This is a genomic window from Chryseotalea sp., assembly GCF_057350905.1.
In genome coordinates, this window is record NZ_JBMRCF010000016.1 from 57,672 (window position 1) to 112,787 (window position 55,116).

The following is a 55,116-nucleotide window of genomic DNA, read 5'->3' on the forward strand; positions in this document are numbered from 1 at the left end:
ATGCCAGGCACGCCCTCTAGTAAAATATGTCCTCCGGTAAAAAGCCCGGCTAATAGCAGGTCTATGGTTTTATCCTGGCCAACAATAACTTTTCCGATCTCTTCTTTAATACTACTAACGTGCTGCTGCAATTCTTGTAACTCCTGTTGCAGGTGGTTGTCAGGTAAAATGTGTTGCTCTTCCATGTTTATTTACACGATTTATAAAATTGATCAATAGTAAAATATAGTTTGCTGAGTTTTTCCTCTTCAATATTAGTATAAGAATATCGATCAATGAGGTGAAACTGCTCTGCAATTGATTCGATGAGTTGTTTGTTTACACTTGATTTTTGTGCCAGCAATTGTATGCTATTCCCATGGTCCAGAGAAAGCTGTATGCCATATCTGTGGCGAACAAAATGAAGAAAGTATTTCATTTTTTTTCTGGCGATATCTAAATGATTTCCATTTTGAAAGTGCAGTGCAGAAATCATCCGTACATACTCAAGGGAAGTATTATTCTTTTTTTCCAAGACTGGGATTTCTCTTTGTTTGCGCTTGGCAGCAAAAATCAAATAAAGCACAACACTGAATAGGAATAGCCACCATGCATATTTAAGACTTGGTTGTTGAAGTATATAATATAGCGGACTACTTGAAGGGCTGTCATTGGAAAATAGGGGGACTTTGGATTTTTCATCCCATACGATATGTCTGGCCTCAAGGTGACTCAATATACCTTCAGTATAAGGCAGGTTGTTTTTCTGAGTTAAGAAGTAGTTAGAAAATACAATAGGATTACTGTGGAAGTATACAAAACCATTGCCTATCGCAATGCGAAAGAAATTGATGTACTCATCATCTGCCACTAAATAACCTAAAGGCGTAATGGTGGTTTCGAGTTCGCAGACAGCAGAAGCATCCAGGCTTCTCCAAAAATAAATCCTGTCTTTATTTTTCTCACGGAAACGGTACTTGTAATTAGTTTCTTTCTTAAGATCAGGATGATAAAAATTGAAACCGACTTCTTCAAGATCACTATACAGATATTCAATCTCCTCCACACAGGGAGAGCTGTATGCATTTCCTAAAAGATCGCTCGGGAAATTATTGGTGGATACGAATGCTGTACCTCCGGCTTGAATAAACTGTAAGAAGGTTTTTTGATCCGACTGATTCAGAAAGATACTATTGCCTATAAAAAAATAAAGTGTGGAGGAAGGATTATCCAGAAGTTGGGATAATTTCTTCTTTTTGTTTATTTCAATAGTGGCTCCCGGAAAATATGATGGGAGTAACTTTTGCATAAATTCCATTCCGTATGGTTGATTGCTTTTAGTATCGTAACTCTCATACCAATTGAAATTTTTACTGCTTTGCTGATTTATAAAATAGACCAGTGATACCACCACGAGGGCAACAAGCAGAACAATTATTATTGTTTTGGTATTGCCTTTCATTTCTCTTGTTTATTTAACTGATGATAGACTGTCTGGCATTCCTGAAGAATGGAATGGTAGGTAGTTTCAGTAGCATGACGTTCGCCATACCAGATGCGCTCATAACCCAAGGTGATTTTTCTTACCTCTGACACAAAACTTTGTTTACTTAGTTCGGTAAGGTAGTCGAGGTTCGTTTTATCTTTCTTCCATTGAATGATCTTACTTTCATGCAGTGTTTTCAGCAATTCGAGGTAAACAAGTCTTATTGCCAGTCGATAATTTTTAGCATGAATGGCTTGTGCCATCAGGCTTTCTGTTTCCAGGTTTTCAATATCGTCCACCTCTTCAATTTGCTGCACAAGCAAAATATTTTTCTTAACCCTGCTGTCAAGTTTAATATTTCGCACTACAACAAAAACAAGTGCCAGTACAATTAGGATAAGAATGATGAAACTTATTATCCGCAAAACATTTGAATTCCAGGGTGAACTCTTAAGCGGGATTCTATCTTTCTTTTCTTTCTCCGGTTCTTTTATCTGCTTTTCATCAAAGCGCTGGTCGCCAACTACCTTCTGCCAATCACTTTCTGAAAGTTTTCTTTTACTTATGTTTTCTTTGAGGTATCCGCTAGCTCCTGGGAGTTCATTGGGTTTTATTAAAAGGTGTTCTTGTTCAGATGACGATGAATCAATGTCCAGGTAATCTTCAGCCACAACCCATGTACTATCAAATTCCTGGGCATAGCCTGGTATCACGAGAGTAAGGAATAATAAAACCAGGTATCTGGAAATCATGCGTGTGTAAAGTCAGTATTCTCAATATCTTTTTTTAGTGCCTGAGCAGTACCAATTTCACGCAATGAATGAAATAGAAAAGAAGCGGAAATTGTAAAAATCGGTAGTATCAGATAAAAGGATACAATTTTAATGAATAGTTCAAAGAAGCGCACCACCCCTTGTGTCCATACGTCATCTTCAGTAAAGTTCCACTGTAAAATAGAGCTGTACATATAAATTAAAGGAGCAGATAATATCAACAAAAAAGAAAATGACAGTAGGAGTAAGATGAACTGAAGACCAAAAACCTGTCCTGTGTGTGCACTAGCGGTTTGGTTATAAAAATTCCAAAAGGAAAAAGTACCGCGTGGTACGAATAACACATAACCGAATAGCAGAATAAACAAAAAGCTGACAATCAGCAGAAGCGTACCGAAGCCTTCCAGCCAAAACAAGGCTATGTAAAGCAATAGCGACATGATAAGAATTGCTGCAAACCAATTCCACTTGAAAGCTATTTTTGCTTGCTCTTTCTCTTCTTTGAACAATGCAAAAGTTCTGTAGCAGATTAAGCTGGAAGCTACACTCGCCATCAGCACAGCTTCATAATCGTTTGTTTGCATGGCATAATATAGATTGTTCAATATGTACTGCCACCACTCCCCATAAAACTGGGCATCAACTGTTAAATCGCTCATTAAAACTTGTGCCAGTGCCATGAGAGCGCTACTAGTGAGTACCCACGGAATAATGCGGCCGGCCTTAAGTTTATAGAATAAAAAGGAATCTTTTAAAATTTCCGCATTGCTTTTAATGCGATCGTACAATAACGGTTCATGATTATTAACAGCAATTTTTTCTTCTTCAAGGGGGTGCGTAAACCCACTTCTTGATTTTAACCAGGGATAAACAATAAAATAACCGATGATGAAGAATGCAGAAAGCAGAATCAGGAACAGACGAAGCAGGTCTGGTACCTCAGTGTACCGGGTTAAAAAACTTTCAATGAGACCGGCAATAACAAAAATCGGAGTAATGCCGAGCATAATTTTAAGCGAGCGCATAGCCGACAGTTGAAAGGCCTGTAAGCGGGTGTAAGTACCAGGAAATAACAAGCCACTCCCTAGCACCAGCCCTGCGCCACCAGCAAGAATAATTGAAGAGATTTCAAGCGTGCCGTGTAGCCAAATGGTAAGCGCTGATTCTACAAATAGACCACGTTCAATAAAAAAGTATTGAAAGCAGCCAACCATAATGCCGTTATACAATAAAATGCCAAGCGTACCAACGGAAAAGAAGATGCCAAAAACAAAGGTTCGAAATGCCACCATCAGGTTATTAAAAGTAATACCTAAAAACATGTCTACCTGATTGCTTTTTTTATACACTGCCATCGGATCGCCACTGGCAATATTTTCTTTTGTCATTTCCACATAGCTATTTCCCAAAATACTTTGGGTAAACTCTGGATCCTGAGCGGCTGAAAATACTCCGATTGCCAGCGCCAACAGAAAAACCAGTAAGGACACAAGCATAGGCTTGCGGGCAAAAATCATGATTTGCGGGAGTTCGTCCAGCCAGAAATTGATGAAAATATTTCGTTTCTCTTTTTGATGTCTGGAAAGGATTGAAAAGTATTCGCGTGCAATTTTGTTTAAATAAACGCGTACCGAGCGATTTGGGTAATAGGTACGTGAATAAGATAGATCGTCTACTACCTGCGTAAAGAGTGTGCTAATTTTTTCAGGATCTTTGGTGCTCTCTTTCAGGAGTCTTTCAGATTCCTGCCACTTTTCCTTATTTTGAGCAATGAAACGAGTCTCTTTCATGAATGGGTGAAAGTATTCTTTTCGGACTAAAAAATGAAAAATATAGAAATTAAAACTACACAAAATGTTGTGTTAGAGTACGAGCTGGCAGATTTGCGCGACAGGATCGTGGCTTTTTTGGTCGACCTGATGGTGATGGGGGCAGCCATTGGTTTATTAGCCTTTGTGGGTTATGCTGGTTTTTTTTTAGAGGGAACCGCGGGTACTGTTTATGGTATTTTCCTTACCTGCATTTTTATGTTTTATTCTTTGACTTTCGAGGCCTTGAACCATGGACAAAGCCTCGGGAAAATGGTAATGAAAATCCAGGTAATGAAGATAAACGGCTCTAAAACCAGTTTTGCGGATTACGCAGCGCGCTGGGTTTTTAGAATGATTGATATCTACTTCTCATTAGGCGGTATCGCTTCTATTTTGGTGGCATCTTCAGACAAGGCACAACGCATTGGTGACATTGTGGCCACAACAGCTGTGGTGAAAATGGTGCCGAAAATGGATTTGAAATTGCAGGATATTTTAAATTTAAAGTCGCGCGACTCGCATGCCATTACTTATGTACAGGCCAAGTACTTAAAAGAGCATGAGGCACTTCTCATCAAGAGTACGCTGGATCGTTTTAAAAATTTCCCGAATACTGCACATCGTGAAGCTGTGTTAATGCTGGCAGAAAAGCTACAGAAAAATTTGAAGACTGAAGGTGAAGAAAAAAATGCGAAACAGTTTTTACAAACTGTATTGCATGATTATGTAGTGTTGACCCGATAAAATCAACGTTTGATATCTATCGCCTCCTCTAACCTAAATCCAATAGAAGAGATACCTGCGAGTGTGTCTAATCGCATTTGCTGATCCAGTGAGATGGTATAACGGCCGTTATATTTAAAAAGGTAATTCTCTAACAGACTCACGCGGTGATCAAATACATCGCCAATGCCTGTTGTGCCAAAAGGTTTACCTGTTTTCGCATCAAAGAGATAAACAGATTTCAGATCACTATTTAATACAGCGCCTGTCGAATCTTTTATGGTGTAGTTAAAGAAGAAGCGTGCGTAAGGATAGTCTGAAGTGTTTCGAACATTACTATAGATATTATACTTCTTGCCGATATCGCGAATGTTAAAAGAGAAGGTCAGTGTGTCCTTTTGTATCCACTGATTGTTAGCAAGATCTTTATTCTCCTCAAATAAACGTGTGCTGTCGCAGCTTACACAAAGAAGTATAATGAGTACGCAGAAAAAAGTATTTCTCATGTCAGGCCTTGGGTGGTCGGTTTGGATTGTTAGGTCTGTTACCTTGGTTAGGGTTGTTGGGTCGATTGCCTCCTGTATTATTTCCCGGATTTGTGTTCGGATTATTGGGGCGGGCAGCATTCGGGTTGTTACCCTGACGATTTGGTTTCTTCTTCTTTTTCTTTTTGTTTTTATCGCGGAATTTATTGTCCATGCTCACCAGGTCACTGTTGAGCGTAGCAACAGGTTCTTTTACAGTTTCGGCATCTTTATCGAGCGTTGCAGGTTTTTTACCGGCACGGTTTAATTCCAATATCTGATTTACACGATCAATATTAATCGGGAACCAGGTATTCTCAGTATCGTAACCAAACCACATAATTTTACGGAAGATGTCTGTCTTCTGTAATCTGGCTTCTCCCTGAAGTGTCAGGAGTGGTGCTTCCACTTTAGGTATATGCTGGAGTGCCTCCATGTAAGTCTCTAATTCATAATTGAGACAGCATTTTAAGCGACCACACTGACCAGAAAGTTTGGTGGGATTGAGCGAAAGATTTTGATAACGGGCTGCACCGGTAGTTACATTTTTAAAGTCAGTAAGCCAGGTAGAGCAACATAACTCGCGACCGCAAACGCCAATGCCTCCTAATCTTCCTGCTTCCTGACGCAGATTAATCTGGCGCATTTCAACACGCACTTTAAATTCAGTGGCTAATACTTTTATTAACTCCCTGAAATCAACACGTTCTTCGGCAGAATAATAGAATGTTGCCTTGGTATTATCGGCCTGAAACTCTATATCAGAGAGTTTCATGTTTAGCTTTCTTTCTTTTACTATCTCTCTTGTGCGGTACAGGGTAGGCATCTCGCGCTTTTGCACTTCTTGCAGTTTTTCGAGATCGCGTTGATTAGCCTTTCTGTATATTTTTTTGATTTGGTCATCGTCAGCTATATTTTTCTTTTGCATTTGTAAGCGAACAAGCTCTCCTTGCATGGAAACATAACCTAAGTGATGACCATTTTGTACTTCAACAATAATGGGATCTCCAGTATAGAGTTCAATTTTATCAGTGTTTCGATAAAATTCCTTGCGCCCGTTTTTAAAGCGAACCTCTACCATTAAAAATTTATCAGCAGCCGGCACTTCCATGTCAGAAAGCCAGTCGAATACATTCATTTTGTTGCAACCACCAGTTCCGCAGGTGCCGTTATTCTGGCATCCCTTTACAGAACTGTCCTTTGTTGTTCCACACGCACATCCCATAACTATTCTATAATAAGGAGATTTAATGATTTAATTTTTTCAAATGATACATCTCTTGTTAATAGAGGAATATCGAGAAAAAGAGCACTGGCTGCAATTACTGCATCAGGCAATTTGATTTTGTGTTTTTGTTTTAACTCAATAGTTAGATCTTTTACATGCTGAGAAAGTTCCATTACGAAGCAATCTTTAATAAGCCTGCTGAAAAAATCCTTGTGTGTTTGTGTAATTTTTGGCCAACCTAACAATTCAATCTCGGTAATAACTGAAATGTGTATGGTATTTCCATCTAAGTAGTTAGAGATTTGATTTTTACCTTCAGAAAGGTCTATTAGAATATTTGTATCGACAAAAAGACTAATTCCACTCATTCCGAACTAATTTTTGATAATCAAGTCCGTCCAATCCACGGATAGCCTTCCCCAAATATTTTTTGGCATGGAATCCTTTTTTAGAACTTTTGCTGGCCACTTTTTTAATGGCCTCATCTATTTCGGACTTCTTAGCTTTTTCTGAAATGCGAATAGTCATATGCTACTTTTCTAACAATTTTAACAAATCAGTTCCTATGTCGTTTCGGAAAGTTACACCTTCCCAGCCAATGTTTAAAGCGCTTTTATAAGCTTTCTCTCTTGCTTCTGCCAAGGTAGCGCCAGTAGCTGTAATGCCTAAAACACGCCCACCGTCATTTACAATGCTGTTTTCCTTCAGTTTTGTGCCTGCATGAAATACATTGGCCGCATGTTGCTCATTTAGCCCGGAAATGGGGAAGCCCTTTTGAAACTCCCCCGGATAACCACCCGAAGCCATCACAATGGTGAGTGCGTAATTTTTGCTGATACTAAGTTTTTTTCCTTTTAACTCTTTTTTAGCGCAAGCAAGCAACAATTCAACAAAATCAGATTCAATACGGCTCATGACTGATTGAGTTTCCGGATCGCCCATGCGGGCATTGTACTCAATTACATAAGGCTCGCCTTTTACATTCATCAGACCGATAAACACAAAGCCTTGATAAGGAATATTTTCTGCTTGCAAGCCTTTAATGGTTGGCTTTACCACTTGCTCTTCAACCTTTTTAAGAAAATCAGGTGTAGCGAAAACTACGGGAGAGACAGAGCCCATACCACCGGTATTAAGCCCCGTATCATTGTCGCCAATGCGTTTGTAGTCTTTTGCTTCTGGTAGAATAACATAATCTGTCCCATCAGTAAGCACAAAAACCGACAGTTCAATACCTGATAAAAATTCTTCAATCAACACCTTACTGCTGGCTGCACCAAATTTTTGAGCCTGCAGCATCTCAGTAATTTCTGTTTTGGCTTCTTCACGACTTTCAGCGATAACCACACCCTTGCCTGCAGCCAGTCCATCAGCTTTTAAAACAACAGGCGTGTTGCATTGATCAATATAGGTGAGTGCTTCTTGTAATTCGGCTACAGTAAAAGTTCTGGCTTTAGCTGTAGGCACTCCATGGCGAAGCATAAATTGCTTGGAGAAATCTTTGCTGCCTTCGAGCTGAGCTCCATTTTTTCCGGGGCCAACCAACAAAATATGCTGAAGTTCTTTTTTGCTTTCGAAATAATCTCTAATGCCCTTTACCAAAGGAACTTCAGGGCCAACCAGTACCAGGTTAATTTTTTTATCCAGACAGAAGTGGCTCAGCTTTTCAAAATCATCTACGGCTATCGCAACATTTTCGGCTAGTTGTGCAGTACCCGCATTGCCGGGGGCAACGTATAAATTATCACAGTGCTGGCTTTGTTTGATTTTCCAGGCGAAGGCATGCTCGCGTCCACCATTACCGATGATGAGAATATTCATAATCGGCAAAGATAGGGTATTTGATGTGTTGATTAGATGATTTGTTAATTCGTTGATTAGAACAATCTGATTAAAAAATGTCCAATTTTTAGCTTGCTGTTTGCCTTTGTGCTGGAGGCTTCAGGTTCAGGTTATACGACTAACCTCAATCTTTAAGCCTCCAGCTTCTAGCCACGAACTTCCAACATCGAGTGGCTAGTTCGCGTGTTCGCTCATAAATTTGATGCGAATCAAACGAATTTCTTCTTCGCTGTAGTCCATCAGGCTTTCATCGTTGAAGGCATCTTCTAATCTATCCGTTTCGGCATTCATGAAATAGTCATAAATGTCATCCTGCTTCTGTTTATCTACTGCCTGATCAATATAATACCCCAGATTAAGCTTGGTGCCCGAATAAACAATATTTTCAATTTCAGTCAGCAGGTCTTCAAAAGAATGATTGATTGTTTCTGCAATTTCTTCAAGATCAACCTTGCGGTCTACCTGGTTAATAATTTGAATCTTTGCTTTCGATTTATTGACAGAGCTTTTAACAATGACATCGCTTGCGGTTTCAATATCATTATCATCCACATATTTTGTGATCAGCTCAATAAATGCTGCACCAAACTTATTGACTTTACCCATACCCACACCGTTGACTTGCGCCAATTCTTCTTTGGTGGTAGGGTAGGTCGTGGCCATCTCTTCCAATGATGGGTCCTGGAAGATTACATATGGTGGTAAATCTTTCTCCTTCGCCATTTGCTTGCGAAGGGTTTTAAGCATTTCGAAAAGTTTAGGATCGTAAGCTTTGGCATTTACCGGTGCTCTCTCGCTTGACTCCTCTTCTTCATCAATATCGGTAGTGAAGTCGTGATCTTTTGCTAATTCAATGTTGTGCGGTTTCTTTAAAAACGCTTCTCCGCGTTCTGAGATTTTAAGCACACCAATGTTGTCAATATCTTTTTCAAGGTACTGGTAGATAAGTGCCTGACGGATAATTGATTTCCAGAAATCAGTATTTTCACTACCACCTTTTCCATAGATAGGCAGGTCGAAGTGACCATAACTCTTTACGTAATCATCTTCAAGTCCTACAATTACATTAACCAGGTGCTGTATGCCAAAGCGCTCACCGGTTTGTTTCACTGCCTCCAGGGCAACTTTAACAAACTCAGCGCCTTCAAAACGTTCGCGTGGGTGCACACAGTTATCGCACATGCCGCAATTGTCTTGCTTATACTCTTCCCCAAAGTAATGGAGTAGTTGTCTTCTTCGGCAAACGGGAGATTCAGCATAGAACTCCATTTCCTGAAGCAATACCCTGGCATTTTCGCGTTCCTGAACAGACTTATCTTTGTTAAATTTTTCGAGCTTATTTAAGTCGTTATGGCTATAGAACATTAAACAATGTCCCTCTAACCCATCGCGACCCGAGCGGCCAGTCTCCTGATAATAACCTTCCAGTGATTTAGGTACATCGTAATGAATAACAAAACGCACATCTGGTTTGTCAATTCCCATCCCGAAGGCAATGGTGGCTACGATAATGTCTATATCCTCATTTAAGAATCCATCTTGATTTTTTTCGCGCACGTCTGGATCCAGGCCGGCATGGTAGGGGGCGGCTTTAAACCCGTTAACACTCAGAAGCTGGGCTATTTCCTCTACTTTCTTGCGGCTAAGGCAATAGATTACGCCACTTTTGCCTTTATTATCTTTTAAAAACTTGATGAGTTGCTTCTTGGTCTCTTTTTTAGGCCGAACCTCGTAATAAAGGTTTTTTCTATTAAAAGAAGACACAAAAACATCAGCCTCTTCCATTTGCAGGTTTCGCTGTATGTCGATCTGCACTTTTGGGGTGGCAGTGGCAGTCAAGGCAATAACCGGTAAATTACCCAACTGCTGAATCATGGTTTTAATTCTGCGGTATTCTGGGCGGAAATCATGACCCCACTCAGAAATACAGTGCGCTTCATCAATAGCCACAAAAGAAACATTCACTTTTTGCAGGAATTCAATGTTCTCCTCTTTATTAAGAGACTCAGGCGCTACATAGAGTAGTTTCACTACTCCATTCATGCAATCCTTCTTTAAACGGGTTATTTCACCTTTACTTAAGGTGGAATTTAAAAAACGTGCATTAACGCCATAAGCGTTCATCTGGTCTACTTGATTCTTCATCAAGGCGATCAGGGGTGAAATAACAATGGCCAGGCCGTCATGCACCATAGCAGGAAGCTGATAGCAAAGCGATTTGCCGGCCCCTGTGGGCATAATAACGAAGGTATTGCGACCATCCAGTAAGTTCTGGATGATGGTTTCCTGATTACCCCTAAATTGGGAATAACCGAAAATTTCTTTCAGTTTAAGTTTGAGGGTGTCTTTCTCTTCTACCAACATCATAATTAACGCCTAACGCGGGTTAGTGTAAAACATTATCTTTGCACTATTACAAAGCTAACTCCGACCGAGAATTGAATTTAGCAAAAAATATCAAAAACATTGCACAGGAAGTATTACGAAACGAATCCTTAGCTGTGCAACGGCTTATAGACTATTTGGACGAAAGCTTTGAAGCTTGCGTTCACGCTATATTGGCCAGTAAGGGACGTGTGGTAATCACAGGTATAGGTAAAAGTGCCATCATCGCAAACAAGATGGTTGCTACTTTAAACTCTACCGGAACACCATCGCTTTTTATGCATGCAGCAGACGCTATCCATGGCGATCTGGGTATGATACAAAAAGAGGATATTGTTATCTGCATTTCAAAAAGCGGCAATACGCCTGAAATAAAAGTATTAGTGCCCTTACTAAAACGCAGAGGTTCCCAACTTGTTGCGTTGGTTAGCAACACACAATCTTATTTGGCAAAGCAGGCAGACTTCATCTTAAATGCAACGATTGGTGAAGAAGCATGTCCAAATAATTTGGCGCCAACCACCAGTACCACTGCACATTTAGCATTGGGTGATGCGCTAGCTGTATGCCTTTTAAAGATGCGTGACTTCAATGATCGCGACTTTGCAGAATTGCATCCTGGCGGATCTTTGGGTAAACAATTGTACCTCAAAGTAGCAGACCTGGTGGCTGGTCATGAAATACCAAAAGTAAAGGCAACCACTCCTCTGAAAGAAGTGATACTTGAGATCTCCTCCAAGAGACTAGGCTGTACCGCTGTTGTTGATGATGGCGATCATTTGTTAGGCATCATTACCGATGGAGATTTGAGAAGAATGCTTCAGCAGGATGTTGATATCAGGGGTGTAAAAGCAGCTGACATCATGACACGCTCGCCCAAAACCATCGCTTTAGATGAATTTGCGGTCAAAGCCTTACATGTAATGCAGGAGAAAAGTATTACCCAGTTGGTAGTGACTGACAATGATAAAGTTGCAGGATTTGTGCACCTTCACGACCTACTTAAAGAAGGTATTGTGTAAAGTGACTTTAAATGAACCAAACACTTCTTAATTTTCTATAACATGAACAAGGATTTGTATGTAGTGCTTATGGCGGGTGGCGTTGGCGTTCGCTTTTGGCCGTATAGCCGCAATGCTAAACCAAAGCAATTTCTAGATGTGCTGGGCTCTGGCAGAACCCTTTTACAATCAACCTATGATAGATTTCTCCCGCTTTGTCCGAAGGAGAACATGCTGGTTGTAACACACGAAGAACATGCAAAGCTTGTGCAGGAACAACTGCCTGAGCTAACTGAAAATCAGATACTCGCAGAACCGATGCGGAAGAATACAGCGCCCTGTATTGCGTATGCAAGCTATAAGATCAGAAAAATGAACCCCAATGCAATTGTGGTAGTAACACCTTCAGATCAACTTGTTTTAAAAGAAATAGATTTTCAGGAAGTAATCACCAAGGCTGCCGGTCAGGCTTCAAAGCAAGATAAACTGATTACATTAGGCATTAAACCCACCAGACCTGAAACAGGCTATGGTTATATTCAATTCATAGAAGCAAAGGGGTTTATTAAAAAGGTAAAAACCTTTACAGAGAAACCAGCTTTAGCTATTGCCAAAAAGTTTTTAGAGAGCGGTGATTTTGTTTGGAATGCAGGAATCTTTATCTGGGGAGTGCAGGCGATTGTTCATGCCTTACAAACTTATCAAAGTGAGTTATCGGATGTGTTTGAAGATATTGAAAAGGACCTAGGAACGGCTCAGGAAAAAATGGCGATTGAACAAGCCTATGGTCAATGCAAAAATATTTCGATTGACTATGCCATCATGGAGAAGGCAGAAAATGTCCATGTTTGTTTGGGAGATTTTGCCTGGTCAGACTTAGGTTCATGGGGTTCTATTCATGAGATATCACAAAAGGATGAGCATAATAATGCTATTCAGGCGCAGGCATTAACGTATGATACCCGTAATTCAATCATTAGAGGTTCAAAAGGAAAATTGATTGTAGTGCAGGGACTTAATGGTTACTTGGTAGGCGATTTTGGAAACGTTGTAATTGTTTGTGAGAAAGACAAAGAAGAGCAGTTTCGAAAATTTGTGAATGATGTGAAGGGTTTGCCCAACGGCTCAGAATTTATATAAACACGGTGTAGGGTGGAGCTTAGAGATATCGTTGTAACGCCCCTGCTACTGGTAATAGTCCTGCTGGTATCACTCTATATTAGAAACAGGATTCAGGATCCGATTTTGCGTAGCTATTTTATGCCAGCGCTCTGGTTAAAAATTTTTGGAGCCTTGGCTTTGGGCTTCATCTATCAATTTTATTACAGTGGTGGAGATACCTATAACTACCATACTTTTGGCAGCAGAATTATTTGGGAGGCTTTTACTGAAAATTTTTCATCCGGATTTAAACTTTTATTTACGGAACCGGGGGCCCATCCTGAGGTTTATCCGTATTCGCAAAGAATTCCTTTTTACTATGATGAAAAGTCTTTTTTTATAGTGAGGATCGCTGCATTTTTTGACTTATTTACTTTCTCCGCTTATTCTTCAACAGCTGTTTTTTTTGCAATATTTGGCTTCGTTGGCGCGTGGGCATTTTTTATTACCTTTTTTAAGCAATTCCCCCATTTGCATAAATGGATTGCAATTTCTTTACTCTTTATTCCCAGTGTAATTTTTTGGGGTTCAGGCGTTTTGAAAGACACGATTACGCTTTCTGCGTTGGGTCTATTAACTTATTCCATTCACAAGGTCTTGATAGAAAAGAAGTTGGGAATTGTTAATGTGATTTTACTTCTGTTTAGTGCTTGGATTATTATTCAGGTTAAAATGTATATCATACTTTGTTTCCTACCGGCCGCTTTTTTCTGGGTTTATGCTAAGCAGCTCTTTACTACAGGTTCCTTTGCAGCCCGTGTTGTGCTTGCACCCGTACTGGTTCCTTTTGTAATTGTTGGCGCTTATTTTGGCGTTGCAAAGATTTCTGAAACTGATGAAAAGTATTCACTGGATAAAATTGCACGAACTGCACAGATAACAGCCTACGACATAAGATACTGGACGGGTAGAGATGCGGGTTCCGGTTATACCTTGGGAGAGCTTGATGGCACCTTTACTGGTATGCTTGCCCTTGCACCCAAAGCTGTAAATGTTTCTTTATTCAGGCCATATCTTTGGGAAGTCAAGAATCCACTCATGCTGTTGAGCGCTATAGAGAGCTTTCTTTTTTTATCCATCACTGTTTTTTTGTTGCTCCGTTATCCAATGGCATTTATTAAAGCATTTAATGATCCGAATATTTTGTTCTGCTTTATTTTCAGTTTAGTGTTTGCCTTCGGTGTTGGTGTTTCAACTTTTAATTTTGGCACCTTAGCCAGGTATAAAATTCCATTGTTGCCTTTTTATGCACTAGGATTGGTTTTAATGATCAACAAAATAAGACAAGCTAAAGAAGAAATTATTAACTAATTATTTAAACTATTTAAAAAGGCTCAAAAATCTCTCTTTATTCGATTTTACAGAATAATATCTTTTAACAGTTTCAATAGCTCGTGCGCCTAGGCGTTCACGTAATTTTTTTTGATCAATTAAATCAGAAAGTATTGAAAACCACTCTTCATCTGTTTTAGCAAGAAAACCATTGAAACCTTGTTGAATAATGGAAGTATTAACGCCAACAGGAGATACTACAGCAGGGATACCCAAAGACATGTATTGAAGTGCTTTAAATCCACACTTACCTTTTGTCCATTCATCATCGGGAAGTGGCATGAGCCCGATATCTATTTGTTGCAGGTCTTCTATTTCAGTTTCCTCTCGCCATTGTACAAATGCCAATTTCTTTAGACTAAAAGATGGCGCACGATCAGCAATTACCAGAAAGGAAACATTTATAAACGCTTGCTCTACTCTGTCTAAAATATGCGCTATGTTTTCAAGGTACTTTAAAGTTGTATGCGAGCCTGTCCATCCTATAACAATGTTATGATTTTGTTGATTTTTCTTAGTTAATGTTTGTAGTCTTTCGGTATCTATTGTTGTAGGGTTTACTAAAACATTAGAATTGAATTGTTTTGCATAATTGGCTAAGTAAAAATTACCACAGCTAATTTTGTAGCTCCAGGCACAAATTTGAGCAACCTTACTTCTGGATTTAATAAATCTTTCTAATCGACTTTCTTGCAGTTTATCTGTAAGCCATATGGCATCATCAAAATCATAGATGATTTTTTTTCTCAGTAACTTGGCAAGTATCCATTCGAAAATTGGTGGGCCTATGGGGCTAGCCTCTCTGTGAATAAAAACAAAGTCATAGTCTCGTGCCTTGAAACAGTCAATAAAACGGATAATTAAGCCGCGTAACAATGCTGCAATTTTGTTTAACAGATTCCCCGATTTATGGAATAACCTCCAATTGTAAGCGTTTAGAAATGAGGAAACATGATAGATATGACCTTCAATTGAAAGACTTTTAAAGTATTGCTCAAAACGAAATCTTTGGGACGGTGCCTCACCAGTAGGGTAGGGTACAATAAATAGAATTTTCATGGTAACTTTACATAAAGTTGCAGAATTGTAGCCAGAAAACCTTTTCTGAGGGAGTGTAAATGACTAAAGCATGGAAGAACCTGTTGAGTATATTATCGAACCTGGTGGTTCCAAATTGTTTCAGTGGAAAGAGCTGTGGCGCTACCGTGAACTATTTTATTTCTTTACATGGAGAGATGTAAAAATAAAGTACAAGCAAACGGCTCTTGGCTTTCTATGGGCAGTCCTTCAGCCTTTATTCATGATGCTCATTTTTACTTTTTTCTTTGGTAAGGCGCTCAATATTCCTTCTCAAAATTTGCCCTATCCTGTTTATGTATTTTCAGGGTTACTCGTTTGGAATATGTTCTCTACGGGACTAACAAATGCCTCGAACAGCATGGTAAACAATGCTTCGATTATTAAGAAGATTTATTTTCCCCGTTTGATTATACCTGTATCATCTATACTGGTGGCGCTTTTTGATTTTCTGATGGCATTTATGCTATTCGTCCTATTATTACTATACTATCAGCAACCACTTGGTTGGTCCGCAATTATACTTTGGCCAGCAGGTTTAATAATTACCATTATTGCTGCCCTGGGTATGGGCTCCTGGCTGGCAGCCCTTAATGTTAAGTACAGGGACTTTAGGTATGTAATTCCCTTTTTGGTACAAGTTCTTTTCTTTTTGACACCAGTGATCTATCCTGTTTCGATGTTGAAGTACCCATTGCTGCAATATTTATTAGCCTGTTCACCCATGTATGCAGCCATTGAGCTGTTTAGAATGCCCCTAACAGGTTTGTATCCTGAGCCGATGCTATTAACCGTTAGTTTGGCATCAGGGTTGACTATACTCTTTGTGGGATTGGTTTATTTTAAGAGAACAGAAAATTTCTTTGCAGATTTTGCCTGATTTTAAAATAAAAATTAAAACAATAAGCGTAGAAAATACTTGCCCCTTACATAGAGCTAAACAATTCATTAGCTTTATTAGTAATTTATAACTGGAAATCCTGAGGTGAAACCCATTTTAGAAGTAAGCAATATTTCAAAAAAGTACAGAATCCAACATTTATCCGGGGGCTACTTAAGCTTGCGCGAAAGAATGGCGAATGCCCTAAAATTTGAAAAGAATAGCACTGAAGATTTCTGGGCATTAAAAAATGTTTCGTTTTCTGTTAATCCCGGAGAGTCAATCGGCATTATTGGGCGTAACGGTGCTGGTAAATCGACTTTACTAAAAATTTTATCTAAGATTACTCCACCTACAAGTGGAAGCATAATTTCTCGTGGTCGTGTGGCAAGTTTGTTAGAAGTAGGAACAGGGTTTCACCCCGAACTGACAGGCAGGGAGAATATCTATTTTAACGGCTCTCTTTTGGGTATGAAACGCTTTGAGATAGATTCAAAATTTGATGAGATTGTTGATTTCAGTGGAGTGGAGAAATTTTTGGATACGCCACTCAAGCATTTTTCAAGTGGTATGCAATTGCGTTTAGCATTTGCTGTTGCAGCCTTTTTAGAGCCAGAGATCTTAATTATTGATGAAGTATTGGCTGTTGGCGATGCTGAATTTCAAAAGAAGTGTTTGGGTAAGATGGAGGATGTGAGTAAAAGTGGAAGGACAATTTTGTTTGTGAGTCATAACTTAGCAGCTGTACGAGAGATGTGCAGCAAAACAATTCTATTGAATAGTGGAATTTGCGAATTAATAGGTGATAGTAAAGATATCATTGAGGCGTATTTGAAAGATAGAGTTGATGGACAATTTTATGAAGGAAAAGCAAAATCTGACGCTCTCTATATACAGAAAGTCTATACTAAACGCCAGAATAATGAATTAACCACAAGTTTTTTCGATAATGATGCCATTGTTGTTTGCATTGAGACCAACAATTCGGGAATAGAACTTAATGTTACTGTTGGAGTTGCATTGCGAGATAGACTAGGGAATAAATTATTTACAAGCACAAAAGATTTTAAAGCTAATACAGGGCAACAAATTCATACAGTGACAATTCCCAAGCAGCTACTACTTTCGGGAAACTATACATTTGACACTGCTATTTTCATACCGAATGGAAGTGTCTATGACTATGCAAGAGAATGCATTTCAATTCGAGTTGATGATTATGAGTCAGATCTTGCTATTTACGGAAGTTCAGATATTGGCACAATAAAAGTAGACTGTGTATGGACCTAAACTTGTTTGCGAAAAAGGTACTGGTTAGCATTGATAAGTTTGTAAAAAGAATAAATGTGAAGTTGCATTATTGGACTATGTCAGTGGATCCTAACATTGTCATTAGTTCAACCTCTAGAATTGATGTTTCATCTAAAATTCAAATAAAATACGGAGGATCAATCGTAATCGGTAATAATTCTGAAATACTGGAAGGTGTTATTATACAAACATACGGAGGGATAATAAAAATTGGAGATAACTGCAGTGTCAATCCTTATACAATTATATATGGGCATGGAAATACAACTATTGGTGACAATGTTCTAATCGCGGGTGGATGCATGATTGTTCCGTCAAATCATAATTTTTCAGATCTAGATAAAAATATCAATGAGCAAGGGAGCAAATCAATGGGGATTGTAATTGAAGATAACGTCTGGATTGGTCATGGCTGTTCCATTCTGGACAATGTCCTAATTGGAAGAGGATCAGTGATAGCGGCAGGATGTGTCGTGAATATAAATATTCCAGCATATTCAATAGTAGCGGGTGTGCCTGCAAAAATAATAGCGTCCAGAAAATGAAAAGGCTTTTCAGCATCTTTAAACTATATAGCTTTCGGGAAAGGATTGTTTTGGGCTATGCCTTAGTTGTGGATTTTTTCCATAAGCAAATCCCCAAAAAAATTTTTTTGACTAAGAATTTTTATGACCAACTCATAAAAAAAGGCGCTCATCTCCGGAGAGATAATGATGTTTTATTTATTAAACTCGATACGCAAAATTATGGTCTTCGAATGGAGGGATCTGACTTTGAAGTATTTAATCAGATAATTGTTAATGAAGAATTGGCATTTGTTGCTGGTCAGATAAGGAGCCTAAATATAAGTAATCCAAGGATTATGGATTGTGGTGCAAATATTGGATTGAGCACACTTTTTTTAAAATTTCATTTTCCAGAATCTGAGATCATTGCTATTGAACCTGACAGTGAAAACTTTAAACAGTTGTGTGCAAATATAAAGCTTAACGAATTGACAAATGTTAACCCAATTAATATTGGGGTGTGGTATAAAAGTGATTTATTATACCCAAACCATAATTTTAGAGATGGCGCTAACTGGTCTTTTGCTTTAAGCAAAACTGAGAATTCTTCAGAAGCATCAATTAGGGTTGACTCTTTAGAGAATATTGCCAAACAAAATAATTGGGGTAGAATAGATGTCTTAAAGATTGATATTGAGGGATCAGAATTTGATTTATTCCGCAATTTAAGTTCAAGTCAGAAAGTACTTGATACTGTTAAAGTAATCTCGGTTGAAATCCACGAAGAAGTTGGTAGTAGATATGAGATTGAAGCTATACTGGTGAGCCAGGGATTTACCATCTATCGCTCTGGTGAACTTTCTATTGGTGTTAGAATGTAAGCTGACAAATTTTTAGTTGAGACATTTTAAATTACAATTTTGGCACATTTCCATAATGATATGTTTACAGTTTATCTATGAAGTCGGTTTAATGAGTTTAGTATGCGGCCAATGGTTTCAGTTTTAATGCCTGTATACAATGCAGAAAAATATCTAGCACACTCTATTCAGAGTGTGCTAGATCAATCATTTACTAATTTTGAATTTTTGATCTTTAATGACGGGTCTACAGATAACAGCGCTAAAATAATTAATTCCTTTAATGATGAAAGGATTAAATGTTTTCATTTCTCAGAGAATAGTGGTTATGTACATCATTTAAATGCCGGTATAAAAATGGCTAGTGGTAAATACATAGCTCGAATGGATGCAGATGATTTGAGTTTGAAAGATCGTTTTAAAAAACAAGTGGAATTCCTTGAAATGCATACAGAATTTGGGATTTGTGGGACTCAAATAGTCTTGATAAATGATGAAGGTGCTATTATAGAACGACCTTTTATATATGAAGATGACGACAACCTTAGACTAAGGCTGTTGATTAACTCATGCTTTGCTCACCCCACGGTGATGATTAGAAAGTCAATTATTTCTGGTAACGGATTTGAATACGATTTTGATCTAATGCCTGCAGAAGACTATGCGCTTTGGTATAGAATTTCTACTAAAACGAAATTGACCAATTTACCAGAGATATTGGTACAGTACCGCATGCATAGCGGGCAGATAACCCAATTGAAACAAAAAAAACAGCATGAATCAATTAGTAAAATTCGCTATTCAATTTTGCGCGACTCTTTGAAATTTGATTTTTCAGATAGAGAATTTATTCTTCATAATTCTTTGCTTAATAGCTCTTATACTCTTTCTCGTGAGTATGTAATGGATGCAAGGAAATGGTTTCTTCGTTTAGTTGAGCAGAATCGAATACTGAAAACTTATAACCAAAATTTATTTGAAGATAAAGTAAAGAACCTCTGGTTTTCATTATGCACCCACTCTTATAAATTGGGATTTTGGATTCTTTTAACTTATTTTTTTTCAGGTACATTAAGAGGTGGAGGCTCTTTCAACAACCGTATTAAATTTCTATTTAAATCCTTATTTCGGTTTTCACCTTTCAAAGCAAATGGTATACAGGCATTATAAGCAAAGTGTAATTAAGCCATAGTGTTTACATGGTAATTAGAGTTTTAAAATGGGTACAACAATCTGTTAAATCCCAAATGAGATTTTTGAAATATCCATATTGGGTGATTGTAAGGATATTGTATAAACTTAATGTCTTAAAAGTTTGTGAAATTCCAATTATAATAAATAACTTCAACAGACTTACCTATTTGACAACGCTAGTTAGTTCTCTTGATAAGTGTGGGTACAAGAATATTGTTATTATAGACAATAATTCTACTTACCCCCCCTTATTGGATTATTATGAGGTTTGTAAGTTTAAAGTCATCCGATTGGATAAAAATTATGGCTATTTGTCATTTTGGAAGGCAGGAATATATAAAAAGTATAAATGGAATTACTTTGTGTATACAGATTCAGATGTTGTGCCTGTCTCAGGTTGTCCTGCGGATTTCCTTGAATATTTGAAATCGGTACTGGATAAGCATATGCATTTAGATAAAGTAGGGTTAGGGATTAAAATTGATGATTTGCCAGATTCATTTGTTTTAAAAGATAAGGTAATTGAGTATGAGAAAAATTACTGGAAGTATGAAGTAAAACCAAATATTTATAGAGCACGTGTTGATACAACTTTTGCGCTATACAAACCATTATCAAATTTGAAACATGGGTATGTCTCTACACTATCCGCATATAGAACAGGCTTTCCTTTTATGATAAAACATTTGCCTTGGTATGTTGATTCAAGTAGATTAACGGATGAGGAAAATTATTATTTGCAAACAAGTGATAATTCTTCGAGCATTGCTGTGCAGTTGAAAGGTGAAGGAACTGTATACTAATTTATTTGTCGAGTAATTTCAATTGTATTTACTAGTGTTTTTGTGGTTGAAATAAAAAATTTGTAAAAGATATGCTTAATACCGGACTTGTTGCTCGAGCCAGAACAATTTTTGATGAGTTGAGATATAACGAAATCAACTATGTTCCGAAAAAAATGATTACACCTCAAAATTTGATTCAATCAAAATCGCAGGCCTGGGTAGGATTGGAAAAAATTATCTTTGATATTATCGAGTTCTCTGGAATTGAGGCAAATACCATGTTGGAATTTGGAGTGGAGTTTGGCTATTCTACAGCGGCATTCGCTAATTATTTTAAAAGTGTTACTGGTGTGGATATTTTTACTGGCGATTCTCACGCAGGTTATCATGGTGATATTTACAATGACACCAAAACTAATTTGAAGGACTTTTCTAATATAGAATTGATAAAAGCTGACTATAAGGATTACATCAAAAAGGACGCAAGAATGTATGATCTTATCCATGTTGATATCATTCATACGTATGAGGACACTTATGCCTGTGGTCTTTGGTCAGCTCAGCATTCAAAGTGTACATTGTTTCATGATACACAGAGTTTTCCAGATGTTAAAAAAGCAGTTGCTGACATTGCTAAAGTCACTAATAGGAAGTTTTATAACTATAGAAAATCCAATGGTCTGGGAATTGTTATTTAGGCATACTTATGGTGAACCAGATTATTAATTTTTTACACCGCAGAAGGCTTCATGGGTTTAACTGTATACTTAGTGTTATTTTTTATTTTATAAAAGGTTATGGGTATGTTAGGGTAAGATACTATCCGTATTATAGAGCTTATGAATTTAAAGTAAGAGGAATTTCTTATTTGTCATTAGGTCCAGGTTGGGCTTATTCATACGATTATCTACATAGTTTATTGGTAAAATCTTTTTGTTTTTTTTATCAACCTAAACCTGGCGATTGTATTGTGGATATTGGTGCGGGTCTAGGAGAGGAGTCGTTAATACTTGCTCAGATGGTGGGCGATGCTGGATCTGTTTTTGCGGTGGAGGCCAATCCAATAACATATGCTGCACTCCAACATATCGTAAATGTCAATGATTTTTTCTGGGTAAAACCACTTAATCTTGCTTTATATAAGGAGAATGGTTTCGTTAACATTGAGGATGATGAAAATAACTATCTTGGGAATACCATTAATAAGCAAAATGGACAAAGAGTATTTAAGGTGAAGGCTCTTACACTTGACAGCTTAGTACAAGAGAATAATATTAAACAGATTGACTTCTTAAAATGCAACATTGAAGGGGCAGAAAAATTTTTAATAGAGGGAATGGGTTCTAGTACATCTATAGTTAAGAATGTCTGTATTTCTTGCCACGACTTTAGACACACCCAACATGGGCATGGCGAGTTCTATTTGACTAAGTCTGTAGTAACAAAATTTTTGATGGAACAAGGCTTCGAAGTATTAACACAGAATTCCGGAGTCCCTCACATAGATGATTTTGTTTATGCAAGGCGTAAGTGATACAACCCTCCAAACGGATAATACTTTAGTATCGGTTATTGTTCCAAGCTATAACCATGAGAAATTTCTTCAACAGCGTATTGAGAGTATATTAAATCAAACATATCCCAATGTTGAAGTTATTATTTTAGACGATAAGTCGACTGATGATAGTATTTCTATTATTAATCATTATAAGACAAATCCAAAAATCAAGCATATAATTATCAACGAGAAAAACTCAGGAAGCCCATTCTTTCAATGGAAAAGAGGCATTGACTTAGCAAGGGGTGAGTGGGTTTGGATAGCAGAAAGTGATGACTATGCAGATGTCCTTTTTTTAGAAACCCTTTTGCGTGCGACATTAAATACTCGGAATACTGGTTTAGTCTATTGCGATTCCTGTGTTGTGGAGAATAGTCATTCAACGAATATTTTTTTTGCAGATTTAAAGAACAAAAAATTGGGTACAAATCGGTGGTCAATGAACCATTCTGAAGACGGTTTGAAGGAAATTGAAAATTATTTATTGCCGTATGGAACTATTAATAATACAAGCGCCACATTATTTAGACGTGAGAACTTAGTAAATTCAAATCCCTTTGATATAGACTTGAGATATCTTGGTGATAAGTACACTTTCATAAAGATTCTGGCAAAGTCAAATATTGTTTACGTGGCTAAGCCCTTATCATATTACCGAAACCCGTTTGATAATAAGCATATAGATAAGCCAACCTCTTTTTTTAAAGAACATTTTCTAATTTTTAATTGGGTTGCGAGAAATGTTAAATTAGACAGATATAAGTTTATCAGATCTGTTTATTTGAACGCTCAGGTTTCTTTTTTTAGTAATATTGATACAAGTAAATTTCATCTTTTTCGTAGGCTATTCTGGCTAAATCCATTGCTATTTTTAATTACGGTCTTAACAAATTTGTATAGAGTTATTTTTTATCGGCCTTTCCAGAGAAATTAATTTACGATATGTCAAACATATTATTTTATACACCTTTTAATCAACGCTCGCGAGACACAGAATCACTTATGCTTGCTCTGCGAGATAAAGGACATCGTGTAATTTCCTTAAATCAGACCACTGGATTAGGATTTCATGACTATCTTAAACTACAAGGCATTGAAGTTTATACAAAGAAATTCGCTAATCCTGGAAGTGTAGTATACTATATAAAGCATGTTGCTTATTTAATCTTCTTTTGCTGGAGTAAACGTATTTCAATTGTGTATTCTCATCTGGAATCAGCTAATTTGGTGGCTGTTTTGGCGCAATATTTTATTCGGAGTAAAGTATTCGTTATACGGCATCATGCAGACTATTTTAGTTTAACTAATAAGGATTCACTTTTTTCGTATAGAATTATTTACCGTTTTGCGAAAAAGATTATTGTCGTTTCGCGTCAGGCAAAAGATTTTATGGTAAAGTTTGAAGGTGTTGAGCCAAGTAAAATTATCCATATTAACCTGGGGTATAATTTTACCCTATTTCAAAAACCGAAAGCCGAAATTAGAAGTCGACTTAAACAAGAAATTGATGCAACCCTCACTCTTATTACTGTAGGCAGATTTATTTCCATTAAGAGAACAGAACTATCTATATTGCTATTAAAATCGCTGCTTGAGCATGGGTATAATGCAAAATTAGTTTTGCTGGGCACAGGTGAACTAGAACAAAATTTACGAGATTTAACCAGAGAGCTTGGTTTTGAAAATAGAGTATTATTTAAAGGACATGTAGACAATGTTTTAGATTATATTTCGGTAGCTGATTTTTTAGTTCATCCATCCATTTCTGAATCAAGTTGCGTTGTAGTTAAAGAGGCGGCTGTCGTGAATGTTCCGGTTATTGTTTGTGAGGGAGTAGGTGATTTTGATGACTATATTCAATCGCACTCCAATGGGTTCTTAGTGGCAAAAGATAAGTTTGTTGAAGAGGGAGTAAAAATTATTGAGGATTATTCTACTAACCCTAATAAATTGGAGAATGTAAGAAATAAACTTTGGGAAGATATTTCTGTGATTTTTTCAGTTGAAAAAACAGTTGAAACCTACCATGCCTTATCAAAATGATTGACACGTTAAAAAAGTTAGCAAAGTACCTTCGGTTTTATGGAGGTAATTATTATTGTATTGTTTGTAACACACCTGTTAGAACCTACTTCAAGTTTTCAGATAGTATTGAAAAATTAGCAAAATCAAATAATTTCCAGTATGATTTTAAACGTGTAGAGACACTAAACTACGAAAAGTGTAATTGCCCTTTTTGCATGTCAAGTGACCGTGAAAGGTTTTATTTGATTTTTTTGGAAAAATATCTGAGTTCAAAACACAATGAGATTAAAGTTTTGGATTTTGCGCCTAATTATGAATTTGTTAAGCGAATCAAGAAATTTTTGAATGTTCATTATACATCGGCTGATTACCTACGCGATGATATGGATTTGAAGCTTGACGCATGCAATATGAATAATATTAACAATGAATCGTATGATATTGTTATTTTTTCACATGTGTTGGAGCATGTTGAAAAGCCGCTAGATGCATTGATGGAAATATTTCGTATAATCAAAAGAGATGGCTTTGCAATTATCATGGTGCCTCTCTTTCTTGATGTTGAAAAGACGTTTGAAAATCCTGACCACACCACAGAAGCACTTCGGTGGCAGCATTACGGACAGGGAGATCACCTTCGATTGTATTCCAAAAAAGATTTTATTAATCAAATAGAATCTGTGGGTTTCGAAATTGAAGAAGTATCACCTTCCAAATTCAGCCCTGAACTAATTCGACAGAATGCAATTGCAGAGAATAGTATTCTGTATAAGTGTAATAAAAATAATTCAAGAAAATGATGCCGTTAATTAGTATAGTCCTACCGGTTTTCAACCAACAGGACTATATCAAGGAGTGTGTGGATAGCTTACTCAATCAAACCTATGGAGCATTTGAGCTCATTATAATTAATGATGCTTGTACGGATAATACAATGCAAGTACTCAGCACTTATAGAGATCCTCGGATTGTAATTATTCATAATGAAAAAAATATCGGCCTGGCAGCATGTGTAAATTTGGGCATTGTTAACTCAAAAGGTGACTTCATTGCAAGGATGGACTCAGACGATATTGCATTTCCTGAACGACTGGAAAAGCAAGTAAACTATATGTTGTTAAACCCATCTATTTCTATTTTGGGTACGGCTATGCAAAGTATAGGATATAGCAATTACTTGCATCAGTTTCCTCTAACACATCAAGCCTGTAAAGCCCAACTCCTTTTTAACGTTTGCTTCGGGCACCCCACAGTAATGTTTAGAAAGTCGGTTTTTTACTCGCCTGAAAACTACTATTTAGAGGAATTGCAACAGTATAGTGAAGAGTATGAATTGTGGTGTAGGTTAGTTGATAAGATGGGTTTTGCGAATTTGCCCGATACACTTTTGTATTATCGTACTTTTGATGACAACACAAAAAAGGAAGCCGCTCTGAAACGCAAGAATAATTCATTTGCTATTCGATCAAAATTCATTCGTATTCAATTGGGTGTTATTGATACGACTCTATACCAGATTCATGACTCCGTCAGTAATCTAGAGAAAGCACGCAACTATAATCAATTGCTTGAATGGACTTCCTGGCTTTATAAAATTGCGGAGATCAATCAGATAAGCAATAATTTTGCTCAACAAGAGCTAAAATTAGTTTTGCTAAATCGGGAATTTGAACTTTGTTACTGGAATAGTCAACTCGGACTCTTTGCATGGATTAAATCAATATTGCAAAACCGTCTATTTTGGAATCAACCCATTCGCAAACAGATTAGTTACTTCCTAAGATCGCTACTGAAACTATGAAGAAGCTTCTAAAAAGAATTTTTCCAATTGTTTACTTGAAGCGTGCTTTCTTAATTTATAATAAATTGAAGATAATCACCTTTGACAAGATTTTTTTTCAGGAACAAATTGTCCCTACGGAGTTTTTCGTCATAAATCGAAACAAAAACCCTTTTTTAGAGTTAAATATAGATTGCACTGAATTCTCAAAAGAAATAAGGAGCAAATTAAACCGATGGGAGGATATTTCCTGGAAGCAGGATGAATACTTTATCAACTATAAAGAGCCGGGTTTCATTGATCCTAAAAGTGGTTGGGCAATTACTCTTAACAAGAAACTAATTTATCCTTCTTTGGGATTTTCCAGAGCACCACATGTTCACAAGCCTGCATTTCTTGAGACATATTTCAAACAAAAAGAAATAGTGAAAATTGAGAAGATAATCTCTTTACGTGATACAGGTGAAGAAAACTACTTCCATTTCTTTAATGATGTTTTGGCTAAGCTCTTTTTTATTGAAGATCAAGAAATTATATTGAATGATTACACAATTGTAGTTGCAAAGGCCTTGTACGAAAAAACTTATTTTCAATATTTTATTTCCAATAGCTACTTAGGAGAGTTAAAATGGTTTGTACAAGATGAAACTACTTGGGTACACTTTAATGAAGCAGTTTTCTGTAAGCCATATACGCATACTAAGAAATACCTCCAAAAATCCGTACAGCTAACTTTAACTAAAGATAATGGAGGCGAGGATAGAAGATTTTTTTTAACACGCTCAGAATCGTCATTGCGTTTTATTGAGAATCAAATAGATATTATACCGATACTTAAGAGATACAATTTCGAAATAATTGATGCTTCAGCCCTTGATTTTTCTGAGCAGATAAGCTTGTTTAAACAGTGTAAATACCTTGTTGCTATACATGGTGCGGGCATTAGCAACATAATTTTCAGGGAGGGAAAGCCACTCGAAGTTCTTGAAATAGTTCACCCATCTCCTTACCTTCCTTTCCATTACATTATGCTTTGTAAACTGTATAGTTATAATTATAGTGCATTATTAGGATATAAGGGAAAAAGTCAGGATAAAGGAGGATTTTTTGTTGATCCTGATAACCTTAAGAACGAACTTGAAAAGTGGTTTGGTGAATAGAAAGAGATGAAAAAGAAAGTCCTGTTAGTTATTCCGAATCTTGGCCTTGGTGGTGCACAAAAGGTGTTTTATCAACAACTAACCGACTTAGCTCCATATTTTGAGGTATCAGCTTGTGTTTTTAGTTGGGATAACTCTTTTCCAAGTGACCAGACAAAGGGTATTATTTCATTGGATGTGCCTGCTGGTAAAAGTTACCTTGGAAAAATGTATTATTTCTTCCTCAGGGTATTCAGGTTAAGAATGCTTAAAAATAGATTAGGGATAAACCTTACAATTAGCCATTTAGAAGGAGCGGACTATGTAAATGTGTTATCAAAAAAGAATGATAAGGTTATTTGCTGGGTACATGGCACAAAGAAATTTGATGAAAATATAAACGGATTATTAGGACTTATAAGGAGTCATTTATTAATGCCATTACTCTACAGACGAGCAAATAAAATAGTTGCAGTAAGTGTTGGAATATTGCACGAACTAAAGAATACCTATCCAGCACTTGAAAATAAACTAGAGGTCATACAAAATGGTTTTGATATTAGCCTTATACAGAAAAGCTCATTAGATAATGTGGAGGATAAGTTTCTGGAAATTTGTAATAGATCAAAGGTAATTATAACTCATGGACGACTCTCAAAACAAAAAAATTTATTGGCACTTATCAGAATCTATACTGAAGTGATAAAATCGCTACCAGCGAAACTAGTAATTATAGGAGATGGAGATCTCCGCAACCAAATTCTTGACGAAAGTAATTTAGCCAGTTTAAGGGTGTGGTCAATATGGAATCCTCAGGAACTAAGTGAATCCTTCGATATTTATTTTTTTGGACGGCAAAACAACCCTTTTAGGTATTTGCGTCACGCGTCTATTTATGTAATGACTTCTGGTTGGGAAGGATTTCCTTTAGCCCTATGTGAAGCTATGGTTTGTAAACTGCCCGTACTTAGTAGTGATTGTTACACAGGACCAAGGGAAATCATTGCGCCTGAGCTGTCATTGAGCCAACCTGTTAATAATCCACATTATGCAAGCCATGGTATACTAATGCCTTTGGTTGATTATCAAAATCAATCGATTATAGCAATGTGGTCTTCTACTGTTCAGAATATACTTAAAGACAAAGAGCTTATTCATCGATATAAGAATGCTGGAATAGAACGAATAAAAGAATTTGATACTGAAAAGACATTGAGTAGAACTTTGACAATTATTAATCAACTTATAGTTTAATATGAATTCAAAGCCTAAGATTTTAATAATTGAGAATAGCATTGGGATAACAGGTGCTTTAAAATCAATAGTTCGCACTTCTCAAGATTTAGAGTCATTTTTTGAGTTCTCTTTTATTATTCCCAGAAAATCTAAGGGAAGATATTGGATTGAGAAAAAGGGTTTTTTTAATATAAACGAACTGCCCTTGTATGAATTGAGTAAAAGATTCAAATCAATTGTACTTTATCTTCCATATCTATTTATAAACGCGATTAGTCTTAATCGAATAGTGAAACAGCAACGCATAGATATTATTCATGTAAATGACATTTATAATTTACTTCCATTGGCAATACGATTGTTTGGTAATACAACACCTTACATTTGCCATATCCGGTTTATGCCAGATCGATTTCCTTCTCTTCTCCTTAAGTTTTGGTTGAAACTTCACCTTCTATTTGCTGCTAAAATCATCACTGTTTCTAAAGCTGTTAAAAGACAATTACCAGATCATCCTAAAATTGTGGTTATCTATAATGAACTGCCGACTATTGAGCAGCACTTATTTGAGACTACGATTGATGAATCAAAAGTAACAAGTACATTCTTGTATCTTTCTAATTTCATGAATGGAAAAGGCCAGGAATTTGCTCTAAAGGCCTTTTCCAGAATACATCATAGACTTCCCGGTTGGAAGTTGAGGTTAGTGGGGGATGATATGGGCATGAATAAGAACAAACAATACCTTCAGAATTTACAAATGGAGGCTACAAAACTAGGTATTGAAAAAAAAACTGAATGGAGAGGGTTTACCGAAGAGGTAGAGATAGAATATAAGGCAGCTGATATTGTTCTTAATTTTTCCGAGTCTGAGTCCTTTTCAATTACCTGTCTGGAGGCTCTGTTTTTTGGGAGACCATTAATCGCCACAAATTGTGGAGGGCCTGCAGAAATTATTGATGACAATATAACAGGTCTGTTGGTTGCAAATCGAAGTATAGATGAAATGGCAAAGGCAATGGAAACATTGGCAAATAATGCGCAATTAAGGATAAGACTAGGACTTGCGGCTAGAGACGTTGTAAGAAATAAATTTGCGCTAGAAAAGACATCTTTCTTATTAAGAGAGGAGTACAACAAAATATTAAAAAATCAGACATGAGAGTATACTTACTTGTATTTGCTTTCTCCTTTACAATAAAAATTATAGCACAGCCTGTTGTAGCCAACTTTTCAATCCCTAGTGAGGTCTGTCTGGGAGAATTTATTCCAATTCAAAACAGCAGTGACCCAGCGGTTGAGGTACTTTGGGATTTTTGCGCTAACCAGATAGAAGGTAGCTACAGTAGTACACCCAGTAGTTTCGTAATTGGGAGCATGACAGATATAGAAATTGTAGAGGATCAAGGACTATGGTACGGTTTTGCTGTTAGTCGCAATAATGTACTTCTACGTCTTGAATTCGGAGACAATCCTAATAACCCTTACACCATTACCTCACTAGGAAACCCTAATAATTTACTGAATAGTCCGGAAGGAATTAGTTTAGTAAAAGAGGGCAGTAATTGGATAGCCTTAGTCACCTTGATTGGTAATGAAATTATAAGATTGTCATGGGGTTCGTCCCTTCTTGGAATACCAATTGCAGAAAGTTTGAATGTTAACTCTTTTAATAAATTGAATAGCCCCATTCAGATTTCTATAGCTCATGACATTGATCATTATGTGGCAATAATTGCAAATGCTTCTGGCAATTATGTTACGTCAATAAATTTTGGATCTTCTCTTATGAACACAATAAGTAGTAATGATGTGTTAGCTTCTCCTGTATTCCCTGGAGCATCTAACATGTACGGTGTTACTATTAGCAACCAGTGTAATCAATGGTTCTTGTATGCGATAACAGAAGACAAAATTTTTAAAGTGGAGCTTGGTAACGATTTATTTTCACCGATATCGCTTCCTCAGATTGATGATTTCACATCAGACATTCCAATACAGATTGGAGCGTTTAATAAAATTGAAGCGATTGATTTGGGTAGTAATACCTATTTATACTTTACTAGTATCACGAAAAATCGATTGTCCTTAATAAAATTGGAAGGAGGCATTACTATTCCTCAGTTACTTGATATTGATAATCCTGTAGTTCCCGGAAATACATATGCATTCGATGTTTTTCAATATCAGGGAAACTATGGGCTATATGTTAGCGGTTTTGGGGGTAGTGTCAACCGTATCTCTATTACTGAAAATTGTGATGTCAATACTAGATTCAGCACTAGTGAAACTCCCAAAAACATTTCTTACAATAGTGCAGGAATATTCACAATTAGTTTAACCATCAAATCAGCTGGTGGCAGTACTTGTTCATTATCAAAAGAAATAACTGTTTTGAATAATTTGGCACCACTTCCTATTATTGAACCTGGTGAAACTATTTGTATATCCTCACCTATATCTTTTAGTGCCGAAAGTATTAATGAGATAGCAATAACAAATTGGGATTGGGACTTTGATGATACAAATACCTCTACTGATCCTAATCCTGATAATAGTTATACGCAAGCAGGCAATTACACTGTTCTACTTGAAGTCATCGGATCGAATGGTTGCAATAATCGGAGCGATGTAGCTATTATTGTATACAATCCCCCTACCGCCTCCTTCTCGCTTCCCACCGGCCTCATCTGCACCAACAACGAGTTTACTTTTACAAATAACACTGTCGATAATTTCGATGGCAACCTAAGTTTTCAATGGCTGCTAGACGATGTGCCAGTGAGCACAGCCGAAGACCTCCTTTATACATTTACCAGCGGGGGTAATAAAGAACTTACATTGCAAGCCTCTATACCGGGATGCACAAGTGAGTCTGTGCAAGTGTTGGCAGGCGTTGGCGTGGGTCCAACAGTAGATTTTACTGCCGAAGGTATTTGTCTTAATGAAAGCACCCAACTCACCAATAATTCGCAGGGAGACATTGCAAGCTATGCCTGGAATTTTGGGGATGGTCAATCAAGTGGTGACACAAATCCTGTTGTTAATTATACTGCTGCTGGCAATTATACCATTGAATTACAAACCCTGGGAACCAATGGTTGCCTCAGCACAAAATCATTGTCGCATCAAATCTTTTCAGTCCCCCAACCAAACTTCAATACCGACTTACCTCCCTTTTCATGCAATGGTACGCCCACACAATTTAATGATCTTACCCCAACGCTTACCGATAGTAATCTCAATGCCTGGAGCTGGGATTTTGATGATCAGAATTCAATTGCATCTGTACAACATCCACAGCATACGTATGCACTGAGTGGCGACTACAGTGTCTCGCTAACCACTACCTCTGATAAGGGTTGTGTTGCAACGCTGAATAAAATAATTACCATTGCACAATCACCGCTGCCAAACATTTCAAATACTGCGGCCTGTATTGAAACAGCCGTGATTTTACAAGATGCATCATTAACATCAGCGTCTGCCTGGCAGTGGCAAGTTGGTAACAATTTTTATTTTACTGAATCGCCAAGTCATGTTTTTTCAAATCCAGGCATGTACCAGATAGCACTTACCCTTACGGCTTCAAATGGTTGTGTGGGCACCACAACAAAGCAAGTAAATGTACCAGCACCGCTTGTAATTGATTTTGAAAGCGCATTTAATTGTGCCAATACTGAAACCCGTTTCTCTGCCGTTGTTGATGATATGAATGATCCTGTACTTTCATACAACTGGTCCTTCGGTGAAGAAGTAAGAAGTGGTGTTCTTGTTAACTATGTTTATGATGAAGCCGGCATTGAAGAAGTAAAACTCACAGCGCTTGCTACAAGTGGATGTACTTACTCAATCACCAGGGCTGTGGATATCTTACCTGCGCCAATAGCAAATTTTTCCTTTACACCTTCTTCTGGCCCGCCTCCGTTAGCAGTAGCATTCACTAACCTATCTACAAATGCTGGTTTGTCTGCTTGGAAATTTAATGATGCAAACAATACAACCAGCAACCTCACTCATCCTGCGTTTACTTTTACAGAGGTTGGAGAATATGCGGTTGACCTGACTGTCACCAATGCCGCAGGTTGTGAAAATACCGTAAGCAAGTTAGTTGCCGTAGCCTTTCCCTTTGTAAATGTTACACTAGACAACTTCAGAATAATCAGAAATACAGATGGTTCTTTTTTGCTACTGACTAACATCATAAATAATGGCAACGTATTGGTTCAAAATCCCAGAATTGAAATTCAGCTCGACAATGCAGCTACCCTGCAGGAAATTGTAAATACCAGCATCATTGCAGGCGATTCGTTTGATTATACCTTCTCTACTGTAGTGGCAAATAACAATAACCTGAATTATGCCTGCGTCCGCTTATTGTTGCCAAACAATGAAGCCCCAGAGAACACAGAAGCCTGCCTTACTTTCAATACAAACACTGCGCTGACAAGCCCATACCCCAATCCTGCCGATGACTTTATAACAGTAGAATGGGTTTCGTCAGCGGATGAGCAGGTTTCACTTATTGTAAATGATAACCTGGGCAACGTAATGGCTACTGAAAATATTAGCGCCAAACAGGGTTTAAATACGGTTGTACTCCAAACCATAGATTGGCAGGCAGGAATCTATTTCATTCGGCTTAAATCAGCCTCAAAAGCGCAATATTTCCGGACTATTATAGGGCGCTAGGTCTTTAAACGTGAGGATTTTCCATTATCTTTAGCCAAATTTTATTTGGCAATAAATCCTCTTTACAATATGAAGAACATAAAACTAGATGCTACCGATCGTAAGATCCTTGAACTTCTTCAAAAGAATTCAAACATTACCAATGCCCAGTTGGCAAAAGAAATTGGTTTGTCTCCTGCGCCAACATTAGAGCGCGTTAACAAACTCGAAAATTCTGGCGTTATCAAAAGTTACCATGCTGTCATTGATACGGCATCTGTGGGCCTGGGTGTGAGTACTTTTGTGATGGTTTCATTAAAAGGGCATAATAAAGACAACATCAACAAATTCAACAAGGCCATTCACGACATTGAAGAGATTGTTGAGTGTCATCACATCACAGGTGCTGGTGACTTTGTACTAAAAATTGTTTGTTCTGATATCGCTGCCTATCAGCAACTGATGTTGGATAAGGTCTCCAATATCGATGTGGTGGATGGTCTGCAATCTATGGTCATCTTATCAACTTTTAAGGACAGTAAAGTATTACCCTTGCCTAACAATTAATGACCGTATCAGATAAAACACTCATACTGGATGCTCGCTTGGTAAAACAAAAAATCAAGCGCATGGCTTATGAGATTTATGAAAATCACAGCAAAGACCGTACGGTGGTCATAGCAGGCATTGATGGACAAGGTTACACCCTAGCTAAATTATTGGTTAAGGAGTTGGAAACGATTTCCCCCATTAAAACGTTGCTTACAAAAGTTCATTTAAATAAAACAGAGCCCCAGCAAGATACCGTGTATATAGACTGTGATTTAAAGGAGGTTAAGAAACGCGTAATCGTTATTGTAGATGATGTGTTGAATACAGGACGGACACTTGCTTACAGTCTTAAGCCTTTTTTAGATATTGAAGTGAAGTGTATTGAGATAGCTGTACTGGTGAATCGTAGCCACAGTTCTTTTCCGATTTTACCAAAGTACACTGGCTATGAATTGGCAACAACCATCAAAGACCATGTTGAAGTGGTACTGGGTAAGGAAACAGCAGTCTACTTGAAGTAATTATAAATTCAAAATTCAAAATTAATCGACAGATTTTGAATTTGAAATTTGAAATTTTGAATTTTTGAATTTGAAACCTGGAATATGTCAATCCATAAAAAGCAAGACGTAAAAAAAATCACCACGCACCAGCTTCAGGAAATGAAGAATCGTGGAGAAAAAATTGCCATGCTCACGGCTTATGATTACAGCATGGCCAGGCTTATCGATGCAGCAGGAATTGACATTATTCTGGTTGGTGATTCCGCTTCTAATGTAATGGCAGGTAATGAAACAACATTACCAATTACACTGGATCAAATGATCTACCATGCCAGCTCAGTGGTTAAAGCAGTGAATCGTGCTTTAGTAGTGGTGGACCTACCATTCGGTTCCTATCAGGGTAGTTCAGGCGAAGCGTTGCGTTCCTCTATACGCATTATGAAAGAATCAGGTGGCCACGCAGTGAAGTTAGAGGGTGGTAGTGAAGTAAAGGATTCCGTTCAGCGCATTCTTACTGCAGGTATACCTGTAATGGGACATTTGGGTTTAACACCTCAATCCATTTATAAATTTGGAACTTATTCTGTACGAGCAAAAGAAGAAGCCGAGGCTAAGAAATTATTGGAGGATGCTAAGCTTTTAGAAGAGTGTGGTTGCTTTGCATTGGTGCTAGAAAAAATACCCGCTACCCTGGCTAAACAGGTGGCAGATAGTTTACATATTCCGGTTATCGGTATTGGTGCAGGGCCTGATGTAGACGGTCAGGTATTGGTTATGCAGGATATGCTGGGCATTACACAAGAGTTTAAGCCCCGCTTTTTAAGAAGGTATGCAGACCTGGCGGCTATCACAACAAATGCCGTTAGCCAGTACGTTGACGATGTGAAGAACAAATCATTCCCGAATAAAGAAGAGATGTATTGAAATGAAAAAGATACTCTTTAAAGCATTGGCCAGTTTCAATAAACTATTTTTGCCACGTCTTGGCAAAATGGATTTGAATAACTTATCAAAAGCACAGAAAGTGTTAGTGGCTTACAAGTATTGGGTAACAACCAATGCGCTTGATTAAGCATTACTGATTGGCGCTGACTTTATTTTTGTCAGGTTTTCAATTCACAAACGTGACCGCAAGATACTTTTTACTTTTTTTGTTAAGTATATCGCTACGACTGGCGGCACAACCTGCGTATACAATTAATGATACCGTTGGCCAGCACATCTTCAGTTTCCATGAAATTGAATACCTCGAAGATCCAACAGCAAAGCTCACCCTTGATGATATTCTCACTCATCACCAAAGTGAGTTTACCTTTTCTGCAACGAATTTTAATCCGGAGAATGTAAATCCTACATCGGCATATTGGCATCGCATCCGGATTCAACACGATGCATCTTCGAAAAAACTATGGGTGCTGGAGTTCTTTGATCAAACCATAGACAAAATTGATTTATACATACCCAATGGAAAAGGAGGGTATCAGCACCTTGAGCAAGGCGATCAGTTTGAGTTTGCCAGACGCATGCTCCGTCACAAAAATTTTGTCTTTCCAATTGATAATAAGCGCAACGATGTCATCACCTATTACTTTCGGGTGCAGTCGCAGCAACGTGCTGACGTCATAGTAGTACTTCGCTCTGCCGACTATCTGCTCGAATATGCCATGGACGAATACTTCTTCTTCGGTATTTTTTATGGGATGATCCTCGTATTCATTTTCTATAATCTCCTAATGTACTTTGCCGTGCGGGAGAGCCATTACATTTTTTACATTTTATACCTGATAGGCATTGGCTTGTATGAAATGAGCGCAGACGGTATAGGATTTCAATACTTATGGCCACAGGCAGTTGAATGGAATCAATATGCATCAGGCTTCACACTATACCTGGCCTCTTCTTCCGCATTGCTTTTTGCCTCATCCGTATTAAACCTTAAAAAGGATGTGCGTTGGCTATACTGGTTACTCATGTTTGTACTGGCATTGCGAACTGTTTTTCTGGTCTTGAGTGTATTTGTATTTACACCATGGTTTTCAGTTAGTTTTATTGAAATAATTCCATTCTCTGCTGCCTTGTTTGCAGGTATTTATCGATGGAAGAAAGGCTATAAAGCAGCCCGTTTTCTTGTGATTGCCTATGGATTTTTATTTTATGGAGCTATTGTTAAAGTATCCTTGTATTTCAATTTTACCTGGATGCCCTTTGGCCAGCTTTCTCACTACAGTCTTAGTTTTGGTTTTGTAATGGAGATGCTCTTCCTGTCTTTTGCCATCAGCGATAAAATCAGATTGCTTAGAATTGATAAGGAGACAGCACAGGAAAAAACCATTGAACAATTACATGAAAACCAACGCCTGAAAGACAATCTGAATCAGGAGTTGGAAATGCAGGTAAAAATAAAGACGGCTCACATTGAACAACAAAAAGAAGCGCTGGAGGATGCGAATAAACTATTAGCACAGCAATCAGCTGAAATCGCTGCCATGAATGCATTGTTGGAACGCGATAATGACCAACTGAAACACGATGTGGCAGAAGTAAAAGAAGCGCGTATACTTTCTAAAGATGTAGACTTCGAAGAGTTCAGTGTCATGTATCCGGACGATGCCAGTTGCCTCAAATTTCTGGCGGAACGTAAATGGCACCATCATTTCAATTGCCGAAAATGTAATCATACTGCATATAGCGAAGGCAAAAGTCTTTATGCCAGAAGATGCACCCGATGTGGTTATGAGGAGTCTGTAACAGCTTACACGCTTTTACAGAATACCCGCTTGCCAATTAATAAGGCTTTCTACATGATTTTTTTGGTGTACTCATCCAAGGGCAGCATCTCATCGCACAAGCTGTCAGAACTCCTCCATATCCGTCAAAGTACATGCTGGGCCTACAGCAATAAAATAAAAAAAGCAATGAAGGAAAGACGCAGGATTTCCCCCTTTGGCCACCATGAAGGCTGGGATTCATTGCTATTAATGGAGGAAGTCTCTGCGTAAGTTTCTGTTTTTCAAACGATTGAAAAATAGTTGAATTTTTTTCAAAACAGGGTTTTCTAACCTACCAAATTGATTTTCAACAGCTTATAAATCACCCTTCGGAATCGTTTGCAAAAAAGCTGGCGTATCAATCGATTTCTGCCATGGAAGCACTTCTACATCAATTTCAATTAAAACGGCCTTTTTTACCTGCGACTGAACCGTATCATTATTTATAACATTCTACATGTCAGATAGTTACAATGTGATTTGACAAAGACATTCTAGCTTTGGGTATAGAATAAACTAACACCTACCTATGAAGAAATTTTTACAGTTTTTGCTGGTACTGCTGGCCTGTTATGCCGTAAAGGCGCAGGATGCTGTGCTTACCGGACGTGTGGCCACCGTCACAGGCGAGGCGTTACCCGGAGTAAACGTGCTGGTGAAGGGCACGAATGTGGGAACGATGACAGATGCGAATGGCAATTATAGAATAGCGGCAGGCAATACTACGCTTGTATTTAGTTTCATTGGATACAAAACAGTGGAGCTAACCGCAAATGGCAGAACTACGCTTGACGTAACTATGGAAGAAGATGTGACTACACTTGAACAAATTATAGTGGTTGGTTACGGGGTGCAGGAGAAGAAAGACATTACCGGTGCTGTATCGGTTGTGAATAGCGAAGCCCTGGAGTCGCGACCGAACTCGCAGTTTGGAAACCTCATTCAAGGAAAAACTTCGGGTGTTCAAATACTCTCTTCCAGCGGAAAACCTTCTGCTGGTTTTAATATACGCATACGCGGAACAAACTCGATCAATGGTAACAGCGAACCACTGTATGTAGTAGATGGAATTCCAATTACCGATACACGAAGCATCAATCCATCAGACATTGAAAGCTTTACTATTTTGAAGGATGCATCTTCAGCAGCCATTTATGGTGCACAAGGTGCCAATGGTGTGGTACTGATTACAACACGTAAAGGAAAATCAGGAACACCACGGTTTGAATTCAGCGCCTATACAGGTTTTACCAGTGCATGGAAAAAACTGAAAGTATTAAACAGCGAACAATATCGCGACCTGATGACAGAGCTTGGTCAATCAACAGATTGGAGCCAGTATACGGCCAATACAGATTGGCAAAATGAAATATTTCAGAATGGTCGCTCACAAAACTACCAGCTATCCTTATCGGGTAAGAGCGATAATACAAGCTATTATATTTCTGCAGGTTGGGTGCAGCAAATAGGTGCTATACGCAGTTCAGAAATGGATCGCTATAACTTTAAAACAAACCTTGAACAAAAGGTAAATAGCTGGTTAACTATAGGTACAAACATCAGCTACATGCGATACCATGATGTAGATGTTTCAGATAACCAGGCCATCAATCAAGGTGGTGTAATTCTGGGTATGCTATCAACACCTTCCAACATTGGCATTTACAATGCTGATGGAACGTTTACACGTAATCCTTTTCAGGATTGGGAAAATCCTGTTTCATCCACTGACGGATCGGAGCGGGGTTATAACAACAGTCGTGTGCTGGGTAGCTTATATGCCGAAGTGAGTGTGCTCAAAGATTTGAAATTTAAATCCAACATTGGTATTGATTACTCTAATGGTATTTATGATTATTTTCTCGATCCGTTCAGGACGGGCTATGGTCGCGCAAGAAATGGTATTGCTCAAAACAGCACAAGCATTTCCAATTATTACATTATCGACAATACACTTACTTATCAGAAATCATTTGCCGATATACACAAAGTTTCCGCTATGCTGGGTTCTGTATTGCAGGAAACACGCTGGGCAGATAGCTATATAGAAACAAATGGTTTCTCAGGTAATGCTGTGCCGACTACCAATGCAGGTTCCATCATTGTTGCAGCCAACAACAGCAAACGCGAGAAAAGCAACGCTTCCTTTATGGGTCGCATGACATACGATTACAATGACAAGTATTTGGTAACAGCAAACTTCCGTGCGGATGCATCTTCTACTTTCGGACCAAGCAATCGCTGGGGGTATTTTCCTTCATTCTCTTTAGGTTGGCGCTTGTCTGAAGAAAGCTTCATGAACGCCATCACCTTTGTGGATGATCTGAAACTTCGTTTGGGTTGGGGTATTGTAGGTAATGAAGTTGGTAATAATGCTTACCCGTGGGTCGGTGCAGTTTCTGCAGGAGCGAATTATCCAATTGGTGGTGTGATTCAACCGGGTAATTATCAATCCTCTATTGAAAATGCTGATTTGAAGTGGGAAGAAACGCAACAGACTAACATTGGTTTAGATGTGGCCGTGCTCAACTCACGCGTAGTGTTTACTGCGGAAGCTTATCTGAAAAACACTTATGATCTCTTGTTCTACCTGCCAATCCCAAGATCAACCGGTTTTGATAGTGGTATTCAGAATGTGAGCAAGCTGGAGAACCGTGGTCTGGAATTCATGGTCACCTCTCAGAATTTAGTGGGAGACTTGAAGTGGGAAACGGACTTTAACATCTCATTCAACCGCAATAAAATTATCGATATCAATGATCAGGACATCTACAGTGGTGGTGTTGCCGGACGTGGTGAAGTAAGCTTGTCAACTGAAGGTAAACCGCTTGGTATGTTCTTCGGATATATTGCAGGCGGTGTCGATCCTGCCACAGGTAATGTGTACTACATTGATGCGGATGGAGAAAGTACCTTTACACCAGCAACGACTGATCGTACATTCATCGGTAACCCCAATCCGGATTTCATTTACGGTATGACTAACACACTGAGTTATAAAAATTTCAACTTCAGTGTATTTCTGCAAGGCACGCAGGGTAATGATATTTTCAATGCAACACGTGTAGAAACGGAAGGGATGATTGATGTGAAAAATCAATCTGCGGTTGTTAATAACCGTTGGAGACAGCCAGGTGATATTACCAACATACCAAGAGCTGCTTTTGGCAATATCAATAATTCACGCGCCTCTACCCGTTTTGTAGAAGACGGTTAATACCTGCGTGTGAAAGCATTGACACTGAGCTATAACGTACCTCAATCAATCTTGTCAAAGATTAATTTGGGATCAGTAAAAGTATATGCAACCGGAGAGAACCTATTCACTTTTACAAATTACAAGGGTTATGATCCGGAGGTGAATGCTTTTGGTGGTAGTAACACTGCGCTTGGCGTGGATTATGGAACCTATCCACAAACACGCAATCTCATTCTTGGTTTGAATGTTACATTCTAAAACAGCACGAAGACTATGAAACTGAATTTCAAAAAATATTTAATGCTGACAGCCATGGCTGTTACATTTACCGCTTGTGAAGATTTTCTGGACAAAGTTCCCATTTCGCAATCAACAGTAGGCAATGCCTATAAAACAGCCAGTGATGCAGAAGCAGCATTGATTGGAGCATACGATACATTTCAACAGGAATATTACATCTGGGATAACATTATTTTCAGTGATGTAATCTCTGACAATCATTATGCTGGTGGCGATAACCCTGAAGTTTTTGCAGCAGAGGATTTAACGTTAACACCAACCAATGGTCGTTTATTTACCAACTGGAGTCAGCTCTACAATGGCATTGCCAAAGCCAATGTAGTATTGGCAAAAGTACCAGCCATTTCGGATCCTAAACTTGATATCGGTGGCAGAAGAGAACAAATATTGGGTGAGGCTTCTTTCTTACGGGCGTACCACTACTATCAGCTGGTAACATTATGGGGTGGTGTGCCACTCATTACGAGCCCTGTTTCTTCTACAGAACCAGCAGAAGTACAATTACCTCGCAGTTCTGTTGAACAAGTGTACGCGCAAATTATTGCAGATCTTGAATACGCAGCAGAACACCTACCTCACACTTACGGTGCAGATGCATCTGTAAATAAAGCACGTGCAACAAAAGGTGCTGCCAATGCCATGTTGGCAAAAGCCTATGCACAAAAACCCGATCCTGATTACGATAAAGTGTTGGAATACTGTAATGCAGTAATTACAAGCCCTGCTGCCTATACCTTACTTACAGATTTTACCCACTTGTTTGATGGTAATCATTATAACAACACAGAATCTATTCTGGAAGTACAATTTGTGGGTGCACCAGAAGCTAACTTTGGACCTCAGTTGTTATTACCTCCATCCATCTCAGGAGACTCCTGGAGAAAATTCATTACACCTTCACACAGTTTAGTAGATGCTTATGATGCCGAAGGTGATGATGTACGCAAGGATGCCACTATTCTTTTTGAACAGGCACCCTGGTCAGATGAATTCTGGTCAGTAGCTGTAAATGGTAATGTACCTTTCGCTTACAAGTGGAAATCAGCGAATGGTTGGGCAAGTACTAATCGTCAGTACATGCTTCGCTTAGCAGATATTATTTTATTAAAAGCTGAAGCACTGAACGAGCTTGATCGCCTGGAAGAAGCGCGTACTGAGATAGATTTTGTGCGTGACCGTGTTGGCCTTGCACCTACACCAGCCACCAATAAAACTCAAATGCAATTGGCCATTGAAAATGAACGCAGACTGGAGCTTGCTCAGGAAGGACAAAGATGGAACGACCTGAAGCGCTACAACAGAGCTGTGGAAGTCATGAACAATTTAAATGAAATTGACTTACGCACGGGGAGTACTAAAGTTTACAACATGACAGCAGATAAGCAGTTATTGCCTATTCCGCAGTCAGAGCGTAACCGCAATCCTAACCTGGGTCAGAATAATGGTTATTGAAACTAATGGTTGAGATTATTAAAAGACAGATCACATGAAAGCAATACAAATAATTTTCAGCTTCATTCTACTTGCAGGCATTGTTTTGTCCTGTGGCGAAGAAAGCAATATGGATCCCGTTGGCAATTGGGAATTGTCAACGCCCGTACCGACTACACCTGCTGTTAACGCTAATGTAGTATTGGAAGATAACTTACCGGCTGCGGCAGTTCGTTTTGAGTGGCAACCGGCATCAGCCAGCAGTCGCTTTATTGTTCAGTATACGGTATATGTAGTAACGGCAGGTAGTGCTGGCGTTGAAAATGCCCTGTTGACATTAACACCAGGAAATTCCGGGAAGAACGCATTTGTAGAGACAACAGCGCAGCAGCTTGATTACATTTTGTGGACACGTTGTTACCCAGCGGGTGCAGTGGTGAATCTTGAGTGGGTAGTGGTGGCGAAGTCAATCGACAAAACAACTACTGCAAAACAAGCCTTTAGTATGAAGCGTTTCCAAAATGAATACATGCCTGAGACCATGTTCATTACCGGTGCAGCAACCGAAGCGGGTGAAGATGTAGCAGCGGCAACACCCATGCGCGCCCATAAAGATGCTGAAGGCAATGTGACTAATATTTTTGATGTTTACACTACACTGACAGCAGGTAAAACTTATTTCTTCCGTGATGAAAAGAATACAACTTCAAAATTATTTGGTGGTGAAGAAGGTACGTTGGAAGGTTGTGGCGCAGGCATTACAGCACCTGAAACAGGTCAATACCGCATTACTGTTAATTTAAATAGCAACACCTATTCGTTATTAAAAATTGATCGCTGGAGTTTGGTAGGCGATGCTGTTGAAGGCGGTTGGGGTGGAGACGTGCCGCTGACTTATCAAGGCAATAGTGTGTGGACAACAACCATTGAGTTTTATAAACCATACGCAAGTGCGGGTTGCATTTTCCGCGCCAATGGTGACTGGGGCTATTTGCTGAAACGTATTGTAAACAGTGGTAATGCAAACAACACCAGGGGAAATCTTGTGATGGAATCAGAGGCCGCTGGAATGGGTAAGGCATTTGAAGACGTACCCGGCCCTGAAATCGGAACTTATAAGGTAACACTCAACCTGGCTGCAGATGCGTACACTTATTTACTTGAGCAGCAAGGCGAGCCTGAACCTACACCCACCATCATTGGTGAAACTGCTAACCCCGATGGAGATGCAGTGAGTGGCAATTTCGTTTTTGGTGAGTACAATGTGCCAAATGAATTATACCTGCTGGCGGATGGAGTAATGGTCGGGACATTTGAAAAAGATGCTAACACCTTTAATTCAGTAAAATTCTGGGCACTGCAAGCGAGTAAAACATATTCCATCAATTCAGCCAGCGATGGCTCTGGCACAAGCTACGGAGAAGTGAATGATGGCGAAATGGCTGTGGCACGTGATCAGGCTTATCAGTTAAGCGTAAATTTTGAAACCGGAAGATTGGCCTGGAAATACTACAACATCAAATTATTCCATTGGGATGAAGTTGGAGGAGGCTGGGATGCACGCCAGGAATTATTGATGACCTACGAACATCCTTATACTTTTAAAGTAACCGGAACACTTTCAGCAGGCTTCCACTCAAAGTTTAATTCACCTTGGGAAGTGCAGTTCGGTACTACCGGCACAGCTTTGTCGGGTACGATGACCAATGGCGGTGCAAACTTTACAGGCATTGTATCCAACGGAACATACAATGCAAGCATTGTTGTAACGGATGATTTTACTTCGTGTGAATACACATTTGTAAAGCAGTAGTTTTTTAGTTTAATAGTTTAAGTTTAGTTCAGGTAATCATCAGGGGCAGACTTCCTGCTCCTGATGTTTTTAAAGACAAAAGCATGAAGATTAGTTTTTATGGACAACTACTTGCGATAGCTTTGGGAGTAGTACTTTTTGCTTGCCAGCAGAAAAGTAAAGAGGTAGTAATCAAAGCAGAGGGTGTAGAACAATGGATTACTACAGGAGATAAAAAAAGTTTACTGGCGAAAATCGATATTGGAGAAGTAAGTGGTGATACAGCTGCATTACCCAAAATTATAATTGACGAAGCCCAGCAATACCAGACTATAGATGGTTTTGGTTACTCCTTAACAGGAGGGAGTGCCTATCTGCTCTACACTAAACTTGATACAGCAACACGTGCAGCCTTGTTGAAGGAACTCTTTCTGTCTGACGGTAACAACATTGGTATCAGCTACCTGCGTATCAGCATTGGTGCTTCCGATCTGGATGATCATGTTTTTTCTTATAACGATCTGCCTGCAGGTAAAACAGATAAAGCATTAACAGCTTTCACGCTGGCGGAAGATGAGAAACATCTTATTCCCATATTAAAAGAGATTATTCAACTTGCACCCGACATCAAAATAATGGGTAGCCCCTGGAGTGCACCTGTGTGGATGAAGGACAACAACAGTCCTAAAGGTGGGAATCTTAAAACAGAATATTATGCAGCATACGCAGATTATTTTGTAAAGTACATTACGGGCATGGCTGCACACGGTATTACACTGGATGCCATCACCATTCAAAATGAACCGGAAAATCCCAAGAACAAACCCAGCATGGTAATGACGGCTCGTGAGCAGGCAGACTTTGTAAAATTACACCTCGGGCCGGCTTTTGAAAAAGCAGGAATCAAAACAAAAATTATTGTATTCGATCACAATTGCGATCATCCTGAATATCCGATTGAAATACTCAATGATGCAGACGCCAAAAAATACATTGACGGTTCAGCGTTCCATTTATACCTGGGTGAAATTGAAGCGTTATCAAAAGTTCATGACGCTCATCCCGACAAACATGTCTATTTTACAGAACAATGGACTTCACCAGAAGGTACCTTTGATGGAGATTTAATGTGGCACACCAGAGAATTGATTGTTGGCGCTACACGCAACTGGTCGCGTAATGTGCTGGAATGGAATCTGGCAGCAGATCCGCAATTTAATCCGCATACCGATGATGGCGGTTGCACCATGTGTCAGGGCGCGCTAACCATTGGCGACCGCATAACACGAAATGTTTCATATTACATTATAGCACAAGCATCGAAATTTGTAAGACCAGGTTCTGTAAGGGTTGCAAGCAACGAACCTGACAACTTACATAACGTAGCCTTTGTTACACCAGAAGGTAAAACCGTGCTGATTGTAGTGAACGAGGCAAACGTGGAAAAGAAATTCGCAATCAAATCGAACAATAAAAATTTAATAGTAGCAATACCTGCAGGCGCTGTGGCCACCTATACCTGGGAATGATGATGAAGAAATTATGTTATTTAATGGTGACAGGACTAACCTTACTGCAGGCTTGTGATAAAGAATCCGGGCCTGTTGTTGGTCCACCTGTATCGCCCAATGAAATAGGTAAGGCAAGTGTGTGGCTGACTACGGGTGATAAAACAAAGTTGCTCAACAAAGAAGGAGACATTTCTATTACAGAACCAACAACGAATACACTGCCTTTAATTACAATTGATCCAGCGCTAACGTACCAGCAGATCGATGGTTTTGGTGCAGCCATGACAGGTTCATCAGCTCACCTGATCAAAAATTTATCGGCCAGTAGACGCAATGCTTTACTACAGGAATTATTTGATTCAAATACTGGAATTGGTATTTCGTATGTCCGACTTACAATAGGTGCTTCAGATTTTTCACTGGAAGATTATAGTTACAATGATATGCCTGCTGGTGAAACCGATTTTAGCCTGCAAAATTTCTCATTGAGTAAAGATGCTGATGTGATCAGTGTGATGAAACAGGTTGTGGCAGTTAATCCGGATATTCACATTATGGGATCGCCCTGGAGTGCACCAGCCTGGATGAAAACAAATGGCAGCATGAAGTATGTGAATGGGCAAGCCAACAAACTGAAAGAAGATTGTTACGAAGTGTACGCTGACTATTTTGTGAAATATATTCAAGGTTATGCAGCAGAAGGCATTACCATTGAAACCATTACTCCACAAAACGAGCCCTTACACTATACGGCAGCATACCCATGCATGCACATGGAAGCTGTTGAACAAATTAATTTTGTAAAAAATAATCTGGGCCCTGCTTTACAGGCAGCCTCACTGAACACAAAAATAATTGCCTACGACCATAACTGGGATAATACCAACTATGCCATCAGTGTATTGAATGATGCTGGAGCAAAACAATACATAGCAGGTTCGGCTTTTCACGCTTATGCGGGAAATGTATCCGCCATGACAACAGTACGCAATGCGCATCCTGACAAAGGTTTATATTTTACAGAGGTGAGTGGAGGAGAATGGGCTACGAATTTTAGCGATAACCTGCAGTGGAATATGAGTAACATTTTTATAGGTACAACTAAAAACTGGTCAAAGAATGTGTTGCTCTGGAATATGGCTCTTGATCCAAACTTCGGGCCTAAAAATAATGGATGTTCCGATTGTCGTGGTGTCATCACCATAGCGCCTGATGGAACAATTACACGCAATGTTGAGTATTACTCGATCGGACATTTTTCCAAATTTATTCAAACAGGTGCTTATCGCATCGCTTCAACCATTTCTGAAAATATAGCGAATGTTGATTATGTGGCTTTTGCCAATACAGATGGTAGCCTTGCCATGGTTGTTGCTAACAATAATGATACGATGAAAACATTTGCAGTAAAGCAAGGTTCAGGTCAGTTTACCTACGCTATTCCTGCAAAATCAGTCGTCACCCTCACCTGGAAATTATAGCATACACTTTTTAATATGTATAGAATGAAGTCTTTTTCACTTTACCTGGTTTTACTATTTGCCTCTTTTGCATTGATAAACTGCTCATCTCCTAAAGAAGAAAAGAAGGAAACTTCTTTTCAAGTAGGAAACATACACGAAGCATATCAATATACTACCGCTGATACGGCTGACTTACGCTTATCAATAACAGACACACTGAGTTTCAGTAATTATGCACAGCCTTTAGAAACTGAAGTATCCATTTTCATTAATCCTACAAAGACCTTCCAAACCATGTTAGGTATTGGGGGTGCGATTACAGATGCGTCCGCGGAAACTTTTGCTAAACTGCCAGCCGATAAACAGGAAGAGTTTATTAATGCCTACTACAATGCAGAGACTGGCATTGGCTACACACTGGGTCGTACACACATCAACAGTTCCGATTTTAGTAGCGAGAGTTATACCTATGTAAAAGATAATGATGCTGCGCTGACTTCATTTGATATTGCGCATGATAAACAGCTGCGCATACCCCTGCTTAAGAAAGCACAGGAAAAGACAAGTGGTTTCACCTTGTTTGTGAGCCCGTGGAGCCCTCCAGCCTGGATGAAAGACAACAACAATATGTTACGTGGAGGAAAACTGAAACCGGAATACCACCAGACATGGGCAAATTATTATGCTAAATTCATTAAGGCCTACGAGGCAGAAGGTTTACCTATCTGGGGATTAACTGTACAAAATGAACCTATGGCCAAACAAACCTGGGAGAGTTGCATTTTCACAGCAGAAGAAGAACGTGATTTTATCAAGAATTTTCTCGGCCCAACCTTAGCGAATGAAGGCCTTGCAGATAAGAGAATTATTGCCTGGGATCACAACCGTGATTTAATGTACCAGCGCGCAGAGACTTTGTTCAGCGACCCTGAAGCTGCTAAATACATTTGGGGACTGGGTTTCCATTGGTATGAAGACTGGGCAGGAGGCAAACAAATGTTTGATAATGTCAGAAAGGTTAGTGAATCCTGGCCTGAGAAAAATCTTTTCTTTACTGAGGGATGCAATTGTCCATTCTCTATAGACAGCACCAGTAATTGGAAATTGGGTGAACGCTATGGGGAGTCCATGATCAATGACTTCAACAATGGTACCGTTGCCTGGACAGACTGGAATATTTTACTGGATGAAACCGGTGGGCCTAATCATGTTAAGAATTTTTGTTTCGCACCCATTCATGCCGATACCCGAAACGGACAATTGATCTACACCAATGCATATTATTACCTGGGTCATTTCTCAAAATTTATAAGACCAGGTGCTAAACGTGTGCAGACATCAGCGAGCAGGAGTTCAATATTAACAACAGCATTTTTAAATACTGACAATAGTCTAGTTGTTGTAGCTATGAATAAGACTTCCAAGAAAATTTCATGTCTGTTGTCAATTGATGGCAGAGTATCAACCATTACTGTTTTACCGCATTCTATCTCTACAATCGTTATGAAGTAGTAATAATTTGATAGGTTAGGCGGAAAGAGAAGTTGTTCAAAGATTCAATAATCGGAGAATTTAATTTCTTTTTTATATTTAGGATTGATTAGATAAAACTAATCTTGAGTGCAGCGATGTACTATCCTTAACCTAACCATTATATGAATAGAGATCAACACCTTGAATTTTGCAGGCGCTGCTTGAATAGAAAATTTGATGGCCAGCATGGAATAGTTTGCGGGCTAACCAACCGCATCGCAGATTTTGAAAATAGTTGCCCGAGTTTCTCCCTTGACGAATCAGTAAAAATTGAGGAAAGGGAGGTAGAAGCATCACCAAATCACGAAGTGGTAAAAAATCTTACTGCGGAGGCTCATGAATTATTACGCAAACAACAAGATGTCGGTTTTGCAGTGATAGGAGGATTAGCTGCGGCAATTGTTGGTGCAGTTATCTGGGCTGTAATAACGGTTGCAACTGAATATCAAATCGGTTACATGGCCATAGGTGTTGGTCTGCTCGTTGGTTTTTCAGTTCGCTATTTTGGCTGTGGTATCGATCAGCATTTCGGATACATCGGTGCCTTCTTTGCGCTGGCCGGATGTGCCTTAGGAAATTTACTAAGTCAGATTGGTTTTATTGCACAAAGCGAATCTCTGGGTTATTTTGAAACAATAACACTGTTAAATTTTGACATCATTCTCTCAGTTTATCGTGAGTCATTTTCACCGATGGATCTGCTCTTCTATGGTATTGCTGCCTATGAAGGATATAAGTTTGCATTCCGCCTCATTACAGATGAACTGCTCAGTGCTGCTAAAAAGGGAATACTTATAGCCCCTCCGTTGAATAAATACCGTCTTCCGGTTGTATTTGTCTTGTTTGTTGCCATTGGTCTTACCATGCACTTTTTAAGTAAAGGGGCGAGTGGAGCTACAACCACTTACTATGAATCAGGTGCCATGCGCTTTCAGGGTGAATTGCAAAATGGAAAAGAGCAAGGCTTCTGGACTTACTATTGGGAGAATGGCCAAAAACAATACACCGGTTATTTTACAGATGGCAAACAGGATAGTCTCTGGCATTTTTATAATGAAGATGGAACATTGTATCGCAAGGGTTCTTTTTTAAGAGGAGTGCAACATGGTGCCTGGACAGATTTCTATTCCAATGGTAAGATAAGCTCAACCGGAGCGTATAATAAAGCACGCCAACAGGGACCTTGGGAGTTCTTCTATGAAGATGGTCAACTTAGTCATAAGGGTGATTTTTATCTCGACAAACAAAGTGGAGCGTGGGAATATTATTACCCTAACGGTCAGTTAAGTTCCATGGGTAGTTATGACGAAGGTGAAAATAGAGGCCTTTGGAATTATTGGCGAGAGGATGGTGCTAAGTATGAAGAACTTGAATTTACAAACGACAAGTTTGTGAAAATTTTGAATAGCTGGGATGATAAAGGAAAGCAGATGATTACTGCGGGTCTGGGTAGATATACAAGCTATACAGTTGATAATAAAATAGCTGAGCAAGGTGAAATTGTGGATGGCTATCGAAGCGGGACATGGTTCAGTTATTATTCCTCAGGTAAAAAATCAGCGGAGTACAGTTTTACAAAAGGAGAGTCAAAGCTTGTAAATACATGGGATCCCAATGGTAATCTTCAGGTAAAAGCTGGTAACGGTATTTTTAAACGGTATAATGATCTGGATACACTTGTACTTGAAACAGGTACCGTAAAAGAAGGTAAGCACGAAGGTTTATGGAAAATATTTAATGAAATGGGGACTTTAATGATTGAAATGACCTATGAAAATGGAATATTAAACGGACCTTACAGAGGATATTTCGAAGGTGGAACAATTAATTTTGAAGGAGTAATTACTGACGATAAACGAGAAGGAGAGTGGAAGTGGTTTTATGAAACAGGCCAGATTGAGTCAGCCATTACGTATAAGGAGGGTAAAAAAGTTGGAGAACAAACTTTTTACGATGAAACCGGGGGCTTAATCAGGACCGAATACTATGCCAATGGAAAGCTTGAGAAGAGCGAACTGAATGAAGATTAGGTAACTTTAGAAAATGATTTTGCCATGTAAGCTTTTCCAATGCCAGGCAGTGAGTGAAAAAGCCCGGTGTAGCAGGTAAATGGAAAAATTAGACAGTAACAGAACCGTTTTGAAATTTCAGTGTTTAAACATTAAACAAAATATAAAATGAAAAATTTACTACTGATTTTAGTGTTCGCAATAGCCTTTATGGCTTGCCAGCCTGCTAAAAAAGAAGAAAAAGCAGAAATTAAAATACCCACACTTACCCTGAAATGGGAAACAGACACAGTTTTAACAACTTGTGAATCTGTCATTTATGATTCAGTAAACGATGTGTTATATGTTTCCAATATCAACGGAACCCCTACTGACAAAGATGGCAATGGTTTTATTGCCAAGCTGGGTTTAGATGGCAAGATTGTTCAGGCACAATGGGTTAGTGGTATGGATGCACCTAAAGGCATGGGCATTTACAATGGTAAGCTATTCGTTTCTGACATTAACCGCATTCACGAAATTGACATCGCTGCCGGCACCATTACCAATACCTATGTAGTGGATAGCGCACAGTTTTTAAATGATGTGACTATTGACGCGAATGGTAAAGTGTACGTGAGCGATTCTAATGTTGGCAATATCCTTGTGTTAGAAAATGGCGTTGTGTCTGAATACGTTTCGGGTGTGGCAGGCGTAAACGGTTTATTGAGCGAAGGCACAGACCTGCAAATGGTTTCTTTTGCTACAGGCGTATTCAACACCATCGATGCAGGCAAACAAATAACCTTAAAGACTGACAGCATTGATGCCGGTGACGGTATTGAAGCACTAACGGAAGGTGGCTACCTTGTTTCCAGCTGGACGGGTAAAGTAACCTATGTAAGTCCTGAGTGGAAGAACAGCTTGTTGCTTGACACCAGTGCAGAAAGCGTTAACGCAGCCGATATTGAATACATCGCTGAAAAGAGATTGTTGTTAGTACCTACTTTCTTTAAAAATAAAGTAGTGGCTTACGAAGTGAGCCAATAAGCTGAAATAGCGTTTACAAAATAGCAGCTGTTGCCGAAGGTAATGCGAAAAGCAGCCCTTTGGCAACAGCTTTTTTTTGCCGGATACTAAGGAAAGGCAGAAGTAAAATACATTTTTGCTGCGGAAGCCACCGCCTTAATGATTAATTTGGATAAGAGAACAAAAGTTGGCGATGTTAGTAGATACGGGCAATCAAATAGGTGATAGATAAGATATACATGCTGCAAGTGGAAATAGTCGGTAGGTGGTAGTAATGGAGCCTGGGAATAGTGAATTAATAAATCACAAGTTTGTACTAAACTGGCTTGTATGAAAAATTGAATGAACTGTAGACTGACAAGTCTTTTGTATTTAATAATTGGATTTTAAACATAAATCAAGGCTGAAAGATTTTCCACAGATTTATTTAGCGTAGCATAATTATGGGATTATTAACCAAAATAGTAAACAGGAGAAGGTCTGGTAAAACCTTGAATTATTTTTCATACGCAATTGGAGAAATCCTGCTGGTAGTTATTGGAATAATGCTTGCAGTGCAAGTGAATGACTGGCAAGAATCTGCTAAAAATAAAAATATTCTCAGAGAACATTATGGCAACATAAAATTAAATCTGGAGACAGATATTATTGCATTAGATACTGTAATGAAATCATCTGAGGCTGGCATCAGGAGCACTCAATCATTAATTAAGCAGATTCAAACAATTGAAAAAATCTCCGATCAAACGGGAATGGATATTGTTGTAAGCCTTAATTCATTTAAGTTTTACCTTACTAAAACAGGAATTGAAGGATTGAATGATTCAGGGCTATTCGGACTAGTTGATGCCGATTTAAAGCAAGATATCTTACAATATTATTGGCAATGTGATAAAATTGTAAACTACGAAAATGCTACAAAAACCTTTTTGAATGAGCAATATGAACCTCATTTTTATGAACACTATCCAGAAGCTTACCACGTAAAGAACCCATACTCGATACTTAAGCCTTACTTTAAAGACGATCCTAGAAAATTACCTTTTATAGATGAAGGGAAATTTTTAAATGACAGAAAATTTGAGGCATTAATTATGGATAGACATTGGCTGAGCCTAAGACTAAAGCAAGAGTACTCTAAAGCAATACCGCTTGCTGAGAAAATTATATCAAAAATCAATACTATTGTTAACGACTAAATATCCTTCTCAGCGTCACTTGGCAGGTATGGAATGAGCATAGTGGCTCTCAGGCATTATAGTGAATCAGTATATAAATACGTTTTACTAGAAACTTGATGTATGCTAGCTATTGAGTAGTTCTTTAGGATTTAGCCTGTGGTCGGTGTTTTCACCGATCACTTAAACTGGACTAAATAGTCGTACTACTAGTTTAATAGTTCACTTCTGGTAAGAAAATCACAAACTCAACAAAGACATGCTTTTTTATTAGCCTGTGGTCGGTGTTTTCACCGATCACTTAAACTGGACTAAATAGTTGTACTACCAGTTTAATAGTTTACTTCAGGTAAGAAAATCACAAACTCAACAAAGACATGCTTTTTTATTCATTGTAAGGTATACTTAAGAAAGAAACTAGTTGGCCGGTGAAAACACCAACCAAAGGCAAAAATATCATAGCCACCCTTCGCATTTTAGAGAGATTTCCATCCGAATCAAGAATAGATTTCTACCCTCAAAAGATATCATGATATCCAGTTGATAAAAATCACACGATTACCTTACTGATATCATGGTTTTCAAAGTTGGCATAATGCAACTTAGTTGACTCAATTCAAGTGATAAGATATTTTTTATCTCGCAAGTAGATGTATTTCCTGAATTTGGACATACCTATTATGGTCTGTCTGAAGCAGGATACCAGAAAATTATCCTTAACCTGTTACATTGAGGCTTCCGGTAAATTGGTTTGTACATTCTTAATCATTGTAAATTCTAAAATTATGGTAAGGATTACTTTCGCTGTGTTAATATTGATTCATGGCCTTATTCATTTCATGGGCTTTGCAAAGGCATTTCAATATGCTGAAATGAAACAATTAGTTATACCAATTTCTAAGCTCATTGGCTTGCTATGGCTGTTAGCTGCTCTCATGTTAGTTACAACGGTTACACTTTTTCTGCTTAGGAAGGACTATTGGGCAATCTTGGGCATACTTTCCGTACTGATCTCTCAATTTGTGATCGTAATGAGCTGGCACGATGCGAAGTTTGGAACCATTCTAAACATAATTATTCTAATTGCGTCTATTATTGGTTATGGTGCCTGGAGTTATTACGGAAAATATAAAAGTGATGTGGAAAGTGCTCTGCAGCAGAAAGATTATTTTCAAAATTCTGATCTGACAGAGGCAGACATTCAATTACTACCAGAACCGGTAAAGAAATACTTACGCTATACGCGGTCAGTTGGTAAACCCAAAGTAAACCACTTTGAAATAAAGTTTGATGGCAAAATAAGAAAAAACGAAGAATCGGAATGGATGCCCTTTACTTCCGAGCAAAACAACTTTATGGAAACTCCTACCCGTCTGTTCTTTATGAAAGCTACAATGAAAAATCTTCCAGTAACAGGGTACCATTGTTTCAAGAATGGAGATGCCTTTATGGATATTCGGTTGTTCTCGCTGTTTAAGGTGCAGTATCAAGATAATGAAGAAATGGATAAAGCAGAAACCGTTACATTTTTTAATGACATGTGTTGTATGGCACCGGCAACATTAATTGACAAGCGAATATCATGGCAGCAAATTGAAGATAATATTGTTAAGGCAACCTTCAAGAACAATGGAATAACGATTTCAGCTGATTTATATTTCAATGAAGCAGGGGAACTCGTCAATTTCAAATCCAATGATAGATATAATGCAGATGTTGGTAGAAAATTACCGTGGGCAACCCCATTAAAAAACTACAAAGAAGTAAATGGCTACAAATTGGCGGGTTATGCAGAAACAATCTATTCCTATCCGGACAGAGAGTTGTGTTATGGAACGTTTGAACTAACGGATTTAAAATATAATTAATGGCCTTGGTATGGATTCTTTTATCGCGACATATTTACAGACATTTTATAAACCTAAAAAGAAATTCAATGAGCTTGTTGCCAGAGAAATACAACCTATTTAATGATTTGATGATATTGTAATGATGAGCAAATGTATGAAGGGCATCAAGAAAAGACTGAAAACAAATTCATAACATTCAATAAACTTACTAACTCAATGGGTTCTTCTTTTGAACGATATTTGCACTTTACTTCAATTTCTCTATTACTACTTACCGCAATTAATGCGACTGTGGCAGGTGTGTTATTTATTATTGACCCATCTGGGCATAAGATGGGCATGAGTTTTTCATACATAAAGGATTCGCCATTTGATTCATATTTAATTCCAGGAATAGTATTGCTCATCGTTAATGGAATCCTGGATTTTATAGCAGCGTATGTCGTTTTCAAGAAAAAGCCTTTCGCTTCATTATTGGTTATTGTCCAAGGAATTCTGCTGAGTGGATGGATAGTAATACAAGTAATCATGGTTAGGGACATTTCATTGCTTCACATTATTATGTTCAGTGTGGGCATTATACTGACAATTTCAGGTTTTTTGCTTTTACATTAGCCTGTGGTCGGTGTTTTCACCGACCACTTAGACTGGGCTAAATAATCGTATTATTAATTTAATTGTTTGCTTCTGGTAAAAAAATCACAAACTCAACAAAGACATATTTTTACTCAATGCAAGGCACACATAAGAAA

Annotated in this window: 48 protein-coding genes (1 of these 48 cut by a window edge); 36 read left to right on the forward strand and 12 right to left on the reverse strand. The window is 38.4% G+C overall.

Annotated features, from left to right (window positions below):
- The 4 genes in view from ACO1XM_RS17755 to ACO1XM_RS17770 are tightly spaced (at most 2 nt apart) and all read right to left on the reverse strand, a layout consistent with a single transcriptional unit that may run on beyond the window.
- A protein-coding gene (locus ACO1XM_RS17755; RefSeq protein ID WP_486231471.1) for an AAA family ATPase crosses the window boundary here: on the reverse strand, nucleotides 1–185 show its beginning. 805 nt of this gene lie to the left of the window's left edge; 185 of the gene's 990 nt are visible here — the first part of the coding sequence; its start codon is at nucleotides 183–185; its stop codon lies off the left edge, out of view.
- A 2-nt stretch (nucleotides 186–187) separates the two neighbouring features.
- On the reverse strand, nucleotides 188–1,441 hold the full coding sequence (locus ACO1XM_RS17760; RefSeq protein ID WP_486231473.1) for a DUF4350 domain-containing protein: 1,254 nt from the start codon (nucleotides 1,439–1,441) through the stop codon (nucleotides 188–190).
- The gene (locus ACO1XM_RS17765; protein ID WP_486231475.1) at nucleotides 1,438–2,217 is read right to left on the reverse strand and encodes a DUF4129 domain-containing protein; all 780 of its coding nucleotides are present in this window, start codon (nucleotides 2,215–2,217) and stop codon (nucleotides 1,438–1,440) included. The genes ACO1XM_RS17760 and ACO1XM_RS17765 overlap by 4 nt, the downstream gene beginning before the upstream one ends.
- A complete protein-coding gene (locus ACO1XM_RS17770; RefSeq protein ID WP_486231477.1) occupies nucleotides 2,214–4,028 on the reverse strand; it encodes a stage II sporulation protein M in 1,815 nt (604 codons plus the stop codon). The genes ACO1XM_RS17765 and ACO1XM_RS17770 overlap by 4 nt, the downstream gene beginning before the upstream one ends.
- A gap of 33 nt (nucleotides 4,029–4,061) precedes the next feature.
- Between ACO1XM_RS17770 and ACO1XM_RS17775 the strand changes: the two genes are divergently transcribed.
- Nucleotides 4,062–4,793, forward strand: coding sequence for an RDD family protein (locus tag ACO1XM_RS17775; protein ID WP_486231479.1), 732 nt, complete (start codon nucleotides 4,062–4,064; stop codon nucleotides 4,791–4,793).
- A 2-nt stretch (nucleotides 4,794–4,795) separates the two neighbouring features.
- On the opposite strand, the gene gldH is transcribed toward ACO1XM_RS17775, so the two are convergent.
- The 6 genes from gldH to recQ all read right to left on the reverse strand — a co-directional run bounded on the left by gldH (nucleotide 4,796) and on the right by recQ (nucleotide 10,730).
- Complete coding sequence (gldH, locus tag ACO1XM_RS17780) at nucleotides 4,796–5,278, reverse strand: gliding motility lipoprotein GldH (protein WP_486231481.1); 483 nt, start codon at nucleotides 5,276–5,278, stop codon at nucleotides 4,796–4,798.
- A 1-nt stretch (nucleotide 5,279) separates the two neighbouring features.
- A complete protein-coding gene (locus tag ACO1XM_RS17785) occupies nucleotides 5,280–6,521 on the reverse strand; it encodes a PSP1 domain-containing protein (RefSeq protein ID WP_486231483.1) in 1,242 nt (413 codons plus the stop codon).
- A gap of 2 nt (nucleotides 6,522–6,523) precedes the next feature.
- Nucleotides 6,524–6,892: a type II toxin-antitoxin system VapC family toxin gene (locus tag ACO1XM_RS17790; RefSeq protein ID WP_486231485.1), complete on the reverse strand. Its 369-nt coding sequence runs from the start codon at nucleotides 6,890–6,892 to the stop codon at nucleotides 6,524–6,526.
- Entirely contained in the window at nucleotides 6,879–7,052 is a 174-nt protein-coding gene (locus ACO1XM_RS17795) for a hypothetical protein (RefSeq protein ID WP_486231487.1), read from the reverse strand. The genes ACO1XM_RS17790 and ACO1XM_RS17795 overlap by 14 nt, the downstream gene beginning before the upstream one ends.
- Nucleotides 7,053–7,055: 3 nt before the next feature.
- Nucleotides 7,056–8,345, reverse strand: coding sequence for a phosphoribosylamine--glycine ligase (gene purD / locus ACO1XM_RS17800; protein WP_486231489.1), 1,290 nt, complete (start codon nucleotides 8,343–8,345; stop codon nucleotides 7,056–7,058).
- Between the two features lie 195 nt (nucleotides 8,346–8,540).
- A complete protein-coding gene (gene recQ, locus ACO1XM_RS17805) occupies nucleotides 8,541–10,730 on the reverse strand; it encodes a DNA helicase RecQ (RefSeq protein ID WP_486231559.1) in 2,190 nt (729 codons plus the stop codon).
- A 74-nt stretch (nucleotides 10,731–10,804) separates the two neighbouring features.
- Between recQ and ACO1XM_RS17810 the strand changes: the two genes are divergently transcribed.
- Genes ACO1XM_RS17810 through ACO1XM_RS17820 form a run of 3 tightly spaced genes read left to right on the forward strand, consistent with a single transcriptional unit; the run spans nucleotide 10,805 to nucleotide 14,224 of the window.
- On the forward strand, nucleotides 10,805–11,773 hold the full coding sequence (locus ACO1XM_RS17810) for a KpsF/GutQ family sugar-phosphate isomerase (protein WP_486231561.1): 969 nt from the start codon (nucleotides 10,805–10,807) through the stop codon (nucleotides 11,771–11,773).
- A gap of 42 nt (nucleotides 11,774–11,815) precedes the next feature.
- Nucleotides 11,816–12,892, forward strand: a complete 1,077-nt coding sequence (locus ACO1XM_RS17815) for a mannose-1-phosphate guanylyltransferase (protein ID WP_486231491.1) — start codon at nucleotides 11,816–11,818, stop codon at nucleotides 12,890–12,892.
- 12 nt (nucleotides 12,893–12,904) lie between these two features.
- Nucleotides 12,905–14,224, forward strand: coding sequence for a hypothetical protein (locus ACO1XM_RS17820; protein WP_486231493.1), 1,320 nt, complete (start codon nucleotides 12,905–12,907; stop codon nucleotides 14,222–14,224).
- Nucleotides 14,225–14,233: 9 nt separating this feature from the next.
- Here the strand turns inward: ACO1XM_RS17820 and ACO1XM_RS17825 are convergent, their stop codons facing one another.
- On the reverse strand, nucleotides 14,234–15,304 hold the full coding sequence (locus tag ACO1XM_RS17825) for a glycosyltransferase family 4 protein (RefSeq protein ID WP_486231495.1): 1,071 nt from the start codon (nucleotides 15,302–15,304) through the stop codon (nucleotides 14,234–14,236).
- A gap of 70 nt (nucleotides 15,305–15,374) precedes the next feature.
- Here ACO1XM_RS17825 and ACO1XM_RS17830 point away from each other — a divergent pair, with 70 nt between their 5' ends.
- The 32 genes from ACO1XM_RS17830 (at nucleotide 15,375) to ACO1XM_RS17985 (ending at nucleotide 54,382) form a co-directional block, all read left to right on the forward strand.
- Nucleotides 15,375–16,202 (forward strand): ABC transporter permease, encoded by an 828-nt coding sequence (locus ACO1XM_RS17830; RefSeq protein WP_486231497.1) that lies wholly within the window; start codon nucleotides 15,375–15,377, stop codon nucleotides 16,200–16,202.
- A gap of 105 nt (nucleotides 16,203–16,307) precedes the next feature.
- Complete coding sequence (locus ACO1XM_RS17835; RefSeq protein ID WP_486231499.1) at nucleotides 16,308–17,492, forward strand: ABC transporter ATP-binding protein; 1,185 nt, start codon at nucleotides 16,308–16,310, stop codon at nucleotides 17,490–17,492.
- On the forward strand, nucleotides 17,483–18,058 hold the full coding sequence (locus tag ACO1XM_RS17840; RefSeq protein WP_486231501.1) for an acyltransferase: 576 nt from the start codon (nucleotides 17,483–17,485) through the stop codon (nucleotides 18,056–18,058). Before ACO1XM_RS17835 ends, ACO1XM_RS17840 begins: the two co-directional genes overlap by 10 nt.
- Nucleotides 18,055–18,900 (forward strand): FkbM family methyltransferase, encoded by an 846-nt coding sequence (locus ACO1XM_RS17845; RefSeq protein WP_486231503.1) that lies wholly within the window; start codon nucleotides 18,055–18,057, stop codon nucleotides 18,898–18,900. The genes ACO1XM_RS17840 and ACO1XM_RS17845 overlap by 4 nt, the downstream gene beginning before the upstream one ends.
- 111 nt (nucleotides 18,901–19,011) lie before the next feature.
- Nucleotides 19,012–20,049 carry a glycosyltransferase family 2 protein gene (locus ACO1XM_RS17850; RefSeq protein WP_486231505.1) on the forward strand — a complete coding sequence of 346 codons (1,038 nt, stop codon included), beginning with the start codon at nucleotides 19,012–19,014 and terminating at the stop codon, nucleotides 20,047–20,049.
- Nucleotides 20,050–20,078: 29 nt separating this feature from the next.
- Nucleotides 20,079–20,876 (forward strand): glycosyltransferase family 2 protein, encoded by a 798-nt coding sequence (locus ACO1XM_RS17855; protein WP_486231507.1) that lies wholly within the window; start codon nucleotides 20,079–20,081, stop codon nucleotides 20,874–20,876.
- A gap of 71 nt (nucleotides 20,877–20,947) precedes the next feature.
- Nucleotides 20,948–21,556: a class I SAM-dependent methyltransferase gene (locus ACO1XM_RS17860; protein ID WP_486231509.1), complete on the forward strand. Its 609-nt coding sequence runs from the start codon at nucleotides 20,948–20,950 to the stop codon at nucleotides 21,554–21,556.
- A gap of 8 nt (nucleotides 21,557–21,564) precedes the next feature.
- Nucleotides 21,565–22,392, forward strand: a complete 828-nt coding sequence (locus ACO1XM_RS17865) for an FkbM family methyltransferase (RefSeq protein ID WP_486231510.1) — start codon at nucleotides 21,565–21,567, stop codon at nucleotides 22,390–22,392.
- Nucleotides 22,376–23,350, forward strand: coding sequence for a glycosyltransferase (locus ACO1XM_RS17870; protein WP_486231512.1), 975 nt, complete (start codon nucleotides 22,376–22,378; stop codon nucleotides 23,348–23,350). The genes ACO1XM_RS17865 and ACO1XM_RS17870 overlap by 17 nt, the downstream gene beginning before the upstream one ends.
- Nucleotides 23,351–23,358: 8 nt before the next feature.
- Nucleotides 23,359–24,459, forward strand: a complete 1,101-nt coding sequence (locus ACO1XM_RS17875) for a glycosyltransferase (protein ID WP_486231514.1) — start codon at nucleotides 23,359–23,361, stop codon at nucleotides 24,457–24,459.
- Nucleotides 24,460–24,656: 197 nt separating this feature from the next.
- A complete protein-coding gene (locus ACO1XM_RS17880; RefSeq protein WP_486231563.1) occupies nucleotides 24,657–25,241 on the forward strand; it encodes a methyltransferase domain-containing protein in 585 nt (194 codons plus the stop codon).
- Nucleotides 25,238–26,242: a glycosyltransferase family 2 protein gene (locus ACO1XM_RS17885; protein ID WP_486231516.1), complete on the forward strand. Its 1,005-nt coding sequence runs from the start codon at nucleotides 25,238–25,240 to the stop codon at nucleotides 26,240–26,242. The genes ACO1XM_RS17880 and ACO1XM_RS17885 overlap by 4 nt, the downstream gene beginning before the upstream one ends.
- Nucleotides 26,239–27,381, forward strand: a complete 1,143-nt coding sequence (locus ACO1XM_RS17890) for a glycosyltransferase family 61 protein (RefSeq protein ID WP_486231518.1) — start codon at nucleotides 26,239–26,241, stop codon at nucleotides 27,379–27,381. Before ACO1XM_RS17885 ends, ACO1XM_RS17890 begins: the two co-directional genes overlap by 4 nt.
- Before the next feature lie 6 nt (nucleotides 27,382–27,387).
- On the forward strand, nucleotides 27,388–28,614 hold the full coding sequence (locus tag ACO1XM_RS17895; RefSeq protein WP_486231520.1) for a glycosyltransferase: 1,227 nt from the start codon (nucleotides 27,388–27,390) through the stop codon (nucleotides 28,612–28,614).
- Between the two features lies 1 nt (nucleotide 28,615).
- On the forward strand, nucleotides 28,616–29,758 hold the full coding sequence (locus ACO1XM_RS17900; RefSeq protein ID WP_486231522.1) for a glycosyltransferase family 4 protein: 1,143 nt from the start codon (nucleotides 28,616–28,618) through the stop codon (nucleotides 29,756–29,758).
- Entirely contained in the window at nucleotides 29,755–33,288 is a 3,534-nt protein-coding gene (locus tag ACO1XM_RS17905) for a PKD domain-containing protein (protein ID WP_486231524.1), read from the forward strand. The genes ACO1XM_RS17900 and ACO1XM_RS17905 overlap by 4 nt, the downstream gene beginning before the upstream one ends.
- A gap of 69 nt (nucleotides 33,289–33,357) precedes the next feature.
- On the forward strand, nucleotides 33,358–33,834 hold the full coding sequence (locus ACO1XM_RS17910) for an Lrp/AsnC family transcriptional regulator (protein ID WP_486231526.1): 477 nt from the start codon (nucleotides 33,358–33,360) through the stop codon (nucleotides 33,832–33,834).
- On the forward strand, nucleotides 33,834–34,340 hold the full coding sequence (locus tag ACO1XM_RS17915; RefSeq protein ID WP_486231528.1) for a phosphoribosyltransferase family protein: 507 nt from the start codon (nucleotides 33,834–33,836) through the stop codon (nucleotides 34,338–34,340). The genes ACO1XM_RS17910 and ACO1XM_RS17915 overlap by 1 nt, the downstream gene beginning before the upstream one ends.
- A gap of 84 nt (nucleotides 34,341–34,424) precedes the next feature.
- Nucleotides 34,425–35,246 (forward strand): 3-methyl-2-oxobutanoate hydroxymethyltransferase, encoded by an 822-nt coding sequence (panB, locus tag ACO1XM_RS17920; protein WP_486231530.1) that lies wholly within the window; start codon nucleotides 34,425–34,427, stop codon nucleotides 35,244–35,246.
- A gap of 1 nt (nucleotide 35,247) precedes the next feature.
- A complete protein-coding gene (locus tag ACO1XM_RS17925) occupies nucleotides 35,248–35,394 on the forward strand; it encodes a hypothetical protein (protein ID WP_486231532.1) in 147 nt (48 codons plus the stop codon).
- 52 nt (nucleotides 35,395–35,446) lie between these two features.
- On the forward strand, nucleotides 35,447–37,321 hold the full coding sequence (locus ACO1XM_RS17930; protein WP_486231534.1) for a 7TM diverse intracellular signaling domain-containing protein: 1,875 nt from the start codon (nucleotides 35,447–35,449) through the stop codon (nucleotides 37,319–37,321).
- A gap of 298 nt (nucleotides 37,322–37,619) precedes the next feature.
- Entirely contained in the window at nucleotides 37,620–40,307 is a 2,688-nt protein-coding gene (locus ACO1XM_RS17935) for a SusC/RagA family TonB-linked outer membrane protein (RefSeq protein WP_486231536.1), read from the forward strand.
- Between the two features lie 9 nt (nucleotides 40,308–40,316).
- The gene (locus tag ACO1XM_RS17940) at nucleotides 40,317–40,547 is read left to right on the forward strand and encodes a hypothetical protein (RefSeq protein ID WP_486231538.1); all 231 of its coding nucleotides are present in this window, start codon (nucleotides 40,317–40,319) and stop codon (nucleotides 40,545–40,547) included.
- 15 nt (nucleotides 40,548–40,562) lie between these two features.
- Entirely contained in the window at nucleotides 40,563–42,041 is a 1,479-nt protein-coding gene (locus tag ACO1XM_RS17945; protein WP_486231540.1) for a RagB/SusD family nutrient uptake outer membrane protein, read from the forward strand.
- A gap of 34 nt (nucleotides 42,042–42,075) precedes the next feature.
- On the forward strand, nucleotides 42,076–43,833 hold the full coding sequence (locus tag ACO1XM_RS17950; RefSeq protein ID WP_486231542.1) for a hypothetical protein: 1,758 nt from the start codon (nucleotides 42,076–42,078) through the stop codon (nucleotides 43,831–43,833).
- A gap of 83 nt (nucleotides 43,834–43,916) precedes the next feature.
- Complete coding sequence (locus ACO1XM_RS17955; protein ID WP_486231544.1) at nucleotides 43,917–45,341, forward strand: glycoside hydrolase family 30 protein; 1,425 nt, start codon at nucleotides 43,917–43,919, stop codon at nucleotides 45,339–45,341.
- Nucleotides 45,341–46,804 (forward strand): glycoside hydrolase family 30 protein, encoded by a 1,464-nt coding sequence (locus tag ACO1XM_RS17960; RefSeq protein WP_486231546.1) that lies wholly within the window; start codon nucleotides 45,341–45,343, stop codon nucleotides 46,802–46,804. The genes ACO1XM_RS17955 and ACO1XM_RS17960 overlap by 1 nt, the downstream gene beginning before the upstream one ends.
- 24 nt (nucleotides 46,805–46,828) lie before the next feature.
- A complete protein-coding gene (locus ACO1XM_RS17965; RefSeq protein ID WP_486231548.1) occupies nucleotides 46,829–48,298 on the forward strand; it encodes a glycoside hydrolase family 30 protein in 1,470 nt (489 codons plus the stop codon).
- A gap of 143 nt (nucleotides 48,299–48,441) precedes the next feature.
- Entirely contained in the window at nucleotides 48,442–50,349 is a 1,908-nt protein-coding gene (locus tag ACO1XM_RS17970; protein WP_486231550.1) for a toxin-antitoxin system YwqK family antitoxin, read from the forward strand.
- A gap of 147 nt (nucleotides 50,350–50,496) precedes the next feature.
- A complete protein-coding gene (locus tag ACO1XM_RS17975) occupies nucleotides 50,497–51,357 on the forward strand; it encodes an SMP-30/gluconolactonase/LRE family protein (protein WP_486231552.1) in 861 nt (286 codons plus the stop codon).
- Between the two features lie 422 nt (nucleotides 51,358–51,779).
- Nucleotides 51,780–52,535 (forward strand): DUF6090 family protein, encoded by a 756-nt coding sequence (locus tag ACO1XM_RS17980; protein WP_486231554.1) that lies wholly within the window; start codon nucleotides 51,780–51,782, stop codon nucleotides 52,533–52,535.
- Between the two features lie 764 nt (nucleotides 52,536–53,299).
- Entirely contained in the window at nucleotides 53,300–54,382 is a 1,083-nt protein-coding gene (locus tag ACO1XM_RS17985) for a DUF6544 family protein (RefSeq protein ID WP_486231555.1), read from the forward strand.
- 146 nt (nucleotides 54,383–54,528) lie between these two features.
- On the opposite strand, the gene ACO1XM_RS17990 is transcribed toward ACO1XM_RS17985, so the two are convergent.
- Complete coding sequence (locus ACO1XM_RS17990; protein ID WP_486231557.1) at nucleotides 54,529–54,894, reverse strand: hypothetical protein; 366 nt, start codon at nucleotides 54,892–54,894, stop codon at nucleotides 54,529–54,531.
- Between the last annotated feature and the right edge of the window lie 222 nt (nucleotides 54,895–55,116).

Coding starts and splice junctions, on each gene's coding strand:
- ACO1XM_RS17840 (WP_486231501.1), top strand. CDS start 17,483: ATGGACCTAAACTTGTTTGCGAAAAAGGTACTGGTTAGCATTGATAAG.
- ACO1XM_RS17960 (WP_486231546.1), top strand. CDS start 45,341: ATGATGAAGAAATTATGTTATTTAATGGTGACAGGACTAACCTTACTG.
- ACO1XM_RS17760 (WP_486231473.1), bottom strand. CDS start 1,441: ATGAAAGGCAATACCAAAACAATAATAATTGTTCTGCTTGTTGCCCTC.
- ACO1XM_RS17885 (WP_486231516.1), top strand. CDS start 25,238: ATGATGCCGTTAATTAGTATAGTCCTACCGGTTTTCAACCAACAGGAC.
- ACO1XM_RS17955 (WP_486231544.1), top strand. CDS start 43,917: ATGAAGATTAGTTTTTATGGACAACTACTTGCGATAGCTTTGGGAGTA.
- recQ (WP_486231559.1), bottom strand. CDS start 10,730: ATGTTGGTAGAAGAGAAAGACACCCTCAAACTTAAACTGAAAGAAATT.
- ACO1XM_RS17895 (WP_486231520.1), top strand. CDS start 27,388: ATGAAAAAGAAAGTCCTGTTAGTTATTCCGAATCTTGGCCTTGGTGGT.
- ACO1XM_RS17875 (WP_486231514.1), top strand. CDS start 23,359: ATGTCAAACATATTATTTTATACACCTTTTAATCAACGCTCGCGAGAC.
- ACO1XM_RS17890 (WP_486231518.1), top strand. CDS start 26,239: ATGAAGAAGCTTCTAAAAAGAATTTTTCCAATTGTTTACTTGAAGCGT.
- ACO1XM_RS17830 (WP_486231497.1), top strand. CDS start 15,375: ATGGAAGAACCTGTTGAGTATATTATCGAACCTGGTGGTTCCAAATTG.
- ACO1XM_RS17925 (WP_486231532.1), top strand. CDS start 35,248: ATGAAAAAGATACTCTTTAAAGCATTGGCCAGTTTCAATAAACTATTT.
- ACO1XM_RS17980 (WP_486231554.1), top strand. CDS start 51,780: ATGGGATTATTAACCAAAATAGTAAACAGGAGAAGGTCTGGTAAAACC.
- ACO1XM_RS17850 (WP_486231505.1), top strand. CDS start 19,012: ATGGTTTCAGTTTTAATGCCTGTATACAATGCAGAAAAATATCTAGCA.
- panB (WP_486231530.1), top strand. CDS start 34,425: ATGTCAATCCATAAAAAGCAAGACGTAAAAAAAATCACCACGCACCAG.
- ACO1XM_RS17990 (WP_486231557.1), bottom strand. CDS start 54,894: ATGATTACTTGTATTACTATCCATCCACTCAGCAGAATTCCTTGGACA.
- ACO1XM_RS17915 (WP_486231528.1), top strand. CDS start 33,834: ATGACCGTATCAGATAAAACACTCATACTGGATGCTCGCTTGGTAAAA.
- ACO1XM_RS17795 (WP_486231487.1), bottom strand. CDS start 7,052: ATGACTATTCGCATTTCAGAAAAAGCTAAGAAGTCCGAAATAGATGAG.
- ACO1XM_RS17950 (WP_486231542.1), top strand. CDS start 42,076: ATGAAAGCAATACAAATAATTTTCAGCTTCATTCTACTTGCAGGCATT.
- ACO1XM_RS17985 (WP_486231555.1), top strand. CDS start 53,300: ATGGTAAGGATTACTTTCGCTGTGTTAATATTGATTCATGGCCTTATT.
- ACO1XM_RS17775 (WP_486231479.1), top strand. CDS start 4,062: ATGAAAAATATAGAAATTAAAACTACACAAAATGTTGTGTTAGAGTAC.
- ACO1XM_RS17770 (WP_486231477.1), bottom strand. CDS start 4,028: ATGAAAGAGACTCGTTTCATTGCTCAAAATAAGGAAAAGTGGCAGGAA.
- ACO1XM_RS17880 (WP_486231563.1), top strand. CDS start 24,657: ATGTCAAGTGACCGTGAAAGGTTTTATTTGATTTTTTTGGAAAAATAT.
- ACO1XM_RS17790 (WP_486231485.1), bottom strand. CDS start 6,892: ATGAGTGGAATTAGTCTTTTTGTCGATACAAATATTCTAATAGACCTT.
- ACO1XM_RS17935 (WP_486231536.1), top strand. CDS start 37,620: ATGAAGAAATTTTTACAGTTTTTGCTGGTACTGCTGGCCTGTTATGCC.
- gldH (WP_486231481.1), bottom strand. CDS start 5,278: ATGAGAAATACTTTTTTCTGCGTACTCATTATACTTCTTTGTGTAAGC.
- ACO1XM_RS17825 (WP_486231495.1), bottom strand. CDS start 15,304: ATGAAAATTCTATTTATTGTACCCTACCCTACTGGTGAGGCACCGTCC.
- ACO1XM_RS17910 (WP_486231526.1), top strand. CDS start 33,358: ATGAAGAACATAAAACTAGATGCTACCGATCGTAAGATCCTTGAACTT.
- purD (WP_486231489.1), bottom strand. CDS start 8,345: ATGAATATTCTCATCATCGGTAATGGTGGACGCGAGCATGCCTTCGCC.
- ACO1XM_RS17845 (WP_486231503.1), top strand. CDS start 18,055: ATGAAAAGGCTTTTCAGCATCTTTAAACTATATAGCTTTCGGGAAAGG.
- ACO1XM_RS17765 (WP_486231475.1), bottom strand. CDS start 2,217: ATGATTTCCAGATACCTGGTTTTATTATTCCTTACTCTCGTGATACCA.
- ACO1XM_RS17785 (WP_486231483.1), bottom strand. CDS start 6,521: ATGGGATGTGCGTGTGGAACAACAAAGGACAGTTCTGTAAAGGGATGC.
- ACO1XM_RS17905 (WP_486231524.1), top strand. CDS start 29,755: ATGAGAGTATACTTACTTGTATTTGCTTTCTCCTTTACAATAAAAATT.
- ACO1XM_RS17975 (WP_486231552.1), top strand. CDS start 50,497: ATGAAAAATTTACTACTGATTTTAGTGTTCGCAATAGCCTTTATGGCT.
- ACO1XM_RS17865 (WP_486231510.1), top strand. CDS start 21,565: ATGGTGAACCAGATTATTAATTTTTTACACCGCAGAAGGCTTCATGGG.
- ACO1XM_RS17870 (WP_486231512.1), top strand. CDS start 22,376: ATGCAAGGCGTAAGTGATACAACCCTCCAAACGGATAATACTTTAGTA.
- ACO1XM_RS17860 (WP_486231509.1), top strand. CDS start 20,948: ATGCTTAATACCGGACTTGTTGCTCGAGCCAGAACAATTTTTGATGAG.
- ACO1XM_RS17815 (WP_486231491.1), top strand. CDS start 11,816: ATGAACAAGGATTTGTATGTAGTGCTTATGGCGGGTGGCGTTGGCGTT.
- ACO1XM_RS17855 (WP_486231507.1), top strand. CDS start 20,079: ATGGTAATTAGAGTTTTAAAATGGGTACAACAATCTGTTAAATCCCAA.
- ACO1XM_RS17945 (WP_486231540.1), top strand. CDS start 40,563: ATGAAACTGAATTTCAAAAAATATTTAATGCTGACAGCCATGGCTGTT.
- ACO1XM_RS17965 (WP_486231548.1), top strand. CDS start 46,829: ATGAAGTCTTTTTCACTTTACCTGGTTTTACTATTTGCCTCTTTTGCA.
- ACO1XM_RS17900 (WP_486231522.1), top strand. CDS start 28,616: ATGAATTCAAAGCCTAAGATTTTAATAATTGAGAATAGCATTGGGATA.
- ACO1XM_RS17970 (WP_486231550.1), top strand. CDS start 48,442: ATGAATAGAGATCAACACCTTGAATTTTGCAGGCGCTGCTTGAATAGA.